Genomic DNA, 57,127 nt, shown 5'->3' with positions numbered 1-57,127 from the left:
CGCGACGGGGGTCAAGGGCGCCAAGTCGTACTACTCCAGCTACGGCTACGGCGTCATCGACGTCGCGGCGCCGGGCGGGGACAAGTACCAGATCCCGGACACGCCGTCGAAGAACGGCCGCATCCTGTCCACGCTGCCCAACAACCAGTACGGCTACCTCCAGGGCACGTCGATGGCGACTCCGCACGTGGCGGCCGTGGCCGCGCTGCTGAAGTCGACGCACCCGTGGGCCACACCGGCCCAGTTGCAGGCACTGTTGAAGGCCGAGGCGGTGAACCCGGGCTGCCCGACCGACCCGTACGACGGGAACGGCGACGGCGTGGTGGACGCGACCTGTGTGGGCGGCAAGCGCGTCAACGGCTTCTACGGCTTCGGCATCGTGAGCGCCCTGCGCGCGGTGAAGTAGACCGGCCGGGATCCTTGCGGTACGGATCCCTTCGGTCCACATATTGATTGAGTCAATACTGCATAGTGCAGTCATGACTGTAATCAAGACAGTGGTGCGGGAGGGCGCTCTCCAGGGGCGCCTTCCCGCACGCGAGCTGGCGCGCGCCTGCGTCGAGTCGTGCGCCTCGGCCGCAGCCGGACTGGCGGCGCTGCGGGCGGGGCTCGACCGGGTGCCCGAGGTCCGGGTGGACGACGGGGCCGTGGCCACCGCGTTCCACAGCGAGCGGCATGTGCTCGTCGACGGACGGGCGCCGGTCACCTTCGCGCCGTTGTCGCGGTTCTGGCGGACGTCGGACGGCTGGGTGCGGACGCATGCGAACTATCCGCACCACCGGGCGCGGCTGCTCGGTGTGCTGGGGGTGCCCGAGGACGTGGGCGCCGCCGAGGCGGCGCTCGCGGAGCGCACCTCGTCGCAGGTCGAGGAGTCCGTACACGCGGCCGGGGGCCTGGCAGTGGCCCTGCGCACCCCCGAGGAGTGGGCCGCCCATGAGCAGGGTGCCGAGGTGGCGCGGCGGCCCCTCGTCGAGCACGAGCGGCTCGACGAGGCTCGCGCGCGGGTGCTCGCGCCGATCGACGGCACTCCCCTCCTGCCCGCCGCCGGGGTGCGCGTGCTGGACCTGACGCGGGTGCTGGCCGGCCCGGTCGCGACCCGTACCCTCGCCCTGCTCGGCGCCGACGTGCTGCGCCTGGACCCCCCGGATCTGCCCGAACTGCCCGACCAGCACGCCGACACGGGGTTCGGGAAACGCTCGGCGCTCCTGGACCTGGCGGCGGACCGGGCCGCCTTCGAGGAACTGCTCGCCGGTGCGGACGTCGTGGTCACCGGGTACCGGCCCGGCGCCCTGGACCGGTTCGGGCTCTCGCCCCGGGCACTGGCCGAGCGGCGGCCGGGGATCGTGGTCGCCCAGGTGTCGGCCTGGGGTGCGTACGGGCCCTGGGCCGGGCGTCGGGGCTTCGACAGCCTGGTGCAGGTCGCGACCGGCATCGCGGCGATCGAGGGGGCGAAGGAGGCGCCGGGTGCGCTGCCCGCACAGGCCCTCGACCACGGGACGGGCTATCTGCTGGCCGGCGCCGTACTGCGGGCGCTGACCGAGCAGTCGTCCGAGGGCGGCAGCAGGTTCGTGCGGCTGGCGCTGGCACGAACGGCCCAATGGCTCCTGAACGGATTGACGGCCGGTCCGGCGGGGGAACTCACGTACGACGGGCCGGGGCCCTGGCTCGCCGAGACGAACAGCGCGCTGGGACGGCTGCGGTACGCCCTGCCTCCCGTGTCCTTCACGGGCGGGCCGGTCGACTGGGTGCGGCCGCCGACGCCCTGGGGGTCGGATTCGGCGCGCTGGGACTGAGCCACGGGGCGTCCGGAAACGTATGCATGTGCGGAATGCCGTACCCCCGGTTGTTTTCCTCGACTTGCCCGGTTCTGCGGCACCTGGTGAAGATCTTCGGGTGACTTTGACCAGACCCACGCCTGAGGCGGCCGACGCCGGCGGACCCATACGGCGCCCCGGCGCCGGCCGGGCCACCGCCGTCCTCGTCCTGGTGGGCCTCGCGGCCCTGATACCCCTGCTCGGTCCGACCGCCGCGCTGCACGGCACCGGCGAGGCCGCCGCCCCCGCCGTCGCCGGTGTCGCGCTGCTGCGGTCGGTCCTGTTCGCCGCGCTGTGCGTGCCGGTGGGCGAGTGGTTCATCAACCGTCTGGCCCGCTCGCTGCCCGGCGCCCCGTTCGACGCGCCCCGCAGCTGGAGCCTCTGGGCGGCCCTCGCCGGTTTCGTCGCGGCCCTGGGGCTGGCCTCGATCGTCTCGACGGGCAATCTGGTGCCGCGCGGCCTCGCCCAGATCGACGTCGGCGGTCTGTACGCCACGCGCGACGGCCGGCTCGCGCTGCTCGAGGTCAACGCCTTCCTCGTGGCCGCGCTGTGCGCCCGCTCGCGCCGCCCCGCCACCCAACTCTGGCCGGTGGCCGCGGTGATCCTGGCCGAGGCCCTGCGGGCGCATCCCGGCACCGAGCACACCCCGCTCCTCGGCTCAGGGCTGACGCTGGTTCATCTGACCTGCGCGGCCCTGTGGGTGGGCGGTCTGCTGCACGCCCTGCGCACCCTGCGGCTGTGGGGTCCCGTCGAGGCGAGCCCGGCGCTGCTCGGTCTCTACGCGCGCGTGGCGGCCGTCCTGCTCGCCGCCATCACCGCGAGCGGCGTCTGGAGTTCGCTGCGCCGCATGCCCCCGCACTCGATCCTGGACCAGCTGACGACGACGGCCTACGGGCGCACCCTGCTGGCCAAGGTGCTCCTGGTGGCCGCCGTCGCCCTGCTGGCCCTGTGCGCGCGGATCCGGCTGCGCCGCGCCACCGACCCGCTCTCGGCCTGCTCCCCCGCGCGCGCGGAGGTCGTCGCCCTGGGTTTCGTGGTCGTGGTCTCGGCGCTGCTGACGGCGCTGCCGCTGCCGATCCGCTGGTCCTGACCTTGACTGACCGGGCGCGATCTTGACACGTTGACGACTGTCCCGGCATGTGTTGATCCGTTGATCAACCAGATCAGTTGATCAATCGTTGGTGACCAGGACCTTGAGCGCCGTGCGCTCGTCCATCGCCTTGTAGCCGTCCGGGACGCCCTCGATGCCGACGGTCATGTCGAAGACCGGCGACGGGTCGATCGTGCCGTCCAGGACGTCGGGCAGCAGGTCCGGGATGTAGGTGCGGACGGGAGCGACGCCGCCGCGCAGCGCGATGTTCCGGTCGAACATGACGCCCAGGTCGACGCCGGTGCCGCTGCCGTGCGGGACACCGACGAATCCGATCGCGCCGCCGTCGCGCGTGATCTCGATCGCCGTACGCATCGACTGCTCGGTGCCCACTGCCTCCACCACGGCGTGCGCGCCCTGGCCACGGGTGAGTTCACGCACCGCCTCGACGGCCGCGTCCCCCCGCTCGGCGACGACGTCGGTGGCGCCGAAACGGCGGGCGATGTCCGTGCGGACCTGGTGGCGGCCGAGCGCGATGATCCGCTCCGCGCCGAGCCGTTTGGCGGCCAGCACCGCGCACAGACCGACCGCGCCGTCGCCGACGACGGCGACCGTGGCGCCCGGGCGGGTGCCCGCGCCGAGGGCCGCGTGGTGGCCGGTGCCCAGGACGTCGGAGAGGGTCAGCAGCGCGGACAGCAGGTGCTCGTCGGACGCGGCTTCCCTCGGCAGCGGCACGAGCGTGCCGTCGGCGAACGGCACGCGCACGGCCTCTCCCTGGCCGCCGTCGTATCCGACGGAACCCCAGAAGCCGCCGTGCTCGCAGGAGGTGGTCAGGCCCTCACGGCAGTAGTCGCAGACGCCGTCGGACCACATGAAGGGAGCCACGACCAGGTCACCTCGCCGCACGCCCGTGACCTCGCTGCCGGTCTCCTCGACGAACCCGAGGAACTCGTGCCCGATGCGCTGGCCCGGCCGACGGGCCGCCTCGCCGCGGTAGGCCCACAGGTCGCTGCCGCAGATGCAGGCCCGCAGCACCCGTACCACCGCGTCGGTGGGCAGCTGCACCACGGGCTCGGGCACGTCCTCCACGCGCATGTCATAGGGGGCGTGGATGGTGGTGGCGCGCATGGCGAGGGTCCCTCTCGTGCGGTGTCGTGGGCGCGCTCAGGGGGTGGTCGAGCGCACTTCACGGTACGCCGTCGCGAGCGCGGGCCGCTCTTCGAGGGCGCCTCGGACCAGCAGGAACTGAGCGGCCGCATACGTCAGCATGATCCACAGGTCGGGTCTCGGCGGCTGCGGCCAGTCGGCGACGCCGGTCGCGATGAGGGTGTCGGACAGCATGAACAGCGCACCGCCGAGCCCGGCGACCGGGCCGAGCCGGGCGGCGGCGGTGTACGCCATGGCCGTGAGCAGGGTGCTGTAACCGGCGACGGGGACGCGCAGGCCCTCGGGCAGGTCCGGCCACATCAGGGCGACCGTGGTGACCAGGGCGGCGGCGTAGACGGGTGCGAGCAGACGGCCACGCGCGCGGGACGTGCCGTGCGGCGGTCGCCGTCGGCGGAAGAGGACGAGGTAGCAGACGTGCCCCGCCGCGAAGGACGCCATCCCCGCGAGGAACGCCCAGTCCGCGTCGGACAGCAGCAGGACGTCACCGCCCCAGCCGCACAGGAGCGCGGCGATCAGCAGCCGGGGCGCGCCGCGCACGCCCGCCTGGGCGGCGAGAAGCGGCATCAGCAGGGGCTTGGCGACGACATGGCCGGGGTGGAAACCGGCGGCCAGGGAGGCGAGATCGACGACGGTGGCGGTGACGAAGGCGCCGAGGAGGACAGGCGCCAGGGCACGGGTGCGTGGCCCGCCCTCGGGGCCCGGCGTCACGCGGCCGCGGTCCCCTCGGCCGAGGCCGGCTCGGCGACCGGGGCGGCCTCCACCGGGGGCGCCGGCGCCCAGCCCGGGCCGCGGAAGACCCGCCCGGCCCGCTCGCCCCAACTCCTCGCCGCCCGGACGTCCTTGAGGATCGCGACGTACTCATGGGTGGCGACCTTGATCGGGTTGAACGTGTTGATGTTCTTGGTCAACCCGTAGACGGGGCGTTCGGTCTCGGGCACGAAGGAGCCGAAGAGCCGGTCCCAGACGATGAGGATGCCGCCGAAGTTGCGGTCCAGATAGCCGCCCTGGGAGGCGTGGTGGACGCGGTGGTGGGACGGGGTGTTGAAGACGAACTCGAACCAGCGGGGCATCCTGTCGATGCGTTCGGTGTGGATCCAGAACTGGTAGACGAGGTTGGCCGAGGAGCAGAAGGCGACGGCGGCCGGATGCACTCCGACGGCGATCAGGGGGACGTAGAACGGCCAGACCGTCCATGTCGTCCAGGGCTGGCGCAGCGCGGTGGTGAGGTTGAACTTCCGGCTGGAGTGGTGGACGACGTGGCAGGCCCACAGGATGCGGATGACGTGGTGGCCGCGGTGGGACCAGTAGTAGAAGAAGTCCTGCGCGAGGAGCATCAGGGGAACGGTCCACCACAGCACGGGCACGCGCAGGGGCGTGAGTTCGTAGACCGCCGAGTAGATCGCGACGATCGGGATCTTCCAGAAGAAGTCGAAGACGAGGCTGCCGAGTCCCATGCCGACGCTGGTCGCGGCGTCCTTGGTCTCGTATCCGGCCGCCTCCTCGTCGGGATGGATGCGCACGCTGATCATCTCGAACACGGTGAGCAGCACGAAGGCGGGTATCGACCACAGCACGACATCGGGCAGGTTCGGCATGGGGGCACCGTAGAACCGCTGGTCGGCCGCGGCTAGACGTTGTTACCCACAAGTATTTCCCGGGGTACGCGCTTGCTTCTTGGCGATCTCCGCCAATGGGTGTGCGATGCGGCGCCCTAGACCCCGGCGGCGCCGAGCAGTGCCCCCGCCGCGTATGTGACGCCCATCGCCAGCGCGCCGCCCACCACGTTCCGCAGGACGGCGCGGCCCGGTTCCGCGGCGCCCAGGCGGGCGCTGCTCCAGCCGGTGAGGACGAGGGCGGCCAGGACCGAGACCACGGTGATCCACACCCGCCAGCCCGCGGGCGGCAGCACGATCGCGAGCAGGGGCAGCAACGCGCCCACGGTGAACGCGAAGAAGCTCGCCCACGCCGCGTGCCAGGGGTTCGTCAGCTCGTCGGGGTCGATGCCGAGCTCCACACGCGCGTGCGCCCTGAGCGCGTCCCGTTCCGTCAGCTGCTCTGCGGCCTCCCGGGCGACCTCGCGGGACAGGCCGCGCTCCTCGAGCAGCTGCGTCAGTTCCTCCAGCTCGGCCTCGGGCTGCTCCCGCAGCTCCCGCTTCTCCATCGCCAGGGCGGCCATCTCGGAGTCGCGCTGGGTGGACACGGAGACGTACTCGCCCGCGGCCATCGACATCGACCCGGCGAGCAGCCCCGCGAGCCCGGCGGTGAGGAGCGCGGAACGGTTGTCGGTCGCGCCGGCCACACCGACGACCAGTCCGGCGGTGGAGACGATGCCGTCGTTGGCGCCGAGCACCGCCGCCCGCAGCCAGTTCAGCCGCTGCCCCAGTGCGCTCCCATGGGCCTCACCGCCGTGCGTCACTTCGCTCACACCGGGAGGATGCCACCCTGCCGACACCCCCACGCGGACCGACGCTCACGGACCTGCGCCCATCCCGCGCACCGCCCCTCACCACACCCGTACCGAAGCCCCCTTCGCGAACAGCGGGCTGGTCGCGTCCTCCGGAGGTTCCGGCAGGGGCTCAGCGATCTCCTCCACCGTCGGGCCCACCTTCGCCGCGATGGGGTCCAGCAGGTCCAGGTCGAAGCCGTAGACGCGGGCCGCGTTGCCGCCCAGCATCGCGGTCAGGTCCTCCCGGGGGACGCCCGGGAAGGCGAAGCGCAGGCCCTCGCGCGTGTACGGGTAGGTGCCCTCGTCGTGCGGGTAGTCGCTGCCCCACATGATCTTGTCGACGCCGATGCGGTCCCGCAGCGGCACCTCGTGGGGCCGCATGAAGCTGGCACCGACGTAGCAGTTGTCGTGCCAGACCTCGGAGGGCGGTTTGCCCATGCGGGCGGCGAGGCCGGCGCCGAACTTGGACTCCGCCGTGGACGCCTTGGTCGCGGCGGCGATCAGACGGCCGTGGTAGTAGTCCAGCATGTCGAGCACGCCCGGGATCCAGCCCGAGCCCTGCTCGGTGAGGACGAGTCTCAGGTCCGGATGGCGACGGAAGGCGCCGCCGAAGACCAGGTGCCACAGGGCGCGGTGGGAGAACCAGGTCGTCTCGACCATGAAGACCGCGCGGGCGGCCGGTTCGTCGCCGAGCGGCGGGGACGCCGAGCCCGCGTGGTGGTTGACGGGCACGCCCAGCTCCTCGCAGACGGCCCAGATGGGGTCGTACGCCTGCGAGTAGAGTTCCGGCAGCCCGGAGCCCGGCGGGGTGCCAGGGAGCATCAGGCCGCCCTTGAGGCCCGCCTCGGCGGCCCGCCTGATCTCCTTGACGGCCGCCTCGACGTCGCCCAGGAGGATCTGGAAGACGCCCGCGCGCCGGCCCGGCGCCGCCGCGCAGAAGTCCGCGAGCCAGCGGTTGTGGGCGCGCAGTCCGGCCCAGCGCCGCTCGAACTCCTCGGCGGTCGGGGCGGGCGCCATCAGGGAACCGGACGGGAAGAACGGCGGGATGGTGTTGGGGAAGATCACCTCGGCGACGATGCCGTCCTGCTCCAGCTCCGCCAGCCGCCGCTCGGAGTTCCAGTTCTGGTCCGCCGCGTCGGCGAGCAGGTCCTCGTAGGGGTTGACGTAGGTCGCCGCCCACACGTCGAACTCGTCGTGGTAGCGCTTCTCCAGGTAGGGCTTGTAGTCGAGGAGGTCGGCTCCCGCGTGGCAGTCGGCCGAGATGACCGTGTACCGGTCGTTCACCGCGTCACCCCCAGGGTCGGGAAGTCATGGTCGGTCAGCCAGTGCCGGCCCACCGCGCGCGAGCGCGCCCAGGACGCCTCCACGGCCTCCTGGTCGTCCGGCTGGCCGAGGTCGCCCGGGGTGGGGCCGATGCGCCGGGCCAGCGGGGTCAGCCTCGCCACGTCGAAGCCGAAGACCTCGGCGGCCGCGAGGCCGAGCATGCGGCGCGTCTCGGCGACCGGGATGTCGTGGAAGGTCCGGCGCAGCCACGCGCGCGTGTCGGGCCAGGTGCCCTCGGGGTGCGGGAAGTCGCTGCCCCAGAGGATGTTGTCGACGCCGATCTCGTAGCGCTGGGCGAGTTCGCGGCGCTTGGTGTTGGTCGCGCAGATGAAGACCTGGCGGTCGAGGTACTCGCTCGGCGGCCGCTTCAGCTCCTCGAAGGGGGAGAGCTTCTTCCCGCCGTGCGCGCCCAGGTAGAGGCGGTCCATGAACCACAGCAGGTTCGGCAGCCACCAGCAGCCCGACTCCGCGACCCCGAACCTGAGGCCGGGATGGCGTTCGAAGACCCCGGACCAGAGCAGGAACCACAGGGGGCGGGCCGGCCACCAGGTCACCTCGCTGACGAAGATGCCGAGGTGGTCGCCGTACTCGTGACGCGGTGCCGATCCGGAGTGGGTCAGCACCGGCATGCCGCACTCGGCCGCGGCCGCCCACACCGGGTCGTAACGTCGGTCGTGGTAGGGCTCCTTGTCGCCCCACAGCGCGGGGATCATCAGCGCGCCGAGCCCCGACTCCCTGGCCCGGTGGATCTCGGCGACCACCGTCGTCACCTCGGCCGTGACGGGCAACAGGGCGACTCCGCAGTGCCGTTCGGGGTTCTCCGACACGAAGTCCGCGAGCCAGCGGTTGTGCGCCCGCGCGCCCGCCATGCCGAGCTCCGGGTCGTGGTCGCCGGACAGGCCGAGGCCCACTCCGAAGGGTGCGGCGGTCTGGCTGTCGACGGCGTCCGCGTCGGGGAAGACCACCTCCGCGGCCACCCCGTCGCCGTCGAGCTCCTTGAGCCGCTGGGCGGTGTCCCGGCCCCCGCGCAGGCCCTCCTCGTTGTCCTGGAACCACTTGGCCGCGAACGCGTCGTTGCGGATGCCGAGCCGGGTCATCTCCTCGCGACGGCGTTCGCGCCCGGCGAGGAACTCGTCGAAGTCCCGGTGGAACCGGCTGTCCAGATAGGGCCGGTACTCCTCGGTGGGCAGCCCGGCATGGCAGTCGGAGGAGATGATCAGATACGGCTCCTGGTCGGTCACATCGGCCTCCTCAGTCCAGGATGAAGCTCTCCAGGTACGACGGGTTCGTGCGGTCCAGCATCGACCCGGCCCGCGCACGGATCTGGGCGTCGCTGTGCTCGCTGGGCGGCAGCAGCCAGAAGCGGTCGGCACGGACGCCCTCGACGACGAACTCCGCGACCTCCTCCACGGGCGTGAAGCGGACCTCCTTGCCCGCCGCCCGCATCGCGGTCTCCCACTGGTCAAGGCTGCGGTACGGGGTTTTCCGCGGCCGCTCCTTCGCGTATCGCTCGGGACGGTTGCGGTGCGACTCCCACAGGCCGGTGCGCAGCATGTGCGGGCCGGGGAAGAGCACCGAGGCGCCCACGCGCGCGTGCTCCGCCCTCAGGTGGGCGTACAGGGACTCGGTCATGGTGACGACGGCCGCCTTGGTGACGGCGTACACCGAGGCGGTGGGCAGAGGGGCGATACCGCCGTCACCGGAGGAGGTGTTGACGACATGACCGGGTTGACCGGAGTCGATCATCCGTGGAACGAACGCCTGGATTCCGTGGAAGACGCCCCACACGTTGACGGAGAACGCCCACTTCCAGTCGTTCGGCTCGTGCTCCCACATCCGGCCCTCGGCGCCCGAGCCGACCCCGGCGTTGTTGCACAGCAGATGGACCGCGCCGTACGTGTCGTACGCCGACTCGGCGAGGTCGAGCACCTGTTGGCGATCGCCGACGTCCACCACGCGCGCGTGCACCTCCGCGCCGGCGGCCCGCAGATCCGCGGCGGCCTTCTCCAGCGCGCCCTCCTCGACGTCCGCGAGGACCACCTTGAGCCCCTCCGCCGCGAACCGCCGGGCCATCGCGAGCCCGATCCCGCCGGCCGCGCCGGTGACGACGGCGACCTGGCCTGCCTTCAGTTCCACGGCACCCCACCTCTCCGGATCGCTCGGGCCGACCTGGTCTCCTGCCGGGGGTCCGGGGGCTGTCCCCCGGGCGGACACAGCATCAGGCGGCCCCTTCCGAGTTTTCCGGCGGCGCGTCGTGGACCTGGCGCGGATCGTCGTAGCGCTGGTGGACGTACGGCAGCAGCGCCTCGCCGCCGACCCGTTCGACGACCTTGCCGCGCTGGTCGCTGGTCTTCTCGCCGATGGTGATGTCGAGGAGCCTGCGGACCGGGAGGTCGGCCACCGGGTCGTACATCGAATCGCGCAGGACGACGTCCCCGGTGACGCGTTCCAGCCGACGCACCTTCTCGTGGCGTACGCAGTGCACGAGCACCGGGTCGGCGTCGAACCCCGAACCGTCCACCGCGGGAAGGAACTTGAAGTAGAAGTCGGTCTTGCGGCTCGGCTCCGGCAGGGGCAGCGCCTCGCCGGCCCGGCCGCGCACCTCCACGAAGGCGATGTCGTGCCGGGCCATCCACGCCCGTACCGCGGACCCGTCCCGCTCGACCCTCACCTCGCCCAGTTTCTTCGGCTCCCCGAAGACCTCACGGCCGCCGGTCAGGGCCCGCTCATGGGTCATCGGCATCACCAGCGGGTACCAGCCGTCGACGCCGCCGTGGCTCGCGGCGACCGCGAACGAGCCCGCGCCGAGCGGGTATCCGGGCAGATCGACCTTGCTGATGTTCACCCGGACCAGTGGCCGGCCGGTGGGTTTCAGCGGCGGTGGCAGCACCGCGGCCAGGGCGTCGGGGTCGGTCTCCCACAGGGCCACCACACCGGTGGACCAGATGTCGGGAAGTCTCGTGCTCGCCGTCCGCGCCGCGGCGATCTCCGCCTCGGTCCGTGCGCCGTACCGTACGCGTGCCATAGGCCGTACCGCCCTTCCGTCGAGGGGTCACACGTCGGGCGGGAGGCACGCTTGCACCGGGCGGTGAAAAGGTCCATAGCCGCGCGCGCGGCATTTCGGACATTCGAACGGGCTTGTGGGGCAGGGCACCTGACGGAGGGGAGTGTCAGTGGCGGCCCGTATCCTCAGTGACCATGCTCGAAGACCGTACGACGACCGCAGCGTCCTCCCCCACGGCGTGGCCGGCCGCGTATCCGCAGGGATACGCGGTCGTTGACGTGGAGACCACCGGCCTGGCCCGGGACGACCGGATCATCTCCGCGGCCGTCTACCGGCTGGACGCGCGCGGCGAGGTCGAGGACCACTGGTACACGACGGTCAACCCGGAGCGGGACCCGGGCCCGGTGTGGATCCACGGTCTGACGAGCGAGACGCTCGAAGGGGCTCCCCTGTTCACGGACATCGCCGGGGAGTTCGCGGACCGGCTGGAGGGCCGGGTGCTCGTCGCGCACAACGCGGTCTTCGACTGGCAGATGATCGCGCGGGAGTACGCCCGCGCGCGGCGTGAGGCGCCGGTTCGTCAGCGGCTGTGCACCATCGCCCTGTCCAAGGAGCTGGGCCTGCCGCTGCCCAACCACAAGCTGGAGACGCTGGCCGCCCATTTCGGCGTGGTGCAGCGCCGGGCGCACCACGCGCTGGACGACGCGCGGGTGCTGGCGGAGGTGTTCCGGCCGAGCCTGGCGGCAGCGGCGGCGGACGGCGTACGGCTGCCGTTGCTGGAGTGCCGCCCGCTGACGGAGTGGAGCGACAGTCCGGTGCCGCGCCAGCCGGGCGGCTACGGCGGTTACCGGCCGACGAGTTGGCGCCCCTCGCGCAAACGGCCCGCCTGCCCCTACCCCAACCCGGGTCGCTACGAGGACGGCACACCACTCAAACAGGGCATGCGGGTGGCGTTCTCCGGGGACACCTCCGTCGAGCGGGACCTCCTGGAGGACCGCGCGGTCGAGGCCGGGCTGCACGTCGCCACCAGCATCTCCCGGCTGACCAGTCTGCTCGTCACGAACGACCCGGACTCGGGCACCTCGAAGGTGGTCAAGGCACGGCAGTACGGCACCCCGGTGGTGGACGAGGCGGCCTTCGGGCAGCTGCTGCGCGATGTGGCGCCGGCCGACGAGTGACCCGTACGGACGGGTGATTGCGCGGCGACTCGCCCACCGCCGACTCGCCCCCACGGCGGTGGCGGCTCACCCTGTGGCGCATGGCGAAATGCGAAGTTTGCGGCAATGACTACGGAATGACCTTCGAGGTGCACGCACAGGGCGCTGTCCATGTGTTCGATTGCTTCTCCTGTGCGATCCACCGCATGGCCCCCGTCTGCGAGCACTGCCGGGTGCAGATCATCGGGCAGGGCGTCGAGGTCGGGAACCAGTGGTACTGCGGTGCCCACTGCGCCCGCGAGGCCGGGAAGACGGGGATCGTCGACAAGGTGTGACCCGCCACCCGCGTGCGTGCGCCCCACGACCGAGTTGTACGGTCGTGGGGTGTACCGCTTCCTGTTGACCCGGCAGTGGGTGATCCTCACGCTGGTCGCCCTGCTGCTCATCCCCACGATGATCAGGCTGGGCATCTGGCAGATGCACCGCTACGAGGAGCGCAGCGCCCGCAACCAGCTGGTCTCCGACGCGCTGCACGCGAGGCCGGTGCCCGCCGAGGAGCTGACCTCGCCGGGACACACCGTGACCCGCCACGACCGCTACCGCACGGTCACGGCCAAAGGTCACTTCGACACCAAGGACGAGGTCGTCGTCCGCCGCCGCACCAACTCCGACGACGAGGTCGGCTACCACGTCCTGACCCCCTTCGTGCTCGCCGACGGCAAGGTGCTGCTGGTCAACCGGGGCTGGATCCCCTCCGACGGGCCGAGCCAGACCACGTTTCCCAAGGTGCCCGCGCCGCCCGCCGGCACGGTGACGATCTCCGGGCGTCTGATGCCCGACGAGACGACCGCGGCCAGCGGCATCAAGGACCTCAAGGGGCTGCCGCCCCGGCAGATCATGCTGATCAACAGCGAGGAGCAGGCCCGCCGTCTCGGCGCCGAGGTGCTCGGCGGCTACATCCAGCAGACGGCGCCCGATCCGAAGGGCGACACCCCGGAGCAGATCTCCGACCCGGGCAAGGAAGACGCCCCGCTGAATTACGCGTACATGATCCAGTGGTGGCTGTTCGCGGCCGGTGTCCCCTACGGCTGGTGGGTACTGGTCAAGCGTGAGCGCCGGGACCGGGCCGAGGCGGCGGCGAAGGAGTCCGAGACGGAGGCCGAGCCGGCGTCCGTGTGAGGCTCCGGCCCCGCTCACCCGCCCGGGTCAGCCCCTGATTGTCGGCCGACCCCGCCGGGAACCCGCACAGCGTGCACCCGCGTATCGAGGACTACGCCCTGATCGGCGACGAACAGACGGCCGCGCTGGTCGGCCTCGACGGCTCCGTCGACTGGCTGTGCCTGCCCCGCTTCGACTCCGCGGCCTGCTTCGCCAGGCTGCTCGACGACGAGGACAACGGTCACTGGCGCATCGCCCCCAAGGACGCCGAGGGCCCCTGCACCCGGCGCGCCTACCGGCACGACACCCTCGTCCTGGACACGGAGTGGGAGACCGGCGAGGGCGCGGTACGCGTCACCGACTTCATGCCCGAGCGGGACCGCACCCCCCACCTCGTCCGCATCGTGGAGGGCCTCGGCGGCCGGGTGACCGTCCGCAGCATCCTGCGCCTGCGCTTCGACTACGGCTCGATCGTGCCCTGGGTGCACCGGTCCGGCGAGGAGCGGGTGGCCGTCGCCGGCCCGGACGCGGTGTGGCTGCGCAGCGAACCGGACGTGCACACCTGGGGCGAGGACTTCGGCACCCACGCCGAGTTCACCGTCGAGGAGGGCGAGCAGGTCGCGTTCGTACTCGGCTGGCACCCCTCGTACGAGTCGCCCCCGCCGCGCATCAACCCGCACAAGGCCCTGCGCACCAGCGTGCGCGACTGGCGGGAGTGGGCGGGGCGCTGCCGTTACGACGGCCCGCACCGCGACACCGTCGTCCGCTCCCTGATCACCCTCAAGGCCCTCACCTACCGTCCCACCGGCGGCATCGTGGCCGCCGCCACCACCTCGCTCCCGGAGGAGATGGGTGGCGTCCGCAACTGGGACTACCGCTACTGCTGGCTGCGCGACTCGACCCTCACCCTGAACGTGGGGCTGTCCGCGGGCTACCGCGAGGAGGCCGAGGCCTGGCGCGACTGGCTGCTGCGCGCGGTCGCGGGCGATCCGGCCGACCTGCAGATCATGTACGGCCTCGCGGGCGAGCGGCGGCTGCCCGAGGTCGAGCTGCCGTGGCTGTCCGGCTTCGCCGGTTCCACGCCCGTACGGATCGGCAACGACGCCTACACCCAACTGCAGCTGGACGTGTACGGCGAGGTCATGGACTCGCTGTACCTGGCCCGGAGCTCGGGGCTGTCGACCAGGCCGCACATGTGGGCGATCCAGGTGGCGCTGATGGACTGGCTGCGCGACGAGTGGCGGCAGCCGGACGAGGGGCTGTGGGAGGTGCGCGGCGGCCGGCGGCACTTCGTGCACTCGAAGGTCATGGTGTGGGTGGCCGCCGACCGGGCCGTGCGCACCCTGGAGGAGAACCCCGAGCTGGACGGCGACCTCGACGGCTGGCGCGCGCTGCGCGAAGCGGTGCACCGGGAGGTCTGCGCGAAGGGCTTCGACAGCGAGCGGAACACCTTCACGCAGTCCTACGGCTCGCGCGAACTCGACGCGGCGCTGCTGCTCATCCCGCGCGTGGGCTTTCTGCCGCCGGATGACCCGCGGGTGCGCGGCACGATCGACGCGATCCGCGAGGACCTGACGCACCGCGGCTTCCTGCGCCGCTACAGCCTGGACGAGACGACGGTCGACGGGCTGCCCGGGGATGAGGGTGCGTTCCTGGTCTGCTCGTTCTGGCTGGCGGACGCGCTGCAGATGACGGGCCGCACCGAGGAGGCACGCGAGCTGTTCGAACGGCTGGTGGGGCTCTGCAACGACGTGGGGCTGCTGTCCGAGGAGTACGACCCCGTGGCCCGCCGTCAGCTCGGCAACTTCCCGCAGGCCTTCAGTCACGTCGGTCTGGTGAACACCGCCCTCGCCCTGTTCGGCACGGGCGAGGCAGGATAGGGGCCATGGATCTTGGACTGAAGGACCGGGTGTACGTCGTCACGGGAGCCACGCGGGGCCTCGGCAACGCGGCGGCGCGGGAGCTTGTCGCCGACGGGGCGAAGGTGGTGCTGACCGGCAGGGACGAGAAGCGGGCCGCCGACGCGGCGGCCGAACTGGGGCCCGACGCCGTGGGGGTGGCCGTCGACAACGCCGATCCGGAGGCGGCGGCGCGGCTGATCGCGGTGGCGCGGGAGCGGTTCGGGCGCTTCGACGGTGTACTGGTGAGCGTGGGCGGGCCCGCTCCGGGTTTCGTCGCCGACAACACCGACGAGCAGTGGCGGTCGGCGTTCGAGTCGGTCTTCCTCGGGGCGGTGCGGCTGGCCCGGGCGGCGGCCGGGGAGCTGGAGGCCGGGGGTGTCATCGGGTTCGTGCTGTCGGCATCGGTGCACGAGCCGATTCCGGGGCTGACGATCTCCAACGGGCTGCGGCCCGGTCTCGCCGGTTTCGCCAAGTCCCTGGCGGACGAGCTCGGGCCGCGGGGCATCCGGGTCGTGGGCCTGCTCCCCTCCCGCATCGACACGGACCGGGTGCGCGAGCTGGACGGGATGTCCGCGGACCCGGAGGCCACGCGGGCCGCGCACGAGTCCCGTATCCCGCTCAGGCGTTACGGCACGCCGGAGGAGTTCGGACGGGCGGCGGCGTTCCTGCTGTCGCCCGCCGCCTCCTATCTGACGGGCGTCATGCTTCCCGTGGACGGCGGAATGCGGCGCGGCTTCTGAGGGCCTGCGCCACTCAACTGACCCTTTCCGCACGGTGTTTGACGGCCTTCAGCCGGACCTCCGCCGGGAGGGCGGCCAGGGCCGCCGAGTCCCGGGCGTGGGTCAGGGCCCGGGTCGTCAGGTGGTGCAAGGCCCACGAGGGGTCCACGTGCGGCTCCAGGAGGAGCTGGACGCGGGCCTGCGGGGCCGTGCGGCGGCCGGTGAGCTGGGCGTGGGCGTGGGCGACGCCGTCCGGCTCCGCGGCCTCGTTCGCCAGGACGCCCTCCAGGGCGCGGCCCCGCAGCAGCGCCCCCTCGCTGTCGCCGGTGTCCACCAGGACCTCCCCCAGCCTGCGTCGGCGCAGCACCGCGGCCAGCCACCACACGGCGAGCAGGACGAGAACGGCGAGGGCGCCGAGCACCGTCGGCCACCACCAGCCGTGGCCCTCCCAGCGGGTGCGCTCGGCGTCGCTCAGCAGGACGTCGTGGCGGCCGTCGTGGATCCACCAGGACGGCGGGTTCGCGCCCAGCCCGACGGCCAGGACGGAGCCGCCCAGGGCCAACAGCGCGAGGCCCACGACGCCGATCAGTACACGGTTGACGATCCTCAGCACCGCCCTCACCCCTTCCGCCCGAGGCGGCGTACATGGACATGCAGCGCGGGCGGACGCGAGAGCCCCATGCCGTTGATCGCGGCACCCAGCGCGACTTCCAAGTCCTCCTGTACCTCGTCCAGTTCGCGGAAGTGCGAGACGGCGAGGACGTCGGCGCGCGAGCGGCCCACCCTGACCCGCGCCGACTGGACGCCGGCGATCTCCATGGCACGGTCGCGCAGCACCAGGGCCGCGGCCTGCCGGTGCAGTCCGGCGTGGACGTCGGGATGGACGCGCCGCATCGGCAGGACGCCGCGCAGTCCGGGCGTGGCCGCCAGCACGATCAGCCAGACACCGAGAGCGGCGGCGACCCCGGCGCCGACGAGCACCCCGGTGTCGTCGAGGGGGCGGTGCGCGAGCTGGTGAGCCAGTTCCCGGCGCCAGGCCATAGCAGGCCGGTGCGCCCGTACGGCTGCGACGTCGTACAGGAACAGGCCCGCGACGGCGAGGACCAGCAGTGCCACGACGGCCGCGGGGACGCGGCGCGCGGACCAGAAGCGGCCCTCGGGGCCATGGTCGCCGACGGCCGGGGGCGGTGGTGCCTCCGGTGCCCGCTCGATGACCGGCAGTCGTTGTGTGGTGCCCTCCGAGCCCTGGGGCTCGCTCATCACGTCCTCCCCTGTGCCGCGCCGTGCGCCGGGGTCAGATGCAGCCGCTCCACGTGGACGGCGACCTCCGGCACCTCCTTGCCCACCAAAGCGCGTACCCGGGAAGCGACATGTCGACGCACATCCGCGCACCGGGCGCCGATGTCACAGGGATAGTCGAGTTCGAGATGGAGACGGATGTGGGCGGTGCGATGGTGGACGACGACCGTCGCGTACGGGTGTGACGCCTCGTCCGACTGGTCGGCGAGCGCCTCGCGGGCCGCCTCGGCGGCGATCTTCGAGACGACCCGGTCGGCGATCCTCGTAGCGCCGCGCTCCCCCGGCGCGACGGCGGCCGGGGGTCTGCCCAGTTCACCGACGCCGTCGCTCACCCCCGTCACCGCCGGCGGTCGTCACGGGTGCGGAAGAAGTCGCCGAGTTCCAGGTCCCCCTCCAGGAACCGGCCCGCGACGAAGCCGATGGCGCCCAGGGCCGCCACCAGCAGGAAGGCCCCGAAGCCGCCGAAGTAGCCGGCGAAGCCCAGCGCCATCCCGGCGATCATGCCGACCACGGCCATGCTCATCGTGTGCTCCCCTCACGGTCGTCCACAGGCCGGTCGGTCACTGGATCCGGGGCTCCGGCTCCTCGTCCTCTTCCTCCGGCAGCTTCACGTCGCTCACCGCGATGTTGACCTCGACCACCTCGAGGCCGGTCATCCGCTCCACGGCCGCGATGACGTTCTCGCGGACGGCGCGAGCCACGTCGGCGATCGAGACGCCGTAGTCGACGACGATCTCCAGGTCGAGCGCCGTCTGTACCTCGCCGACCTCGGCCTTCACGCCGCGGGTCACCGACTTCGAGCCGCCGGGCACGCGGTCGCGCACGGCGCCGAAGGTGCGGCTGAGTCCACTGCCGAGGGCGTGGACGCCGAGCACGTCCCGGGCGGCCAGCCCGGCGATCTTCTCCACGACCCCGTCGGCGATCGTCGTACGGCCGCGGGTGCCGGGGTCTCCTCCGCCGCGCCGTGTCGCCTGCGCCCTGCGTGTCCCCGGGGTCTCGGGCAGGTCCTTCTCACCCGTGGGGGTCCTCGTCCGGTTCTGCTCCGTCATATCGGTCATCGCCGTACGTCCCTTTCGGTTCGTCGTCCTGTGACCACGGTAAGTGGGGTTGCCGCGGGGCGCGCCGGAGATGCGGCAGGCTGGAGGAATGACCGCGGACGGATGGGCTCGGACGGTACGGCACCGGCTGGGGGTGGGCAGGCTCCTGCCGCTCGGGGAGCCGGGGGACGGCTCGTGGATCGCGGAGGAGGCGGCCGCGGCGGTACTGCGGCACGTGGCCGCCGACCTGCCCGGGGTACGGCTGGACGCCCTCCGCATCGCCCTGACGGACCCGGAGGACGCGCACGACCCCGTCGTACCACCCCCACCGAGCGCCCTGCCGCCGGGACCACTGCGGATCACGGCGGACTTCGCGGCGACGGCGACCGAACCACTGCCGGCGACGGCGACCCTCCTCCGCACGACGCTCGCGACGGCGGCGACGCACCTGCTGGGGCTGACGGTGGCGGAGGTGGACCTACGGGTGACGGAACTGCTGGACGTGGAGGAGGGGTTGGAGGAGACCGGCGCACCCATGGAGGTACGCCCCACCTCTCCCCCGCCCGTGTCGCAGCCGTCGACCGATCCAGGGACTCCCGACGAGAAGCGCGTGGCCGCTGCCCTGGCCGTCCCGGGCGTGACCCGTCTGACGAGCGCCCTCGGACGCCGGGCCGTGCGCCTGGAGGAGGACCACCGGACGGAGGGCGCACTTCCCCGCCGCCACGCGCGCGTGGAGTTCGCGGTAGACGCGGACCACCGGGCCCTGGACGTGGCCCGCGAGGTCCGCACCGCCGTGTCCGAAGCCCTACCGGACCACCCGACGGTGACGGTGCTGGTCACGGCGGTGGATCACCAGCCCTGACCGTCGCTTCGGGCCGTGGGTCACTCGCCGAGGCCGGCCAGGTCTCGCAGGCGGCGGGCCTGGGCGGCTCGTTCCGCTGCGCGCTGGTCGTCGTAGGTACGGTCGTGGGCGCCGCGGAGCAGGGTCTTGGTCTCGATCACCGCGTCCCGGGGGGCCGCGAGGATCGCCGATGCCAGGTCGGAGACGGCCGCGTCGAGCTGGTCGGCGGGGACGGCGAGGTTGGCGAGGCCGGTACTGACCGCCTCCTCGGCCTGGACGAAGCGGCCGGTGAGGCAGATCTCCAGCGCGCGGCCGTAGCCGACGAGGGCGACGAGCGGGTGCGTGCCGGTCAGGTCGGGGACCAGGCCCAGGCTGGTCTCGCGCATGGCGAACTGCACGTCGTCCGCGACGACGCGCAGGTCACAGGCGAGGGCGAGCTGGAAACCCGCTCCGATGGCATGTCCCTGTACGGCGGCGATGGACACGAGGTCGCCGCGCCGCCACCAGGTGAAGCCGTCCTGGAACCCGGCGATGCTCGCGTCGAGTTCACCGTCGCTGCTGCGCGCGAGGTCGATGAACGTCGGCTCGCCCTCGATGCCCTCGGGCGTGAACATCTGCCGGTCGAGGCCGGCGGAGAAGGACTGCCCCTCGGCACGCAGCACCACGACCCGGACCGACCCCGGCAGCACCCGCCCGGCCTCGGCGAGCGCTCGCCACAGGGCGGGGCTCTGCGCATTGCGCTTGGCCGGGTTGGTGAGCGTCACCGTGGCGATCGCGTCGTCGACGGTGAGCCGTACGCCGTCCTTGTCGAGTACGGGACCGAGGTCCTGGGCGGACGTGGCCATGGGGTGCCTCCGATGAGTGCGGTCAGCAGAGCAGTAGGGACTACAAGCTAAGTGACTGCACAGTAACCACCCGGCCAGTCATCCGACCGACCGGGTGGCCACCATCGAAGCCGATGGGCCGCCCGGGTCAGGACGAGGCGGCCTTCTTGCCCCGTGTCGCACCGCCACGCCCACGGAGCGTGACGCCCGACTCGCTGAGCATCCGGTGCACGAAGCCATACGAGCGGCCGGTTTCCTCGGCCAGTGCCCGAATGCTCGCACCGGAGTCGTACTTCTTCTTCAGGTCTGCCGCGAGCTTGTCGCGCGCGGCGCCGGTCACCCGGCTGCCCTTCTTCAGAGTCTCGGCCACCCGTGCCTCCTCATGGGAAGTGCGCTCTGGTCTCCTCATGATCACCCCTCCGGGCCGTCATGGCCACCCATTCGGCAAGGTCCGTGAGACAGGCTTTTGACGACAGGAGCGCGTCCCCACATGCGGAATGCGACATTCCGCGTTGTCGTGTTCGTTCGGCCGAACGGGTTGATCCACGAAGTGCCAGGTCAGGACGTGACGCGGCCGAGCCCTTCGGGACAGGGGGCTCGGCCGGGAAAATTGATGTAGGACACACCTCGGTACGAGGAGATCTCACACAGATGGTGGATCACCGATGGGCCGAATGATCCATACGGCGTTGATCACCCGGTGATCACGTATTCGATCAAGCGAGCGCGACGAGGTCCGCGTAGTCGGATCCCCACAGATCCTCGACCCCGTCGGGCAGCAGGATGATGCGCTCCGGCTGGAGCGCCTCCACGGCGCCCTCGTCGTGGGTGACCAGGACGACCGCGCCCTTGTAGGTGCGCAGGGCGCCCAGGATCTCCTCGCGGCTGGCGGGGTCGAGGTTGTTGGTGGGCTCGTCCAGGAGCAGCACGTTGGCTGAGGAGACCACCAGCGTCGCCAGGGCCAGGCGGGTCTTCTCGCCGCCGGAGAGGACACCGGCCGGCTTGTCGACGTCGTCGCCGGAGAACAGGAACGAGCCCAGCACCTTGCGGACCTCGACGAGGTCCATGTCGGGGGCGGCCGAGCGCATGTTCTCCAGGACCGTGCGGTCGGCGTCGAGGGTCTCGTGCTCCTGGGCGTAGTAGCCGAGCTTGAGGCCGTGCCCGGGGACGACACCGCCCGTGTCGGGGTGCTCGACGCCCGCGAGGAGCCGGAGCAGGGTGGTCTTGCCGGCGCCGTTGAGGCCGAGGATGACGACCCTGGAGCCCTTGTCGATGGCCAGGTCGACGTCGGTGAAGATCTCCAGCGAGCCGTAGGACTTCGACAGACCCTCGGCCATCAGCGGGGTCTTGCCACAGGGCGCGGGCTCGGGGAAGCGCAGCTTGGCGACCTTGTCCGACTGCCGCACCGCCTCCAGGCCGGCGAGGAGCTTGTCCGCGCGGCGGGCCATGTTCTGCGCGGCGACGGTCTTGGTCGCCTTGGCCCGCATCTTGTCGGCCTGGGAGTGCAGCGCGGCGGCCTTCTTCTCGGCGTTGGCGCGCTCGCGCTTGCGCCGCTTCTCGTCGGCCTCGCGCTGCTGCTGGTAGAGCTTCCAGCCCATGTTGTAGACGTCGATCTGGGCGCGGTTGGCGTCCAGGTAGAACACCTTGTTGACGACCGTCTCGACCAGGTCGACGTCGTGGGAGATGACGATGAAGCCGCCGCGGTAGGTCTTCAGGTAGTCCCGCAGCCAGATGATCGAGTCGGCGTCGAGGTGGTTGGTCGGCTCGTCGAGCAGCAGGGTGTCCGCGTCGGAGAACAGGATGCGCGCCAGCTCGATACGGCGGCGCTGACCGCCGGAGAGCGTGTGCAGCGGCTGGCCGAGGACCCGGTCGGGCAGGTTGAGCGCGGCGGCGATGGTGGCGGCCTCGGCCTCGGCGGCGTATCCGCCCTTCGTCAGGAACTCCGTCTCCTGGCGCTCGTACTGCCTGAGGGCCTTCTCGCGCGTGGCGCCCTGGCCGTTGGCGATGCGCTGCTCGTTCTCGCGCATCTTGCGCAGCAGGACGTCCAGGCCGCGGGCGGAGAGGATGCGGTCGCGGGCGAGGACGTCGAGGTCGCCGGTGCGGGGGTCCTGCGGGAGGTAGCCGACCTCGCCGGAGCGGGTGATCTGGCCGGCGGCGGGGATGCCCTCACCGGCGAGGCACTTGGTGAGGGTGGTCTTGCCGGCGCCGTTGCGTCCGACCAGGCCGATGCGGTCGCCCTTGGCGACTCGGAAGGTGGCGGACTCGATGAGGACTCGGGCGCCGGCGCGCAGCTCGATACCGGTGGCGGAGATCACGGACATGCTCCAGGGCGGACAGGGGGTTGACGGATGGGCGGCTGAGGACGTTCCCGCCGTCTAATGCGCGAGGAGAATGGCCATGGGCCAAGTCTAACGGGGCCGTGCAAGCGCATTTTCTACGTCCGGGTGTTCGTTACGGCACTTGTCAGTTCCCTCCGGTGTGCACCTGGAAGGCGGCGCGGCGCACGGCCTTGGCGAGGGCCGGGTCGGGGTGGGCGGCGGCGAGGGCGACCAGGACCTGGACGGTGCGCGGGTGGCCGACGGCGCGGACCTCGTCGAGCAGCATCGGCACCGTGGGCTGCACGGCGGACTCCAGGTGCCGTACCAGCATGGGGGCCTCGCCGTGGTCGGCGACGGCGGCCGCGGTGTCGACCCACAACCAGGTGGCCTCCTCGCGGGTGAGCACCTCGTGCGCGTCCTCGGGATCGACGCCGTCGTGCTCGGCCAGCCACAGCAGGGCGTACGGGCGCAGGGTGGGCTCGTCGGCGACGGCGCGGACGTCGGGCTCGGCGGGGGCGCCGACCACGCGCAGCGCCTCGAAGGCGAGACCGCGCAGCAGGGCGTCGTCGCCGCGCGCGGCGGCGATGAGCTCGGTGACCGCGCTGCCGACGGGGCGGGCGGCGAGCCAGGCGCGGTACTCGGCGCGGGCGGCGTTCGGGCGCAGCTGGGCGCAGCCGCGCAGCATCTCCTCGGCGACGGCCTCGATGTTCCCGGCCGGGCTCTGCGCGGCGACGCAGATCTGCTCCAGCTTCACCCACACCGCCCAGTTGCCGAGCGGGGTGAGCGTCGCGTGTCCGTCGCCGCAGGTGAGGGCGCCGACGGAGGCGAGGGCGTGCAGGGCCCAGTCAAGGAGGGGGGCGAGCGGGGCGTCGGGCGTCTGGGGCTGCTCGACGGGCTCGGACTGCGGACCGTAGGGAATCTCGCAGCGCTCCGTGCGCAGTTCGACGACCCGCTGCTCCAGCAGGTCCAGCAGCTGCTCCACCGGGACGGGCCCGGCGGACAGCTGGAGGAAGGAGAGCACCTGCGGCATCGCCGAGACGACCTCGGCGACGGCGGCGGGCTCGTGCTCCGAGGGTTCCGCGTGGGCCAGCGACCAGGCGTCGAACAGGGCGACCCAGCCGCGCAGTACGGCGCTGTCGTCCCGGTCCCAGGCGCGCAGCCGCCAGCCGGGGCGGGCGCTGTCGCCGTGCACCTCGACGAGGCCCGCGAGCCGCGCGGTGTCCCAGTCGGCGTGGATCTGAGCGACGGTCAGGCCGAGGTCCCGGGCCGCCCGTTCGGCGGTCGCGTCGGAGAGGGTGGCCTTGCCGTCGGCCCGCGCGCCCTCGCTGCCGGGGCCGAGGGCGGCGTCGGCCCAGTGGGCGACACGGGCCGCGTCGGCAAGACCTGAGCGCGCCATTCTGGCCAGCTCCGCGGGCGCCGGTGTGCCCTCCGGCGGGCGCGGCGCCGGGCGCCGTGGGCGCCGCTGGTTCACGGCTGTGGGGGCGGCGGCCAGGGGTCGCGGGCGGACGAGTCGAAGCCTGGAGTCGCGCGGGATACGGGACGTCACGGGTGCAGTCTTCCGGTTGACGGTCCGAAAACCCAAACGGAACGTCACCGGGGGCGACGGGCGTGGCCAAGGGACGGGGCCCATGGGGCGGTGAAGGGCCTGGAACAGGCCAGTGGTACGGGCTTAAACGGAATCGGGTCGACCGTTCAGCGCCGATTCCTCACGACGGGTCACATCAGCGGGGTGAGGAAGCGACGCAGCGCCTCTTCGTAGCCTTCCGGGTCGGCGTTCCACATCGCCGCGTGCGGGGCCCGGCGGACGGTGTGCAGGGCGACCAGGTTCGGTCGGCCCTCGGCGAGGCTGCGGGAGAACTGCCAGGGGGCCAGGGTGTCGTCCGGGCCGTGGATGACGAGGGTCGGCACGCTCGGTTCGGCGGCGGCCGCGGCGGAGCGGTCGCCCTCCATGCCGGTGCGGCCCTGCGCGGCGCGCACCGCGAGCGGCAGCAGCGCGCCCGGGGTGCGGCGGGCGGCGGCGAGGGCGCGCAGGGTGGTCGCCCAGCTGAGCACCGGCGAGTCCAGGATCAGCCCGGAGACGCGGTCGCGCAGTCCCGAGTGGGCGGTGGCGCGCATCGCCATGGTGGCGCCGGTGGACCAGCCGAGCAGTACGACCCGTTGGGCGCCGTTGCCGACGGCGTGCCGGATGGCCGCGTCCAGGTCGCGCCACTCGGTCTCACCGAGGTGGTTCAGGCCGTCCGGGGAGCGAGGGGCGCCGGGGTCGCCGCGGTAGGCGAGGGCGAGCACCGGGAAACGCTGGCGGTGCAGGAACTCCATGACGTTCATGGTGAGTTCGCGGGTGGTGCCGAGGCCATGCACGGCGATGACCCAGGTCCTGCGCGCGCCGGGCACGAACCAGGCGGGCAGGGTGCCGAGTTCGCCGGGGATGTGGACGTCGGTGTGGTCGAGGCCGAGGGAGTCGCGGGGGTTGCCGACGTACAGGTTGGAGGTGAGCCACACCTTGTCGCCGGGTTCGAGGGTGCCGTGCGTGACGCGTTCGAGGCGGCGTACGACGGTGTCGGCGGAGTGCGTCGCGTGGGTGAGGACGGGACCGACGACCGCGTGGCTGCCGTCGCCGGCCAGGCCGTAGGTGCCGGGGCGCAGCGCGGCGAGGTCGCGGGTGAGGGCGATCTGGCCGGCCGCCGTGGCGTGCACGGTGAGCCGGGGTTCGGTGGGCAGGGGGCGGCCGGGCGGCGCCTTGAGCGCGGCGTCGCTGGCGAACCGGCCTGCGGCCACGGAGGCCGCGCCGGCGGCCAGGGCTACGGTGACGGCGGCGGCCGTCGCTTTGACAGTGCGCACCTGTCCAGTGTCCTGGCGGTCCCGGTGACCGGCCAGCGGAAGGAGGAAGCGGGGTGATGCCGCCCGTCGGCGGCGGTGTGGTGCGCTCACCCCACCCCGGTACCCCGTGACGTCACCTCTGCTGCCCGTACCCGCGCAGCTTTTCGCCGACCTCCTCCACCTGGGCGAGGGAGAGCAGGTTCGGGGACATGCCCGGCACCGAGGAGGCGGTGAGCCACAGGCGGCACATCCACTCCAGCTGGGCCGTGCGGTCGTAGGCCTGGGACAGACTCGTGCCGTGGGCCATCGTGCCGTGGTTCTGCAGGAGGCAGGCGGTGCGGTCGGCGAGGGCGCGGAGCATGTTCTGCGCCAACTCGTCGGTGCCGTAGGTCGCGTACCGGGCGACTCGGACCGGGCCGCCCAGGGCCGCGGTCATGTAGTGGATCGTCGGGAGCTCGGGGACGAGGGTGGAGACCGCCGTCGCGTGGACGGCGTGGGTGTGGACGACCGCCCGCGCGCCGGTCGAACGGTATACGGCGAGATGCATCGGCAGCTCGCTGGTCGGGACCAGGGTGCCGAGGACCTGTCGGCCGTCGAGGTCGACGCCGGTGATGTCGTCCGGTGCGAGGCGGTCGTAGGGGACGCCCGAGGGCGTGACCAGCACGGTGTCGCCGACGCGCGCCGAGACGTTGCCCGAGGTGCCGACGACCAGGCCGTCGGTGACGGTGCGGCGGGCCGTCGCCACGAGCTCTTCCCAGGCCCGCGCCTCCTCGGGGAGCGCGCCCCGCTCTCCGCGTACCTTTTGCCCGTCCCGCTGCTGTTCGCCCATGCCGCGATCATCCCAGGCGCAGGTCGGCCGGGAACCGAGTTCGCCCGGTACCACCCACCGCGACATCCTGACGCCCTCCTCAGTTCATCTTCCGTTCACCCAGGTTTCCTACGGTCAACCGACCGATGACTTCGAACGATTGCCTGGGTAAATGGAAAACTTCTCGCTGATCCTCGCGATTGTGGTGATCACCGCACTCGCGTTCGATTTCACGAACGGTTTCCACGACACCGCCAACGCGATGGCCACCACCATCTCGACCGGCGCACTCAAGCCCAAGGTCGCGGTGGCCATGTCCGCCGCGCTCAACCTTGTTGGCGCCTTCCTCTCCGTGGAGGTCGCGAACACGATCTCCAAGGGTCTCGTCGATGAGAACGGCATCCGCCCCGAGGTCATCTTCGCCGCCCTGGTCGGCGCGATCCTCTGGAACCTGGTGACCTGGCTGGTGGGCCTGCCGTCCAGTTCCTCGCACGCCCTGATGGGCGGTCTGATCGGCGCCACCGTCGCCTCGGCCGGCTTCGGCGCGGTCCACGGCGACGTGCTCGTCACCAAGGTGCTGCTGCCGGCGCTCGCCGCCCCGGTCGTCGCCGGGCTCGCCGCGATGCTCGCGACCCGCTTCTCCTACGCCCTCGACCGCAAGGCCGACGGCAAGGCAACCGAGAAGGGCTACCGCGCCGGGCAGATCGCCTCGGCCGGCCTGGTCTCGCTGGCCCACGGCACCAACGACGCGCAGAAGACGATGGGCATCATCACCCTCGCCCTGGTCGCCGGCGGCGCCGTCGCCCCCGACTCCGACCCGCCCACCTGGGTCATCCTCTCCGCGGGTCTGGCCATCGCCCTCGGCACGTACATCGGCGGCTGGCGCATCATCCGCACGATGGGCAAGGGCCTGACCGAGCTTCAGCCGCGGCAGGGTTTCGCCGCCCAGACCAGCGCGGCCACGGCCATCCTGGCCTCCTCGCACCTCGGTTTCTCCCTCTCCACCACGCACGTCGTCTCCGGTTCGGTGATGGGCGCGGGCCTCGGCCGCAAGGGCGGGGTGGTGCGCTGGTCCACCGCGACCCGGATGCTGGTCGCCTGGGTCCTGACGCTGCCGGCCGCCGCCCTGGTCGGCGCGGGCGCGGAGTCCGTGACGGACCTCGGGGACTGGGGCACCGCCGTCGTCGCCGTCTTCCTCGTCGCCGCGAGCGCCGCGATCTGGAAGGTTTCGCGCCGCGAGGTCGTCGACGCGTCGAACGTCAACGAGACCGAGGAGCCGGCCGGTGTCGTCACCACGGCGATCGCCGCCGTCACCCCTCCTCCCCCGGGCGCGGTGACGGAGGGTCTGACGGCCACGATCGCCGCGCCGGTCACCACCACGGAACCGGCGGCCCCGCCGGCCGCCGTCTGAGCCCCGGCCACCCGGTAACGAAGGAATCAGCAGCATGAAGATCGACTGGTCGGCCCTGGGCTCCGTCTTCGGTGTCAGCCTCGCGGTCACCGTGGGCCTCGTGGCCCTGTTCACCCTCGGCGTCATGGGCCTGTCGCACCGCGAGCGGGCCACCGCGCAGGGCGGCTCGGCGGCCCTCGCGACGGCCGGAGCGTACGTGGCCTTCGCGGGCTGCGCGGCGGCGGTGGCGTACGGAATCAACCTGATCATGGCCAAGGGCTGAGCCCTTTCCCGCAGTTGGTGCCGGGACGGTGATCCGTCCCGGCACCTCGCGTTTTCCGTGACCACGGCGACCCCTCGCGTGTGGGCCTCAGCACACTCTCCCGTCGCAGGTCAACGGCAAGTTGACTGCCGTTCGGGTGCGTGGTGGACTGCCGGAGCCATGTACGGCGGCAAGGGAGGAAGCCGGTGCGAGTCCGGCGCGGTCCCGCCACTGTCACCGGGGTAGGTAGCCCCGGGAGCCAGGAACTCCCACCGCCGGTCTCGTCGAACCAGGGCGCGGACACCCTGAGTGAGGACATACAGCCATGCTCGCCTGCCGTTTGAGGTACTGGACCGGGATCCTTCCGAAGGGCCCCGGGTCGCTGCCCGGCCCCACGGCCGGCTGAGCCGATGCGTGCCGGTCGCGTCTTCGCGTACGGCGCCGCCGCCGGCCTCCTCGGCGACCAGCTGCTCGGCGATCCGCGCCGGGGGCACCCGGTCGCCGCTTTCGGACGGGCCGCGGGTGCCGTGGAGCGGGTGCTGTGGCGGGACCACCGCGGGTGGGGGACCCTGCACACCGCCGTGTGCGTCGGGGGTGCCGTGGCGCTGGGCGCCGTGGCGGAGACGGTCGTACGTCCGTCCCGTACCGCTTCCGTGGCCCTGACCGCCGCCGCCACCTGGGCGGTTGTCGGCGGCCGCTCGCTCGCGCGTGAGGCGCGGGTCGTCGGGCGGGCCCTGCGGGCGGGTGACGTCCAGGGTGCCCGGGAGCGGCTGCCGCATCTGTGCGGGCGGGATCCGCAGGCGCTGGACGCGGACGGGATCGCCCGGGCCGTGGTGGAGTCGGTCGCCGAGAACACCTCGGACGCCGTGGTCGGGGCGTTGGTGTGGGGGGCCGTCGGCGGGGTGCCGGGGCTGCTCGGGTTCCGGGCCGTCAACACGCTGGACGCCATGGTCGGTCACAGGTCGGCGCGGTACCGGCGCTACGGGTGGGCCTCCGCGCGGCTGGACGACGTGGCCGGCTGGCCGGGGGCCCGGCTGACCGCGGCACTGGCGACGGTCGCGGGGAGCGACCCGCGCGGAGCGGCACGGGTCTGGCGTGCGGACGCGGGGAAGCATCCGAGCCCCAACGCCGGTCCTGTGGAGGCCTCGTTCGCGGGAGCGCTCGGCGTGCGCCTGGGCGGGACCCTCTCCTACGGCGGGCGGGTCGAGCACCGGCCCGTGCTCAACGCACCGGGCCGCGCCGTCGCCGTACCGGACATCGAGCGGGCCGTACGGCTCTCCCGGCGCGTCGGTCTGCTCGCGCTCGGCGTCAGTGCCGCCGCGCGCCTGTTGGTGAAGGGACGTACGTCATGAGCGGGGGTCTCCTCGTCGCCGGCACCACGTCCGACGCCGGCAAGAGTGTCGTCACCGCCGGGATCTGCCGGTGGCTGGTGCGCCAAGGGGTCAAGGTGGCTCCCTTCAAGGCGCAGAACATGTCGCTCAACTCCTTCGTGACCCGCGAGGGCGCCGAGATCGGGCGGGCGCAGGCCATGCAGGCGCAGGCGTGCCGGATCGAGCCGACGGCGCGGATGAACCCCGTGCTGCTGAAGCCGGGGGGCGAGCAGAGCAGCCAGGTCGTGCTCATGGGCAAACCGGTGGGCGAGCTGAGCGCGCGGGGGTACCACGGTGGGCGGCAGCAGAAGCTCCTCGGGACCGTGCTGGAGTGTCTCGCCGAGTTGCGGGGCACGTATGACGCGGTGATCTGTGAGGGGGCCGGCAGTCCCGCGGAGATCAATCTGCGCCGGACCGACATCGTGAACATGGGGATCGCCCGCAACGCCGGGCTTCCCGTCCTCGTGGTCGGTGACATCGACCGCGGGGGCGTGTTCGCCTCGTTCTTCGGGACGGTGGCGCTGCTGTCGGAGGAGGACCAGCGGCTCGTCGCCGGGTTCCTGGTGAACAAGTTCCGGGGTGACGTCTCGCTGCTCGAACCGGGCCTCGACATGCTGCACGGGCTCACCGGGCGGCGCACCTACGGTGTTCTGCCCTTCCGGCACGGGCTGGGCATCGACGAGGAGGACGGGCTGCGGGTCTCCCTGCGCGGAACCGTACGGGAGTCGAACGTCGCCCCTCCCGTGGGTGAGGACGTGCTGCGGGTCGCCGTCTGCGCGATCCCGCTCATGTCGAACTTCACCGACGTGGACGCCCTGGCCGCCGAACCCGGGGTCGTGGTGCGGTTCGTGGACCGGCCGGAGGAGCTGGCCGACGCCGATCTCGTCGTGATCCCGGGGACGCGGGGCACGGTCCGGGCCCTGGAGTGGCTGCGGGAGCGCGGCCTCGCGGACGAGCTGCGGCGCAGGGTCGCCGAGCAGCGGCCCGTCCTGGGCGTCTGCGGCGGCTTCCAGATCCTGGGTGAGCGCATCGAGGACGAGATCGAGTCGCGGGCCGGCAGGGTGGACGGGCTCGGCGTGCTGCCCGTACGCGTCCGGTTCGCGCGGGAGAAGACGCTCACCCGGCCCGTGGGAGAGGCCCTCGGCGAGCGGGTCGAGGGGTACGAGATCCACCACGGCGTGGCCGAAGTGACCGGCGGGAATGGGTTCATCTCCGATGACAAAGGACACAGCCTGGACGGCTGCCGGGTCGGCCAGACCTGGGGCACCCACTGGCACGGTTCGCTGGAGTCGGACGGTTTCCGGCGGGCCTTTCTGCGCGAGGTGGCGGCCGCCGCGGGCCGCCGTTTCGTGCCGGCCGAGGACACGTCGTTCGCCGCGCTGCGCGAGGAGCAGCTCGACCGGCTCGGCGACCTGATCGAACAGCACGCGGACACGGACGCGCTGTGGCGGCTCATCGAGTCGGGCGCGCCGCAAGGACTGCCTTTCATTCCACCGGGAGCGCCCGTATGAGCACAGTGTTGTTGTTGTCGACGGCCGACACGGATCTGCTGGCGGCCCGGGCCGCCTCCGGTGCCGACTACCGGATCGGCAACCCGACGCGCGTCGACGTCACCGAGGAGCTGCCCGCTCTCCTCGACGGCGCCGACATCGCCGTCGTACGGCTGCTCGGCGGGAAACGGGCGTGGGAGGACGGGCTGGCCGCCCTGAAGGCGTCCGGCGTTCCGACCGTGCTGCTCGGCGGGGAGGCCGTGCCGGACGCGGAGTTGATGGCGGAGTCGTCCGTGCCGGCGGGTGTGGTGGCCGAGGCGCTGAAGTACCTCGTCGAGGGCGGGCCCGACAACCTCACCGAACTCGCCCGGTTCCTCTCGGACACCGTGCTGCTGACCGGCGAGGGGTTCGTCGAGCCGCGCAAGATGCCGGAGTACGGCGTCCACGGCTCGTACGACAGGGTCGACGGCCGGCCCACCGTGGGCGTGCTCTTCTACCGGGCCCATGAACTGAGCGGCAACACCGCCTTCGTGGACACCCTGTGCCAGGCGATCGAGGCGCGGGGCGCCAACGCCCTTCCCGTGTACTGCGGTTCACTGCGCGGCGCGGACGCGGGGCTGTACGAGATCCTCGCCGGGGCCGACTCACTGGTCGCCACCGTGCTGGCGGCCGGCGGCACGCACGCCTCGCAGGCCTCGGCGGGCGGCGACGAGGAGGCGTGGGACATCGGGGCCCTCGCGGACCTCAACGTGCCCGTGCTGCAGGGGCTCTGCCTCACCTCGTCGCGGGAGGCGTGGGACGCCTCGGACGCCGCGCTCTCCCCCATGGACGCGGCCATGCAGGTCGCGATCCCGGAGTTCGACGGCCGTCTGATCACCGTGCCGTTCTCCTTCAAGGAGCAGGGCCCCGACGACGTCCCGGTGTACGTCGCCGACCCCGAGCGGGCCGCGCGGGTGGCCGGGATCGCGGTGCGGCACGCGCGGCTCAAGCACAAGCCGAACGCCGAGAAGAAGCTGGCGCTCGTGTTCACCGCCTACCCGACGAAGCACTCGCGTGTCGGCAACGCGGTGGGGCTCGACACGCCCGCGTCGGCCGTGCGGGTGCTGGACGCGCTGCGGGACGCCGGGTACGCGCTCACCGAATACCCCGACAACGGCGACGAGTTGATCCACCGGCTCATCGAGGCCGGCGGTCACGACGTGGAGTGGCTGACCGAGGAGCAGCTGGCCGCCGCGCCCGCGCGCGTGCCGCTCGCCGACTACCGGGCCTGGTTCGACAAGCTCGATCCGGAGCTGCGCGACGGGATGCTCGAGGCGTGGGGCGAGCCGCCGGGCTCGCTGTACGTCGACGGGGACGACATCGTGCTCGCGTCCCTGCGGTTCGGGAACGTCGTCGTGATGATCCAGCCCCCGCGCGGCTTCGGGGAGAACCCGATCGCGATCTACCACGACCCCGACATGCCACCGTCGCACCACTACATGGCCGCCTATAGGTGGCTGGAAAACAGCTTCGGCGCCGACGCGATCGTGCACATGGGCAAGCACGGCACGATGGAGTGGCTGCCGGGCAAGGGACTCGGGCTCAGCGGCGGTTGCGCCCCGGACGCCGTACTCGGTGAACTCCCGCTGGTCTACCCGTTCATCGTCAACGACCCCGGCGAGGGCACCCAGGCCAAGCGGCGCGGCCACGCCACGGTCGTCGACCACCTGGTGCCGCCGATGGCCCGCGCCGACACCTACGGCGACCTGGCCAAGCTGGAGCAGCTGCTCGACGAGTACGCGCTCGTCTCCGACCTGGACCCGACCAAGGCACCGGCGGTGCGCGCGCAGATCTGGACGCTGGTGAAGGCGGCCGAGCTGCACCACGACCTGCACGTCGACGAGCAGCCCGACGACGAGGCGTTCGACGAGTTCGTCATGCACATCGACGGCTATCTGTGCGAGATCAAGGATGTGCAGATCAGGGACGGTCTGCACATCCTGGGCGGCGGTCCGGTCGGTGAGCCGCGCGTGAACCTCGTGCTCGCCGTGCTGCGCGCCTCCCAGGTGTGGGGCGGACAGGCCGACGCGCTGCCGGGACTGCGGGCCGCGCTGGCGGCTCATTTCGGGCTGGTGGAGAAGGAGTTGCTGGCCGAGCCCGGGGCGCCGGTGAAGGTGCCGGTGGAGCTGACGGATCTGGTCGAGGGACCCTCCCGCACGGCCGCCGACGCCGTGGACCTGCTGGAGCAGCTGTGCCGGCGGGTCGCGGAGGGCATGGAGGCGCGGGGCTGGGACGCGGGCGCCGTCCCCGCACTCGTCCGTGACGTCCTCGGCACCGAACTCCCGGACGCGGTGGCGGTGTTGGAGTTCGCCTGCACCGAGGTGGTGCCGCGGCTCGCGAGGACCACCGACGAGATCGGGCACATCCTCAAGGCTCTGGACGGCGGTTACGTCCCCGCCGGCCCGTCCGGCTCCCCCACCCGCGGTCTGGTCAACGTCCTGCCGACCGGCCGCAACTTCTACTCGGTCGACCCCAAGGCGATTCCGTCCAGGCTGAGTTGGGAGGTCGGCCAGTCGCTCGCGGACTCCCTCGTGCAGCGCTATCTGCAGGACACCGGGGAGTACCCGAAGTCGGTGGGCCTGACGGTGTGGGGCACCTCGGCCATGCGGACCCAGGGTGACGACATCGCGGAGATCCTGGCGTTGCTGGGCTGCCGGCCGGTGTGGGACGACGCCTCGCGCCGGGTGACGGGGTTCGAGGTGATCCCCCTGGCGGAGCTGGGCCGGCCCCGCATCGACGTCACCGTCCGCATCTCCGGCTTTTTCCGGGACGCGTTCCCGCATGTGGTCGGGCTGATCGACGACGCGGTCCGGCAGGTGGCCGAGCTGGACGAGCCCGCCGACGGGAACTTCGTGAAGGCCCACGCCGACGCCGACACCGCCGAGCACGGTGACCGGCGCCGGGCCACCGCCCGCATCTTCGGTTCCAAGCCGGGCGCGTACGGTGCCGGGCTGCTGCCCCTGATCGACGCCCGCAACTGGCGCTCGGACGCCGACCTCGCCGAGGTGTACGCGGTGTGGGGCGGTTACGCCTACGGGCGCGGACTCGACGGGCGGGCCGCGCGCGGGGACATGGAGACGGCGTTCAGGCGGATCGCCGTGGCCGCCAAGAACGTCGACACCCGCGAGCACGACCTCGTCGACGCCGACGACTACTTCCAGTACCACGGCGGCATGGTCGCGATGGTCCGCCACCTCACCGGCGCCTCCCCGGAGGCGTACGTCGGCGACTCCGCCACCCCGGACCAGGTCAAGACCCGCACGCTCGGCGAGGAGACCCACCGCGTCTTCCGCGCCCGTGTGGTCAACCCCCGCTGGATGGCGGCCATGCGGCGCCACGGCTACAAGGGCGCCTTCGAGATGGCGGCGACCGTGGACTACCTCTTCGGCTACGACGCCACGGCCGGCGTCGTCGACGACTGGATGTACGAGAAGCTCAGCGCCGAGTACGTCTTCGCCCCGGAGAACCGGGAGTTCATGAAGAAGTCCAACCCGTGGGCGCTGCGCGGCATCACCGAGCGGCTCCTCGAAGCCGCCGAACGCGGGCTGTGGGCCGAGCCGGACGCGGAGACGCTGGAGCGGCTGCGCGCCACGTACCTGGAACTCGAAGGCGACCTGGAGGGCGACCAGTGACCACCCCCTTCCCCTTTACGGCGGTCGTCGGCCAGGACGACCTGCGCCTCGCACTGCTGCTGAACGCCGTCTCCCCGGCGGTCGGCGGGGTGCTGGTGCGCGGCGAGAAGGGCACCGCCAAGTCCACGGCGGTCCGGGCCCTTTCGGCGCTCATGCCGCAGCTGAACGTGGTCGCGGGCTGCCGTTTCTCCTGCGACCCCGACTCCCCCGACCCGGCCTGTCCGGACGGCCCGCACGAGCCGGGGGCGTTCGAGACCCGCCCGGCGCGGATGGTCGAGCTGCCGGTGGGTGCCTCGGAGGACCGGCTGGTGGGCGCCCTGGACATCGAGCGGGCGCTGGCGGAGGGCGTGAAGGCCTTCGAGCCGGGCCTGCTCGCCGACGCCCACCGCGGGATCCTGTACGTCGACGAGGTCAATCTCCTCCACGACCACCTGGTCGACCTGCTGCTGGACGCGGCAGCGATGGGCGCCTCCTACGTCGAACGCGAGGGCGTGTCCGTGCGCCACGCGGCGCGTTTCCTGCTCGTCGGCACCATGAACCCCGAAGAGGGCGAGCTGCGGCCGCAGTTGCTCGACCGGTTCGGCCTGACGGTGGAGGTGGCCGCCTCGCGCGAGCCCGACCAGCGGGTGGAGGTCGTGCGGCGCAGGCTCGCCTACGACGACGATCCGGCCGGTTTCGCGGCCCGTTGGGCGGACGAGGAGTCGGCCGTACGGCAACGAATCGTCGCCGCCCGGGAGTTGTTGCCGTCGGTGCGGCTGGGCGACGGGGCGCTGCGGCAGATCGCGGCGACCTGTGCCGCCTTCGAGGTGGACGGCATGCGGGCCGACATCGTGATGGCCCGCACCGCGACGGCGCTGGCCGCCTGGGCCGGCCGGACCGACGTGCTCGCCGAGGACGTACGGCAGGCTGCCCTGCTCGCGCTGCCGCACCGGCGCCGCCGCAACCCCTTCGACGCGCCCGGACTCGACGAGGACAAGCTCGACGAGACGCTGGAGCAGTACGCCGAGGACGACGACCCGGAACCCGACGGCGACGGACCCGGCGGGGGCGGCGGGCAGCCGACGCCGGACGAGGGTCCGCGGGACGGCGGGGACACCGGCGCGCGGCCCGAGGCCGGGGAGGACGGCGAACCGCAGGCCTCCGGCGCCGGCGAGCAGTCCGCCGCACGGGCCGCCGAGCCCTTCCGGACCAAGGCGCTGAGCGTGCCCGGGATCGGTGAGGGGGCGGCGGGCCGGCGTTCGCGGGCGCGGACCGAGCACGGGCGGACGACGGGTGCCAGGCGGCCCCGGGGGACGCTCACCAAGCTGCATCTGGCGGCGACGGTGCAGGCGGCGGCGCCGCATCAGCGGGCGCGGGGACGGTCCGGGCCGGGGCTGGTCGTGCGGCGGGACGATCTGCGGCAGGCCACGCGGGAGGGGCGCGAGGGCAACCTCGTGCTGTTCGTGGTCGACGCCTCCGGGTCGATGGCGGCGCGGCAGCGGATGAGCGCCGTGAAGGGCGCCGTCCTGTCGCTGCTGCTGGACGCCTATCAACGCCGGGACAAGGTGGGGCTGGTGACCTTCCGGGGCGCGGCGGCCGAGGTGGCGCTGCCGCCGACGTCGTCCGTCGACGCGGCCGCGGCCCGGCTGGAGTCGCTGCCGACAGGTGGGCGGACGCCGCTCGCCGCGGGGCTGCTCAAGGCACATGACGTGCTGCGGGTGGAGCGGCTGCGGGATCCCGCGCGGCGGCCGCTGGTGGTCGTGGTGACGGACGGACGGGCCACCGGCGGTCCCGAGCCCGTGGCCCTCGCCGGGCGTGCGGCCCGGTTGTTCGCGGCCGAGTCGGTCGCCTCGGTGGTCGTCGACTGCGAGTCGGGGCCCGTGCGGCTGGGGCTGGCGGGGCAGCTCGCCGGTGAGCTGGGCGGTACGGCGGTGACGCTCGACGAATTGCGGGCGGACTCCATCGCCGGGCTGGTGAAGGACGTACAGAGGAGGGCCGCGTAATGCCGCAGGGGCAGCCGAGCGTCGTACCGGACGACGGACTGACGACCCGTCAGCGCCGTAACCGTCCCCTGGTGGTCGTGCACACCGGGATCGGGAAGGGCAAGTCCACCGCCGCGTTCGGGCTCGCGCTGCGGGCCTGGAACCAGGGGTGGCCGATCGGGGTGTTCCAGTTCGTCAAGTCCGCCAAGTGGAAGGTCGGCGAGGAGAACGCGCTGCGGGTGCTGGGCGCCTCCGGCGAGGGCGGGAGCGTCGACTGGCACAAGATGGGCGAGGGCTGGTCGTGGGTGCAGCGCGACGAGCAGCTGGACAACGAGGAGAAGGCCCGGGAGGGCTGGGAGCAGGTCAAGCGGGACCTGGCCGCCGAGACCTACAGGCTGTACGTGCTCGACGAGTTCGCCTACCCGATGCACTGGGGCTGGGTGGACACCGACGAGGTCGTGGAGGTGCTGCGGAACCGGCCCGGGACCCAGCATGTCGTGATCACCGGACGCAACGCGCCCGAGAAGCTCGTCGCGTTCGCGGACCTGGTGACCGACATGTCCAAGGTGAAGCATCCGATGGACGTCGGGCAGAAGGGGCAGAGGGGCATCGAGTGGTGACCTCGTCCGTCCCACGGCTGGTCGTCGCCGCGCCGTCCTCCGGCAGCGGCAAGACCACCGTCGCCACGGGGCTGATGGCCGCGTTCACCGCGCGGGGGCTCGCCGTGTCCCCGCACAAGGTCGGACCGGACTACATCGACCCCGGGTACCACGCGCTCGCCACCGGGCGGGTGGGGCGGAACCTCGACGCGTACCTGTGCGGGCCGGAATTGATCGGTCCGCTGTTCGCGCACGGCGCGCGAGGGTGCGAACTCGCCGTCGTCGAGGGTGTGATGGGGATGTACGACGGGGCTGCCGGGGAGGGCGAGCTGGCGTCCACGGCCCAGGTCGCCAAGCTGCTGCGGGCGCCGGTGGTGCTGGTCGTGGACGCGTCCTCGCAGTCGCGGTCGGTGGCGGCCCTGGTGCATGGTTTCGCCTCGTGGGATCCGCAGGTGCGGGTCGGGGGCGTCATCCTGAACAAGGTGGCGTCCGACCGGCACGAGCAGCTGCTGCGGGAGGCGCTGGAGGCGGCCGGGGTGCCGGTGCTGGGCGTCCTGCGGCGGGCTCCGCAGGTGGACACGCCGTCCCGGCATCTGGGTTTGGTGCCTGTTGCCGAGCGGCGCGCCGCGGCTGTGGAAGCCGTTGCCGCGATGGGGGCGCAGGTGGCTGCCGGGTGTGATCTGGAGGGGTTGCTGGGGCTGGCTCGCCGGGCGGGTGAGCTCTCCTGTGCGGCATGGGATGCGGCTGAGGCCTTGGTTTCCTCGCCCCCGCCACCCCTACCCGTCCCGTCTCCAGGGGCTGCCGCCCCTTCGGCCCCGCCCAGGCGGCTCCACCCCCTGGATCCCCGGTCGGCCCGGAACGGGCCTCGTCCTCAAACGCCGGACGGGCTGGATGATGCCGACCCGCGTCGAGACATGCCGGTGGTCGCCGTCGCCGGTGGTGCCGCCTTCACCTTCTCCTACGCCGAGCATGCCGAGCTGCTCGCCGCCGCCGGGGCCGAGGTCGTGGTCTTCGATCCGCTCCGTGACGAGCAACTGCCCGACGGGACCGCCGGGTTGGTGATCGGCGGGGGGTTTCCCGAGGTGTACGCCGCGGAGCTGTCCGCCAACGAGCCCCTGCGCAAGGCCGTCGCGACGCTCGCCGAGAGCGGTGCTCCCGTCGCCGCCGAGTGTGCCGGGCTGCTGTATCTGTGCCGTGAGCTGGACGGGCGGCCGATGTGCGGGGTGATCGACGCCGACGCCCGTATGTCCGAGCGGCTGACGCTCGGGTACCGGGACGCCGTCGCGGTCGGCGACAGCGTGCTCGCGCCCGCCGGGACGCGGATGCGGGGGCACGAGTTCCATCGGACCGTCGTCGAGCCGGGGGCGGGGGCGGCTCCGGCGTGGGGCGTGCGCGGCTCCGACCGGCGGGTCGAAGGCTTCGTACAGCAAGGTGTGCACGCGAGTTATCTGCACACGCACTGGGCGTCCGAGCCCGGTGTCGCCCGTCGGTTCGTGGAGAGGTGCCGGACGTCATGAGCAACAGCAGGCTGATCGGGGTCGGAGTGGGACCCGGCGATCCGGAACTCGTCACCGTCAAGGGCGTCAACGCGCTGCGCGCCGCCGATGTCGTCGTCGTGCCCGTGATGGCGGCACCCGACGGGAAGGACGGCGGCGAGCCGGGCCGTGCCGAGGCGACCGTGTTGCACTACGTGCCCGCGGAGAAGGTCGTCCGGGTCGTGTTCGCGCTGAACGAGCGCAGTGACCGGCAGCGGCGCGAGGACGCCTGGGACGCGGCCGGGGCGCGGGTCGCCGCCCTGCTCACCGCGCACTCCGTGGTCGCCTTCGCCACCATCGGCGACCCGAACGTGTACTCGACGTTCACCTATCTCGCGCAGACCATCGCCGAGCTCGTCCCGGGGACCGTCGTCGAGACCGTGCCCGGCATCACCGCCATGCAGGACCTCGCGGCGCGCTCCGGGGCCGTGCTGACCGAGGGCACCGAGCCGCTCACCCTCGTCCCCGTCACCGCCGGGTCCGCCGTGCTCAAGGACGCGCTGAACGGGCCCGGGACGGTCGTGGCCTACAAGTTCGGGCGGCAGGCGGGCGAGGTCGCCGAGGCCCTGCGGGAGACCGGGCGGCTCGGTGACGCGGTGTGGGGGTCGGCGCTCGGACTGGAGAGCGAGTCCATCCGGCCGGCCGCCGAGCTCGACGGGGCCCCGCTGCCGTACCTCTCCACGCTCATCGCGCCCGCGCGGCGCGGCGGCGGGCGGGGCGGCAAGTTGTGACAGCCCCCGCAGCGCCCGGCTCAGGCGGCCAGGCCCACCACCAGCCAGATGAACAGCACGCCCGCGACCGTGCACAGCAGGGTCGAGCGCGCGGGGTGTTCGTGGTGGGCCTCGGGGAGGATCTCGGCGGCCGCGAGATAGAGCAGTACGCCGCCGAAGAGACCGAGATAGCCGCCGAGCAGGCCCTCGGGGATGGTGACGAACGTCGTCGAGGCTGCGCCGACCACCGGGGCCGCCGCGTCCGCGAACAGCATGGTCATGGCCTTGCGGCGGGCGTTCCCGTACAGGCTGGTGATCGTGTACGTGTTGAAGCCGTCCGCGAAGTCGTGGGCGACCACGGCCAGGGCGACCGCCGCGCCCATGCCGCCGCCGACCTGGAAGGCCGCGCCGATCGCCACGCCGTCCATCGCGCTGTGACCGACCATCGCCGCGGCCGCCGTCAGCCCCACCTCGGGAGCCCGGTGGGAGTGCTCCTCACCGCCGTGCGAGGCCTGGCGGGCGGCGAGGGTGCGCTCCACGAGATGGGCGAGGAGGAAGCCGCCCACGAAGAGCAGCAGGGCCGTGGGCACGCCGAAGACCTCGTCGCCGGCCGCCTCCAGCGCCTCCGGCAGCAGATCGAGGCCGACCACCCCCAGCATCAGTCCGCCGGCGAGGCCGAGGACCAGGTGGCGACGGTCGGTCACCCGCTGTGCCGTCCAGCCGCCGGCCAACGTCATCAGGAACGCGCCGAGCGCGACGAAGACCGCCATGGGGACTTGTTATCCGATCAACGGCCGTTCGCGCACATCGGACGGCCACGGCGACGGCACCCGTGACACTTTTGTACAGAGAGGACCCGATTTCCATGGCCGATGCCCCCACCGGCAAGGTGACCTTCGTCGGTGCCGGCCCCGGCGCCGCCGATCTGCTGACGTTCCGTGCCGCGCGCGCCATCGCCGAGGCCGACGTCGTGATCTGGGCGGCGAGCCTGGTCCAGGCGGAGGTCCTCGAACACGCGCGCGAAGACGCGGAGGTCCTCGACTCGGCGACCATGTCCCTGGAGGACGTCGTGGCCGTCTACGAGCGCGCGCACGCCGAGGGGCTGCGCGTCGCCCGTATCCACTCCGGCGACCCGGCCCTGTGGGGCGGCACGCAGGAGCAGCTCGACCGGTGCGCGGGCATCGGCATCGCGACCGAGGTCGTCCCCGGCGTCTCCGCGTTCTCCGCCGTCGCCGCGCTCGCCGGGCGCGAGCTGACCATCCCCGAGGTCGCGCAGTCCGTGATCCTCACCCGGCTCGGCGGCGGCAAGACGCCGATGCCGCCCGGTGAGGAGGTGCGGGAGTTCGCGCGGCACGGCACGACCATGGCGGTCTTCCTGTCGGCGGCCCGCAGCGGGCAGCTGGTGCGGGAGCTGCTGGAGGGCGGCTATCCGACCTCCACGCCGGTCGTGGTCGCCTACCAGGCGACGTGGCCGGAGGAGCTGCTGGTGCGGTGCACGATCGGCACGCTGGAGGAGACGGTCAAGGAGCACAAGCTCTGGAAGCACACCCTCTTCCTGGTCGGCCCGGCGCTGGACGCCGAGGGCACGCGCTCGCACCTGTACCACCCCGGCCACTTCCACGGCTACCGCAAGGCCGACCCGGAGGCCCGCAGGGCGCTGCGCGAGCGGGGAGCGAGTACGTGAGCGGCCCGATCACGGTCGTCGGTACGGGGACGGGGGCGCCGCTTCCCGCCGACGTGCTGGACGGGGCCCGGCTGGTCGTGGGCGGCAGGCGGCACCTCGAAGCGGCCCCGGTGCCGCACGACGCCGAGCAGGTCGTCCTGGGCCCGCTGGCGCCGGCCCTGGACGTCATCGAGCGGCACCTGGAGAAGGAGGGCCACGTCGTCGTGCTGGCCTCCGGGGATCCCGGGTTCTTCGGGATCGTGCGGGTGCTGGCGGAACGGTTCGGAGCGGACCGGCTGGACGTACGGCCGGGGGTGTCCTCCGTCGCCGCCGCCTTCGCGCGGGCCGGGCTGCCCTGGGACGACGCGGTGGTGGTCAGCGCCCACGGCCGGGACCTGCGCACCGCGGTCAACGCGTGCCGGGCCCATCCGAAGGTGGCGGTGCTGACGGGCCCGGGCAGTGGGCCCGCCGAACTCGGAGCCGCTCTGGGGTTGGACGCCCGCGTCCTGGTCGTCGCCTCCGCGCTCGGTGCCGCCGGGGAGCGGGTCGAGCGGGTCACGCCCGCCGCGGCCGCCGGCCGGGACTGGGGGGCGGACGTCAGTGTCGTGCTGTGTCTCGACGAGACCCGGGTGCTCGGTGGTGTGCGGAGTCTCGCGGGGGCCGACGTCGGTCCCGCGCGCTGGGCGCTGGGCGAGGACGAGTTCGCGCACCGGGACTCGATGATCACCAAGTTCGAGGTGCGGGCCCTCGCGCTGGCCCGGCTGGGGCCCCGGCTCGGCGAGCTGGTCTGGGACGTCGGCGCGGGCTCCGGCTCCGTGGCCGTCGAGTGCGCCCGGTTCGGCGCCGCCGTCACCGCGATCGAGAAGTCCGAGGACGGCGTCGAACGGATCCGCGCCAACGCCGCCGCGCACGGCGTGGACGTACGGGTCGTGCACGGCTCGGCGCCCGCCGCGCTGGACGGACTCGACGACCCCGACGCCGTGTTCGTCGGCGGCGGTGGGCGCGAGCTGCCCGCCATCGTCACCGTCTGCGCGCGCCGCGCCCGGCGAACGGTCGTGATCGCCATGGCGGCCCTGGACCGCGTACCGGCCGCCCGTGAGGCCCTCACCGGCGCCGGCTTCGACTGCGACGGCGTGCTGCTGCAGTCCTCCCGGCTCGCGCCGCTGCCCGGTGACGTGACCCGGCTGGCGGCGACCAATCCCGTTTTCCTGCTGTGGGGAGTCAGAACTCCCGTCTGTCGAGAAGGAGTCGCTCAGTGATCGGCCTCATTTCCGCCACCGCGGCGGGGACGGCTGCGCGGGACCGGCTGGCCGCCGCGTGGCCGGACCGTACGCGCGTGTACGAGGGTCCCGTCGGGGACGCCGTGCGGGCCGCGTTCGCGGAGTGCGAGCAGCTCGTGTGCTTCCTCGCCACGGGGGCGGTGGTACGGCTCCTGGCGCCGCTGCTGGGTGACAAGACGACCGACCCGGGTGTGGTGTGCGTCGACGAGGGCGGGCGGTTCGCCGTGTCGCTGGTCGGCGGGCACGGGGGCGGGGCCAACGAACTCGCCGTCGAGGTGGGCGAGTCGCTGGACGCCCAGCCCGTGGTGACGACGGCCACCGACGCCACCGGCGTGGCGGGCCTGGACACCCTGGGGCTGCCGGTGGAGGGCGCCGTCGCGGCCGTCTCCCGGGCGCTCCTCGACGGCGAACCGGTCGTCCTGGACACCGAGGTGAGCTGGCCGCTGCCGCCCCTGCCGGTGGCCGCCGAGGGGTCCCACGTCATCCGTGTCACCGACCGCGCGGTCCAACCCGCCGAGCACGAGGTGCTGTTGCGCCCGCCGTCCCTCGTCGTCGGCGTCGGCGCCTCGAAGGGAGCGCCCGTCGAGGAGGTGCTGGGACTGATCGAGGACGCGCTGCGGGACGCGGGACTGTCCGTGCGGTCCCTCGCCGAACTCGCCACCGTCGACGCCAAGTCCGACGAACCGGGCATCGTGGAGGCGGCGCGACGGCTGGGGGTGCCCCTGGTGACCCACAGCGCCGAGGAGCTGGCGGCGGTCGAGGTCCCCAACCCCTCCGACGCGCCCCTCGCGGCCGTCGGCACCCCGTCCGTCGCCGAGGCCGCCGCACTCGCGGGGGGCGGTGAACTCCTGGTGCCCAAGCGGAAGTCGGCACGTGCGGACGGACACGCCTCCATGGCGACCTGCGCCGTCGTACGACGTCCCGCGCGCGGCCGGCTCGCGGTGGTCGGACTCGGTCCCGGCGCCCGCGACCTGCTCACCCCGCGCGCCAAGGCGGAGCTGCGGCGGGCCTCCGTGCTCGTCGGGCTCGACCAGTACGTCGACCAGATCCGCGACCTGCTGCGCCCCGGCACCCGGATCCTGGAGTCGGGGCTCGGGGCCGAGGAGGAGCGGGCCCGGACGGCGGTGGCCGAGGCGCGCAGGGGACAGGCCGTCGCCCTGGTCGGCAGTGGTGACGCGGGTGTCTACGCCATGGCCTCGCCCGCCCTCGCCGAGGCGTCCGACGACATCGACGTGATCGGCGTGCCGGGTGTGACGGCGGCGCTGGCGGCCGGGGCGATCCTCGGGGCGCCGCTCGGGCACGACCACGTGTCGATCAGCCTCTCCGACCTGCACACCCCGTGGGAGGTCATCGAGCGCCGGGTGCGGGCCGCCGCCGAGGCGGATCTCGTGGTCACCTTCTACAACCCCCGCTCCCGGGGCCGGGACTGGCAGCTGCCCAAGGCGCTCGCCATCCTCGCCGGGCACCGCGAGCCGACGACGCCGGTCGGTGTCGTACGCAACGCCTCGCGGCCCGACGAGTCCAGTCGGCTGACGACGCTGGCCGCGCTGGATCCGGCGACGGTCGACATGATGACGGTCGTGACCGTGGGCAACACCGCGACCCGCGACATCGCGGGGCGCATGGTCACGCCGCGCGGCTACCGCTGGCAGGAGGCCGCGTCATGAGCGACTCCGTCGTGGGGCGAGTGAACCGCGTCGTTCACCCCATCGAGGTGGAGTCCTACCGTCGGATGCGCGCCCGGCTGGACACCTCGCGCTTCCCGCCGCTGACCCGGGCCGTGGTGGAGCGGGTCGTCCACTCCGCCGCCGACCTCGACTACGCGACCGATCTCGTCATGGACGAGGGCGAGTTGGCGAGGGCGCACACGGCGCTGCACGCCGGGGCGCCGGTCGTGGTCGACGTGGAGATGGTGGCCGCCGGGATCACCCGGCGCGAGACCGTCTGCCGGCTCCGGGACGCCAAGGCCGCTCCCGGGCTGACCCGTTCGGCGCACGCGATCCGGCTCGCGTACGAGCAGGTCGGCCCCGGCGCCCTCTGGGTGATCGGCAACGCGCCCACCGCGCTGGAGGAGTTGCTGACCCTGGACGCGGACCCGGTGCTCGTCATCGGCCTGCCCGTCGGCTTCGTCGGCGCGGTCGAGTCCAAGGCCGCGTTGCGTGAGAGCGGGCTGCCCGCCGTGAGCAACGTGTCCGAGAAGGGCGGTTCGGCGGTGGCTTCCGCCGCCCTCAACGCCCTGCTGTACCACCCCACTTCACCGTCCGAGGAGACATCGTGACCACCCCGCCGCCCGCCCTGCTCATCGCCGGTCACGGCACCCGGGACGAGGCCGGAGCCGAGGCGTTCCGCGACTTCGTGCGGGAGCTCGGACGCCGTCACCCCGAGCTGCCCGTCGCGGGCGGCTTCATCGAGCTGTCCCCGCCGCCGCTGGGCGAGGCGGTGGCCGAGCTGGTGGAGCGGGGCGTGCGGCGGTTCGCGGCCGTCCCGCTGATGCTGGTGTCCGCCGGACACGCCAAGGGCGACATCCCGGCGGCGCTGTCCCGCGAGAAGGAACGGCACCCGGGGATCTCGTACACCTACGGCCGCCCGCTGGGCCCGCACCCCTCGCTGCTGGCGGTGCTGGAGCGCCGGCTCGACGAGGCGCTCGGCGCCGGCGGCCCCGAGGACCGGGCCGAGGTGACCGTGCTGCTGGTCGGGCGCGGCTCCACGGATCCGGACGCCAACGCCGAGGTGCACAAGGCGGCGCGGCTGCTGTGGGAGGGGCGCGGGTACGCCGGGGTGGAGACGGCGTTCGTGTCGCTCGCGGCGCCTGACGTGCCGAGCGGACTCGAGCGGTGCCGGAAGCTCGGGGCGCGCCGGATCGTCGTCCTGCCGTACTTCCTGTTCACCGGCATCCTGCCGGACCGGGTGAGGCGGCAGACCGAGGAGTGGGCGGGCGCGCACCCGGAGATCGAGGTGCGGTCCGCCGAGGTCATCGGGCCGGAGCCGGAGCTGCTCGACCTGGTGATGGAGCGGTACCAGGAGGCGGTGAAGGGCGATCTGCGGATGAACTGCGACTCGTGCGTGTACCGCATCGCGCTGCCGGGCTTCGAGGACAAGGTGGGGCTGGCGCAGCAGCCGCACTTCCACCCCGACGACGACGGCCACCACCACGGGCATCACCACCACGACGGACACGCGCATGCGCACTGAACACGACCTGCGGCACCACGGTGACGCCGAGGTGCGTGACGACGGGGCCGCGCTCGTCGACCTGGCCGTGAACGTCCGCGCGGACACGCCCCCGGTATGGCTCCGGGAGCTGATCGCGGGCTCGCTGGGGTCGCTGGCCGCCTACCCGGACGGGCGGGCGGCCCGGGCGGCGGTGGCGGCGCGGCACGGGGTGCCGGTGGAGCGGGTGCTGCTGACGGCGGGGGCCGCGGAGGCCTTCGTCCTGCTCGCCCGTGCACTCAAGGTCCGTCAACCGGTCGTGGTGCACCCGCAGTTCACCGAGCCCGAGGCGGCACTGCGGGACGCCGGGCACACCGTGGACCGGGTGCTGCTGCGGGAGGAGGACGGCTTCCGGCTCGGTCCGGGAGCGGTTCCCGAGGACGCGGACCTGGTGGTGATCGGCAACCCGACCAATCCGACGTCGGTGCTGCATCCGGCCGACACGATCGCCCGACTCGCCCGCCCCGGGCGGACGTTGGTGGTCGACGAGGCCTTCATGGACGCGGTGCCGGGTGAGCGCGAGGCGCTGGCCGGACGGACCGACGTACCCGGACTCGTCGTCCTGCGCAGCCTGACCAAGACCTGGGGTCTGGCCGGGCTGCGCGTCGGATACGTCCTCGCCGCCCCGGAGACCGTGGCCGAACTGGAGCGCGCCCAGCCGCTGTGGCCGGTGTCCACGCCGGCGCTGACCGCCGCCGAGGCCTGTGTGGCGCCGCGGGCGCTGGCGGAGGCTGCGCACGCAGCGCACCGCGGCGCCGCCGACCGGGCCCATCTGGTCGCCGGGCTCGGCGAGTTCGCCCCGGACGGGCTGCGGGTCGTCGAGCCCGCGGAGGGCCCCTTCGTCCTCGTCCGGTTGCCCCGCGCCGCCGCCGTGCGCCGGCACCTGCGTGACCTGGGGTTCGCGGTGCGGCGCGGTGACACCTTCCCGGGGCTGGGCGAGGAGTGGCTGCGGCTGGCGGTACGGGACCGAGTGACGGTGAACAGGTTCCTGCAGGCCCTGGACCAGGCGATGACGCTGGCCAGGGCCTGAACCGCGGGTCGGGTCAGCTGCGGTTGCGCCGGGCCACCGCCACCGCTCCCCCGCCCGCCAGCACCAGGGCGATCGCGCCGCCCGCGAGGTAGGGGGTCAGGGAGTTGCCGCCGGTCTCGGCCAGGTCCGCCGTCTTGGCGGGGGTGCCGTGGGGCCCGACCGCCTCCTTGACGGGGGCGCCCTGCGGCTCGACGTCTCCGGCGGGCTCCGTGCTCGGATCCGCCGCCGCGGGGGCCGCCGGGGTCTCGCAGGTGGCCTTGGCGAGGGTGAGGGTGCCCTTGACGTCGGCGACGTTGAGCTTCAACGGGTTGACGGAGACGTTGAGGACGAGGGCGGTGGCGGCGGCCGTGCGGGACGCCGTCTCCCGCTTCGACAGGTCGAGGCGGACCTCGCCGACGCCGGGGACCTTGACGTCGGTCGTGCCGCCGGCCGTCACGGTGACCTTCCTGCCGAGCACGGTGACCGCGCCGGGCAGGTTCGTCTCGGCGACCGGCGCCCGGCCCGCGGCGCAGGTCGCCCTGGAGGTGACCTGCTCGATCTCCACGAGGGACAGCAGCGGCAGGCCCGGGACATGCACCTTGGCGTCGGCGAGATGGGTGTAGGCCTCGGCCCCGGTGCCGGTGACCGTGGCCCTCGCGGTCGCCGTCCGCGCGTCCAGCACACTGAACGGCCTTCCGCCGTCCACCCCGTCCAACTTCGCGCTCAGCGCGGTCCGTTCGGCACTGCGCGGCGCCTCGACCTGGTTGAGGGCGACCGCGAGCGGGATGTTCACGGTCTTGTCGGCCAGGGCCACGTCGAGCCCGGTGCGCAGCACGACGGCGCTCGCCCGGCCCTGGTCACCGGTCGCGTGCGCGGTGCCCGCGCCGGCCAGGGCCGCGGGACCGGCGGCCAGGGCGGTGGCCGTCGCGACGGTGGCCAGACGGCGTGCGGGCATGCGGAAGTTCTTGCCGTTCAAGGTGGGGACCCCTCGGAGGAGACGTGCTCGGGACCCCCCAAGAATTACGCAGGACGAGTGAACTGGCGGCGTTCCGGCGCCAGTTCACCCCATCGTGGGTTCTGCGTGAACGTTTTCGAATTCTCCGGCACTGATGTTCCACTTTTTCACCGCCGTACCGCCTTGTGCCCGGGCCCGGAGGGTGGCGCAGGGGCGCGCGAGACGGCGCGCGTCGCGTCAACTAGCCGACGACCGCCCCGTTCAGCACGATCCGTCGTGGGGCCGCCAGGACGCGTACGTCGGCGCGTGGGTCCTCGTCGTAGACGACCAGGTCGGCCGGTGCCCCCTCCTCCAGGCCCGGTCGGCCGAGCCACCGCCGCGCGCCCCACGTCGTCGCCGACAGTGCCTCGACGGCCGGGATGCCGGCGGTGACCAGCTCGGCGACCTCGCCCGCGACCAGGCCGTGCGCGAGGTGTCCCCCGGCGTCGGTGCCGACGAAGACCGGGACACCGGCGTCGTGGGCGCCGCGCACCGTGTCGTAGCGGCGCTCGTACAGGCTCCGCATATGGGCCGCCCACCGCGGGAACCTGGCCTCGCCGCCGGCCGCGAGCTGCGGGAAGGTCGCGATGTTGACGAGGGTCGGGACGATGGCGACTCCGCGCTCGGCGAAGAGCGGGATCAGGTCGTCGGTCAGGCCGGTGGCGTGCTCGACGCAGTCGATGCCGGCCTCGACCAGGTCCTTCAGGGAGTTCTCGGCGAAGCAGTGCGCGGTGACCCGGGCGCCGAGCCGGTGGGCCTCGGCGATGGCCGCCTCCACCGCGTCGCGCGGCCAGCTGGGGGCGAGGTCTCCGAGGTCGCGGTCGATCCAGTCGCCGACCAGCTTGACCCAGCCGTCGCCTCGCCGCGCCTCACGGGCGACGTACTCGACGAGGTCCTCGGGCTCGATCTCGTGGGCGTAGCCGCGCATGTAGCGGCGGGTGCGGGCGATGTGCCGGCCGGCCCTGATGATCTCCGGCAGGTCCTCGCGGTCGTCGACCCAGCGGGTGTCCGAGGGCGAGCCGGCGTCGCGGATCAGCAGGGTGCCCGCGTCCCGGTCGGTCAGCGCCTGCTTCTCGGCGACGTCCTGCTCGACCGGGCCGTGCGGGCCGAGGCCGACGTGGCAGTGGGCGTCGACGAGGCCGGGCAGTGCCCAGCCGTCGACGGTCCGCACGTCGCGGACGCCGGCCGGACGGTCGTAGGAGACACGACCGCCGACCACCCACAGTTCGTCGCGGACGTCCTCAGGCCCCACAAGGACCCGCCCCTTCACGTGCAGTACCGCCTGATCGCTCATGGGGCTCAGCCTAGGACGACCGCCAGGCCCCGGTGCGGAGGGCCCGGGAGGATCGTCAACCGGTCCCGCCGACCTGGTCCGAGGTCTCCTCCTCCACCTGGGCCATGGCGGGGTCGAGCAGCCGGGAGAGGAAGTGACGGGTGCGGTCGTGGGTGGGGGCGCCGATGACCTGGTCGGGGGTGCCGTCCTCGACGATCACCCCGCCGTCCATGAAGACGACCCGGTCGGCGACCTCTCTCGCGAAGGTCATCTCATGGGTGACGACCATCATGGTCATGCCCTCCTGCGCGAGCATCCGCATGACCGCGAGGACGTCCCCCACCAGCTCCGGGTCCAGGGCCGAGGTGGGCTCGTCGAAGAGCATCACCTCGGGGCCCATCGACAGCGAGCGGGCGATGGCGACGCGCTGCTGCTGGCCGCCGGAGAGGGAGGCGGGGTAGGCGTCCGCCTTCTCCGACAGGCCCACCCGCTCCAGGTTCTCGGCGGCCACCTTCGCCGCTGTCGCCCTGTCCCGGCGCAGTACCCGCCGCTGCGGCAGCGTGAGGTTCTCGGTGACCGTGAGGTGCGGGAAGAGGTTGAACTGCTGGAAGACCATGCCGATACGGCGGCGCATGGCGTCGATGTCGACGTCGGGATCGGTGAGTTCGGTACCGCCCACGAAGACCCGGCCCTTGGTCGGCTCCTCCAGGAGGTTCACGCACCGCAGCAGAGTCGACTTGCCGGAGCCGGAGGGGCCGATGACGCACACGACCTCGCCCTGGCGGATCTCCAGGTCGATGCCGCGCAGGACCTCGTTGTCGCCGAACGACTTGTGCAGGCCCCGGACCTCGATCTCCGGGGCCGCCGCCGACTGCTGCTCGCTCATTTGACGGCCTCCTGGGCCTTGGCCTCCATCCGGCGCACGACGAAGCCGAGCGGGATGGTCACCAGCAGGTAGCACAGGCCGGCGACCAGGATCGGCGTGGAGTTGGCGGTCGTACTGGCCAGGTCCCGGCCGTACTTGGACAGTTCGCGCTCCTCCAGGGTGACGCCGAGGAAGAGGACCAGCGAGGAGTCCTTGAAGAGCAGGACGAGTTCGTTGGTCAGCGGCGGCAGGATGATGCGGAACGCCTGCGGGATGATGATGGAGATCATCGCGCGGGCCGGCGAGAAGCCCAGTGAACGGGCCGCCTCCATCTGCCCCCTGGGCACCGCCTGGATGCCGGCGCGGATCGTCTCGGCCATGTACGCGGCGGCGACCAGGCCGAGGGCGAGGGCGACCTTCCCGTAGGTGCCGCCGACGATCTCCGTGCCCGGGAAGGCGAGCGGGACCGCGACGCCGATGAAGATGAAGATCAGCAGGGCGGGCAGTCCGCGGAAGATCTCGATGTAGATGCCGGCGACCCAGCGGTAGGGGCCGACGGACGACAGCCGCATCAGCGCGATGACCATGCCGAGGGCGAGCCCGACGACGAAGCCGGACAGCGTGTAGAGCACGGTGTTCTTCAGCGCCAGCGTGATGACGTCGGGGAACATCTGCTTGGCGATGCTGCCCTGGGCGAACTGGTTCTTCAGCCGGCCCCAGTCCGCCGAGACCGCGAAGGCGATGACGGCGGCGACGAACACGACGTACTGCGCGCCGCGCGACAGACTGCGCCTCTGACGCCGCGTCAGGCCCTTCTTCTTCGGCGGGAGTCGTACGTCCGTGGCGGTCATGAGGCCGACGGGGACGCCGCGGACTGGTCGTAGGGGCCGATCCACTTCTCGTACAGCTTCTTGTACGTGCCGTCGGCCTTCGCGTCCTTGATCGCCTTGTTGATGACGGCCAGGAGCTTGGCGTTGCCCTTCTTGACCGTGAAGCCGTACTGCTCACCGGTGTTGATGTTGTCGACGAGCTTGAAGGCGTCCGCGTTGGCCTTGGTCTTCAACCAGCCCTGGACGACCGGATAGTCGATGATGACGGCCTTGACCTGGCCGGTGCGCAGCCCGTTGAGGACGGCGTCGGAGGACTCGAAGGAAACGGGGTCGAAGCCCTGCTTCTTGGCGAAGTCCTCACCCGTGGTCTGCGCCTGCGCGCCGAGCTTGGCCTTCTTGGCCTTGGCGTCGGCGAGGGAGGTGATGCCGCTGCTCTTGGCGACGAGGAGGGCCTGGGTGGCGTCGAAGTACGGGTCGGAGAAGTCGACGTTCTTCTTGCGCTCGGCGGTGATGGTCATGCCGGCGGCGGCCAGGTCGCACTCGCCGGAGTTGAGGAAGGCGCCGGTCTTGAAGTTCTCGAAGGGCGTGTCGAGGATCTTCTGCTTCACGCCGAGGTCCTTGGCGACCAGGTCGATCATCGACACGTCGAAGCCCTGCACGGTGCCGTTGATCTCGGACTGGAAGGGCGGGTACGGCAGATGGGTGCAGGTGGTGAGCTGTCCGGCCTTCACCAGCTCGACGCCGCCGGCGGCGGTCTTGCTTCCGCTGCCGCCACCGCCGGTGGAGGTGCAGGCGGCCACGAGCACCAGCGAGGCGGTGACGGTGGTGGCGGCCAGGGCGCGGGACGGGGCGTGGCTTCTGCGGCCGGGGACGGTGTACACGGGAACCTCCGGTGGGGCGGGAGTGCGGAGTGACCGGCAGGGATGGAAGTGGGGTGCCGGTTACTCTCGACACCTGTACCCCATGACCGAGGAGAAGGCACCGCCGTGACCCACCCGTTCCTTGACCTGGCCCCGCTGAGCGCCGCGCGCTTCGCCGCGATCGAGGACCGGGTGGCGCGGCTGCTCGGCACCGGGCAGGACGTCGTGATCATGCAGGGCGAGGCGCTGCTGCCGCTGGAGGGGGCGATCCGGGGTGTGGCGGGTCCCGGGACGACCGCACTGAACGTGATCACCGGGCCGTACGGGCAGACCTTCGGGAACTGGCTGCGGGACTGCGGTGCGACGGTGGTCGATCTGGCGGTGCCCTTCCACACGGCGGTGACCGCCGACCAGGTCCGGGACGCCTTCGCCGAACACCCGAAGATCGACTTCGTGTCCCTGGTGCACGCGGAGGCGGCGACCGGCAACACCAATCCGGTCGCGGAGATCGGCGAGGTGGTACGGGAGCGGGGGGCGCTGTTCTACCTGGACGCGGTGGCATCGGTCGGAGCCGAGCCGGTCCTCCCCGACCCGTGGGGCGTGGACCTGTGCGTCATCGGGGCGCAGAAGGCGATGGGCGGGCCGGCCGGGGTGTCGGCGGTGTCGGTGAGCGAGCGGGCGTGGGCGCGGATGGCGGCGAACCCGGGGGCGCCGCGACGGTCGTACCTCTCCCTCCTGGACTGGAAGGAGCGCTGGACCGACGGCGGCCGCACCGCGCTGCCGCACGCTCCGGCGCAGCTGGAGATGCTGGCGCTGGAAGCGTGTGTCGAGCGGATCGAGACGGTCGGGCTGGAGACGGTGATGGCCCGGCACGCGTCGGCTGCCGCCTCCACCCGGGCGGGGGCGCTCGCGCTGGGCGGCGGTCTGGAGCCGTATGTGTACGAGGCCCGCGAGGCGGCCCCGGTCGCGACGACGCTGCGGGTGCCGGCCGGGGTGGTCGCGTCGGAGTTGGTGACCCGGGCCCTGACCACGGACCCCACCCTCCCGCTGGCCGCGGGCGGCGGCGCCCTGGCCAAGGAGATGATCCGGGTCAACCACTACGGCCCGGACGCCACGGCGGAGGCGGTAAGCGCCGCCCTGACGGCACTGGGCACCGCACTGGAGGAGAAGGGCCTGAGGGTGGACACGGAGGCAGCACGACGTGCGGTGGAGGCCAACTGGGGCTGAGGTCCACGTTCTTCGCCCCCGCCGCCCCTACCCGTCCCATCTCCAGGGGGCGCCGCCCCCTTCGACCCCCGTCTCCGGGGGCCGGCCCCCGGACCCCCGCTCCTCAAACGCCGGAGGGCTGAATTAGCTCCCGAAGCCTATCCGCGCGCTCGTTATGCCGTGTATCGACGGGGTGACCGGGGCGTGAATTCGGCGTGATTAGCGGCACTCTTTCTTGGTACTTTTCCGGGCAGCTTCCCGTATTCTTCTGCCCGCTTTTCATCTCCCTAAACGCAAAGATTTCGCGAACGCCAGCGGGGTTAATTCGGGCAGATCTCGTGAGGGTTACCGGGTTGTGACGCGTTACACATGCTGGTTGTTTTGCACTATATATGCCGTGCAAATGGGGTGATTCGCCGTCGGGTCCACCCATGAACTCGCGCCCGCGCGATAACACACCGAGCGCCCGTGCGTAACCCCGTCCGGCCATGCATTTTTCATTTTCGCTCGGTAAGTTCATTTCGCATGACTGCCGCACAAGCAGACCGAGCAGAATCCCGAGCAGAACTGCAAATCGACCGTCCGACGGTGGCGGACGGTGCCGCGCTGTGGCGAATCGCGCGGGACTCGAAGACGCTCGACCTGAACTCGTCGTACAGCTATCTGCTGTGGTGCCGCGACTTCGCCGCCACCTCCGCCGTGGCTCGCGACGGCCGCGGTGAACCGGTCGGCTTCGTCACCGGCTACGTACGGCCGGACCGTCCCCGCACCCTGCTGGTGTGGCAGGTGGCGGTCGACGGGTCGTACCGGGGCCGCGGACTCGCCGCCCAGTTGCTGGACGGGCTCGTCGCACGGAGTTCGGCCACCCACCGGATCACCGACGTCGAGACCACCATCACCCCGGGCAACACCGCCTCGGAGCGGCTGTTCACCTCGTTCGCCGAGCGGCACGGCGCCGGGGTCGAGCGCGAGGTGCTCTTCGCCACCGAGGTGTTCCCGGACGGGCCGCACGACCCCGAGGTCCTGTACCGCATCGGTCCCCTCTCCCTCTGACCGCCCCCTCACCAGCCCGCCCACGGACGACCCCACACACTCCCCCCACGCAACGAGGAGCGATTCGTCGTGACCATCACCCAGCCCGACCTCAGTGTCTTCGAGACCCTCGAGTCCGAGGTGCGCAGCTACTGCCGCGGCTGGCCCACCGTCTTCGACCGTGCGCAGGGCAGCCGCATGTACGACGAGGACGGCCACGAGTACCTGGACTTCTTCGCCGGCGCCGGCTCACTCAACTACGGCCACAACAACCCGGTGCTGAAACGGGCGTTGATCGACTACCTGGAGCGGGACGGCGTCACGCACGGACTCGACATGTCGACCACCGCCAAGCGGACCTTCCTGCAGACCTTCCAGGACCTGGTACTGCGGCCTCGCGATCTGCCGTACAAGGTCATGTTCCCGGGGCCGACCGGCACCAACGCCGTGGAGTCCGCGCTGAAGCTGGCGCGGAAGGTGAAGGGGCGCGAGGCGATCGTGTCCTTCACCAACGCCTTCCACGGGATGTCGCTGGGGTCGCTGGCCGTCACCGGCAACGCCTTCAAGCGGGCCGGGGCGGGCATCCCGCTGGTGCACGGCACGCCCATGCCCTTCGACAACTACTTCGAGGGCACGGTCCCGGACTTCCTGTGGTTCGAGAGGCTGCTGGAGGACCAGGGCTCCGGGCTCAACAAGCCCGCCGCCGTGATCGTGGAGACCGTGCAGGGCGAGGGCGGCATCAACGTGGCGCGGCCGGAGTGGCTGCGCGCGCTGGCCGACCTGTGCGAGCGGCAGGACATGCTGCTGATCGTCGACGACATCCAGATGGGCTGCGGTCGTACGGGCGCCTTCTTCTCCTTCGAGGAGGCGGGCATCACCCCGGACATCGTCACCGTCTCCAAGTCCATCAGCGGCTACGGACTGCCCATGTCGCTCTGCCTGTTCAAGCCCGAGCTGGACATCTGGGAGCCCGGCGAGCACAACGGCACCTTCCGCGGCAACAACCCCGCCTTCGTCACGGCCACGGCCGCCCTGGAGTCGTACTGGGCGGACGGGTCCGCGATGGAGAAGCAGACCCGGACGCGCGGCGAACAGGTCGAGCGGGCGCTCGCCGCGATCAGCGACGAGAACCGCGCCGACGTCAAGGAGTACCGGGGCCGCGGGCTGGTATGGGGCATGGAGTTCCACGACAAGGAGCGCGCCGGCCGGATCGCCCGGCGCGCCTTCGAACTCGGCCTGCTCATCGAGACGTCGGGCCCGGAGAGCGAGGTCGTCAAACTCCTCCCGGCGCTCACCGTCACCGCCGACGAGCTCGACGAGGGCCTCAGCGTCCTCGCCCGCGCCGTACGCGAAACCCGTTGAGCACCCGCCGTTAACCCACTGAGAATCACTCGGACAAAGGAGAAGTGCAGCACTGTGATCGTCCGTTCGTTCAAGGAGATCGAGGGCACCGACCGGCATGTGAAATCCGCGTCCGGCACCTGGGAGAGCAAGCGCATCGTCCTGGCCAAGGAGAGGGTCGGGTTCTCGGTGCACGAGACGATCCTGTACGCGGGTACGGAGACACACATGTGGTACGCCAACCACATCGAGGCCGTCGTCTGCACCCAGGGCGACGCCGAGCTGACCGACCGCGAGACCGGGCGGACGTACCACATCACGCCCGGCACCATGTACCTCCTCAACGGCCATGAGCGGCACACGCTCAGGGTCAAGGAGGACTTCCACTGCATCTGCGTGTTCAACCCGCCCGTGACCGGCCGGGAGGACCACGACGAGAACGGCGTCTACCCCCTGCTCACCGAGCCCGAGGAGGTGTGAGAACCCCATGACCACCGTCACCGATCTCTACCCCAGCCGCGGCCCCGCCGAAGTGTCGATTCCGCGTCAGGACCCCGTCGTCTGGGGGTCCCCCGACACCCCGGGCCCGATCCCCGAGATCGACCTGAAGTCTTTCGAACGGGATGGCTTCCTGGCCATCGACGAGCTGATCGGCCCGGACGAAGTCGGCGTCTACCAGCGTGAGTTGGAGCGGCTGACCTCCGACCCGGAGATCCGCGCGGACGAGCGCTCGATCATCGAGCCGAAGTCCAAGGAGATCCGCTCGGTCTTCGAAGTGCACCGGATCAGCGAGCTGTTCGCGAACCTGGTGCGCGACGAGCGGGTCGTCGGCCGGGCCCGGCAGATCCTCGGCTCGGACGTGTACGTCCACCAGTCGCGGATCAACGTCAAGCCCGGTTTCGGGGCCAGCGGCTTCTACTGGCACTCGGACTTCGAGACCTGGCACGCCGAGGACGGCCTGCCCACCATGCGCACGGTGTCCGTCTCGATCGCGCTGACCGAGAACTACGACACCAACGGCGGGCTGATGATCATGCCCGGCTCGCACCGGACGTTCCTGGGCTGCGCCGGCGCCACGCCCGAGGACAACTACAAGAAGTCGCTGCAGATGCAGGACGCGGGCACGCCCTCGGACGAGGCGCTGACCAAGATGGCGAGCGAGTACGGCATCAAGCTCTTCACGGGCAAGGCCGGCTCGGCGACCTGGTTCGACTGCAACTGCATGCACGGCTCCGGCGACAACATCACGCCGTTCCCGCGCAGCAACGTGTTCATCGTGTTCAACAGCGTGGAGAACGCGGCGGTGGAGCCGTTCGCGGCGCCGGTGCGCAGGCCCGAGTTCATCGCTGCCCGAGACTTCAAACCCGTCCGTTGAGCGTGGGCGATACGCGGGCAAGCGGTCCACACCGGCCGCCAAAGACTCGGACTACGGCCGCCTGACCTGCTACTTGGCCCGCCCTGGGCCCTGCACGGCACCGCGCCGATGTCACCGCGGGCAAGGGCGGGCCCTACGGCGTCGGCGCCGCTCCCAGCAACTGGCAGAGGCGCCGGACCCGGCGGTCACATGGCGCGCCGAATCGCCGCTGCCCAGGGCCTGTGCGGCGTCGGGCTCTCGGCTACTGGGCTACTGGGCTACTGGGTCGCCACAACACCCTCCGCCCCGAGGTGAGTGCTTCCTGGGGGGCGGAGGAGCCGTCTGCACCCGCCCGCGCCTGTGGGCGACGGGCGGGTCCAGTCGTGTACGGCTGCCACCGGCATCTACGGCTGTCCACGGGCGATACGCGGGCAGGTTCTCACGCGTCGGGCGATCGCGGCGGCGTGCCGGTTCAGTCGAGGGATGTCCAGACGCTCTTGACCTCTGTGTAGAGGTCGATCGCGCTCCGGCCCATCTCTCGGCCCCAGCCGCTGGAGCGGAAGCCACCCCAGGGGGCCGCGGCGTCGAGGGGGTTGGGCATGTTGATGAAGACGGTGCCGGAGCGGATGGCGTGGGCCAGGCGGTGGGCGCGGGCGACGTCGCGGGTCCAGAGGGACGCGGCGAGGCCGTACTCGCTGTCGTTGGCGCGGGCGACGGCGTCTGCCTCGTCGTCGAAGGGGAGGACCGCGAGGACCGGGCCGAAGATCTCCTGACGGGCGATCCGCATGTCGTCGTGGACGTCGGTGAAGACCGTCGGGCGGTAGAAGAAGCCTGGGCGGTCGGGGACCGGGGCGCCGCCGGTGAGGAGCGTCGCTCCTTCTTCGATGCCGGTGCGTACCAGGGTGTCGACGGTGTTCCGGTGTTCCGCGGTCACCAGGGGGCCGAGTTGGGTGGCCGGATCGCTGCCCGCGCCGATGGGGAGGGTCTCGACGGCCTTCGCGAGGCGTTCGGCGAAGGCGTCGGCGATCGAGCGGTGGACGTAGAAGCGGGAGTACGCGGCGCACACCTGGCCACTGTTGAGCAGGCCGCCCAGCAGGGCGCCGGTGACGGCCGCGTCGAGGTCGGCGTCGGGCAGGACCAGGACGGGGGTCTTTCCGCCGAGTTCCAGGGAGACCCGCTTGAAGTTGTCCGCGCCGGCCCGGACGATCTCGCGGCCCACCTCGGTGGAGCCGGTGAAGGAGACCTTGTCCACGCCGGGGTGCTCGATCAGGGCGCGGCCGGCGGAGGGGCCGCCGGTGAGCAGGTTGACGACTCCGGAGGGGACGCCGGCCTCCTGGCAGAGTTCCGCCAGCCGGACCGTGGTCATGGGCGTCTGTTCGGCCGGCTTGAGGACTACGGTGTTGCCGCAGGCCAGGGCGGGGGCGAGCTTCCACGAGGCGATCATGAGGGGGAAGTTCCACGGGGTGATCAGGGCGCAGACGCCGACCGGTTCGCGGCGC

General features: G+C 72.3%; 55 protein-coding genes and 1 riboswitch (2 of these 56 only partly in view). Of the genes, 29 read left to right on the top strand and 26 right to left on the bottom strand.

Annotated elements, in window-relative coordinates; translation table 11 throughout:
* The 3 genes from ABZ453_RS27920 to ABZ453_RS27910 form a co-directional block, all read left to right on the top strand.
* Positions 1-406, top strand: partial view of a S8 family serine peptidase gene (locus tag ABZ453_RS27920; protein ID WP_359018871.1) — the end only. Its footprint begins 1,121 nt before the window's first position; only the last 406 of its 1,527 coding nucleotides appear in the window; its start codon lies beyond the left edge, outside the window; it ends in the stop codon at positions 404-406.
* Positions 407-479: 73 nt separating this feature from the next.
* Positions 480-1,793, top strand: a complete 1,314-nt coding sequence (locus tag ABZ453_RS27915) for a CoA transferase (RefSeq protein ID WP_359018869.1) — start codon at positions 480-482, stop codon at positions 1,791-1,793.
* A 100-nt stretch (positions 1,794-1,893) separates the two neighbouring features.
* A complete protein-coding gene (locus tag ABZ453_RS27910; RefSeq protein WP_359018867.1) occupies positions 1,894-2,904 on the top strand; it encodes a CopD family protein in 1,011 nt (336 codons plus the stop codon).
* 81 nt (positions 2,905-2,985) lie between these two features.
* On the opposite strand, the gene ABZ453_RS27905 is transcribed toward ABZ453_RS27910, so the two are convergent.
* From ABZ453_RS27905 to ABZ453_RS27870, 8 genes are all read right to left on the bottom strand, one after another.
* On the bottom strand, positions 2,986-4,032 hold the full coding sequence (locus ABZ453_RS27905) for a zinc-dependent alcohol dehydrogenase family protein (protein ID WP_359018865.1): 1,047 nt from the start codon (positions 4,030-4,032) through the stop codon (positions 2,986-2,988).
* Between the two features lie 36 nt (positions 4,033-4,068).
* Positions 4,069-4,740, bottom strand: coding sequence for a lysoplasmalogenase (locus ABZ453_RS27900; protein ID WP_359018907.1), 672 nt, complete (start codon positions 4,738-4,740; stop codon positions 4,069-4,071).
* Between the two features lie 35 nt (positions 4,741-4,775).
* On the bottom strand, positions 4,776-5,666 hold the full coding sequence (locus tag ABZ453_RS27895; protein WP_359018863.1) for a sterol desaturase family protein: 891 nt from the start codon (positions 5,664-5,666) through the stop codon (positions 4,776-4,778).
* A 116-nt stretch (positions 5,667-5,782) separates the two neighbouring features.
* Positions 5,783-6,496 (bottom strand): VIT family protein, encoded by a 714-nt coding sequence (locus tag ABZ453_RS27890; RefSeq protein WP_359018861.1) that lies wholly within the window; start codon positions 6,494-6,496, stop codon positions 5,783-5,785.
* A gap of 78 nt (positions 6,497-6,574) precedes the next feature.
* A complete protein-coding gene (locus tag ABZ453_RS27885) occupies positions 6,575-7,801 on the bottom strand; it encodes an amidohydrolase family protein (protein WP_359018859.1) in 1,227 nt (408 codons plus the stop codon).
* Positions 7,798-9,081, bottom strand: coding sequence for an amidohydrolase family protein (locus ABZ453_RS27880; protein WP_359018857.1), 1,284 nt, complete (start codon positions 9,079-9,081; stop codon positions 7,798-7,800). Before ABZ453_RS27880 ends, ABZ453_RS27885 begins: the two co-directional genes overlap by 4 nt.
* A gap of 10 nt (positions 9,082-9,091) precedes the next feature.
* Positions 9,092-9,976: an SDR family NAD(P)-dependent oxidoreductase gene (locus tag ABZ453_RS27875; protein ID WP_359018855.1), complete on the bottom strand. Its 885-nt coding sequence runs from the start codon at positions 9,974-9,976 to the stop codon at positions 9,092-9,094.
* 82 nt (positions 9,977-10,058) lie between these two features.
* Positions 10,059-10,865 (bottom strand): acetoacetate decarboxylase family protein, encoded by an 807-nt coding sequence (locus ABZ453_RS27870; protein WP_359018853.1) that lies wholly within the window; start codon positions 10,863-10,865, stop codon positions 10,059-10,061.
* A 173-nt stretch (positions 10,866-11,038) separates the two neighbouring features.
* Here ABZ453_RS27870 and ABZ453_RS27865 point away from each other — a divergent pair, with 173 nt between their 5' ends.
* From ABZ453_RS27865 to ABZ453_RS27845, 5 genes are all read left to right on the top strand, one after another.
* Positions 11,039-12,022, top strand: a complete 984-nt coding sequence (locus tag ABZ453_RS27865; protein WP_359018851.1) for a DEDDh family exonuclease — start codon at positions 11,039-11,041, stop codon at positions 12,020-12,022.
* Positions 12,023-12,102: 80 nt separating this feature from the next.
* Positions 12,103-12,336, top strand: coding sequence for a hypothetical protein (locus ABZ453_RS27860; RefSeq protein WP_356761172.1), 234 nt, complete (start codon positions 12,103-12,105; stop codon positions 12,334-12,336).
* Positions 12,337-12,385: 49 nt separating this feature from the next.
* Positions 12,386-13,180, top strand: coding sequence for an SURF1 family protein (locus ABZ453_RS27855; protein ID WP_356761174.1), 795 nt, complete (start codon positions 12,386-12,388; stop codon positions 13,178-13,180).
* 71 nt (positions 13,181-13,251) lie between these two features.
* The gene (locus ABZ453_RS27850) at positions 13,252-15,039 is read left to right on the top strand and encodes a glycoside hydrolase family 15 protein (RefSeq protein ID WP_359018848.1); all 1,788 of its coding nucleotides are present in this window, start codon (positions 13,252-13,254) and stop codon (positions 15,037-15,039) included.
* Positions 15,040-15,044: 5 nt separating this feature from the next.
* Positions 15,045-15,800: an SDR family oxidoreductase gene (locus ABZ453_RS27845; protein ID WP_359018847.1), complete on the top strand. Its 756-nt coding sequence runs from the start codon at positions 15,045-15,047 to the stop codon at positions 15,798-15,800.
* A 13-nt stretch (positions 15,801-15,813) separates the two neighbouring features.
* Here the strand turns inward: ABZ453_RS27845 and amaP are convergent, their stop codons facing one another.
* The 5 genes from amaP to ABZ453_RS27820 are packed head-to-tail and all read right to left on the bottom strand — an operon-like array spanning position 15,814 to position 18,136.
* Positions 15,814-16,401, bottom strand: coding sequence for an alkaline shock response membrane anchor protein AmaP (gene amaP, locus ABZ453_RS27840; RefSeq protein ID WP_359018845.1), 588 nt, complete (start codon positions 16,399-16,401; stop codon positions 15,814-15,816).
* Positions 16,398-17,039, bottom strand: a complete 642-nt coding sequence (locus tag ABZ453_RS27835; protein WP_359018843.1) for a DUF6286 domain-containing protein — start codon at positions 17,037-17,039, stop codon at positions 16,398-16,400. The genes amaP and ABZ453_RS27835 overlap by 4 nt, the downstream gene beginning before the upstream one ends.
* Entirely contained in the window at positions 17,039-17,419 is a 381-nt protein-coding gene (locus ABZ453_RS27830; RefSeq protein ID WP_359018841.1) for a hypothetical protein, read from the bottom strand. Before ABZ453_RS27830 ends, ABZ453_RS27835 begins: the two co-directional genes overlap by 1 nt.
* Positions 17,416-17,601, bottom strand: coding sequence for a hypothetical protein (locus ABZ453_RS27825; RefSeq protein WP_133048226.1), 186 nt, complete (start codon positions 17,599-17,601; stop codon positions 17,416-17,418). Before ABZ453_RS27825 ends, ABZ453_RS27830 begins: the two co-directional genes overlap by 4 nt.
* Positions 17,602-17,638: 37 nt before the next feature.
* A complete protein-coding gene (locus tag ABZ453_RS27820; protein ID WP_208779521.1) occupies positions 17,639-18,136 on the bottom strand; it encodes an Asp23/Gls24 family envelope stress response protein in 498 nt (165 codons plus the stop codon).
* 88 nt (positions 18,137-18,224) lie between these two features.
* Here ABZ453_RS27820 and ABZ453_RS27815 point away from each other — a divergent pair, with 88 nt between their 5' ends.
* Positions 18,225-18,977 carry a nucleopolyhedrovirus P10 family protein gene (locus ABZ453_RS27815; protein WP_359018838.1) on the top strand — a complete coding sequence of 251 codons (753 nt, stop codon included), beginning with the start codon at positions 18,225-18,227 and terminating at the stop codon, positions 18,975-18,977.
* 20 nt (positions 18,978-18,997) lie between these two features.
* Here the strand turns inward: ABZ453_RS27815 and ABZ453_RS27810 are convergent, their stop codons facing one another.
* The 6 genes from ABZ453_RS27810 to ABZ453_RS27785 form a co-directional block, all read right to left on the bottom strand.
* On the bottom strand, positions 18,998-19,801 hold the full coding sequence (locus ABZ453_RS27810; protein WP_133048223.1) for an enoyl-CoA hydratase/isomerase family protein: 804 nt from the start codon (positions 19,799-19,801) through the stop codon (positions 18,998-19,000).
* Between the two features lie 127 nt (positions 19,802-19,928).
* Positions 19,929-20,150: a helix-turn-helix domain-containing protein gene (locus ABZ453_RS27805; protein WP_004002281.1), complete on the bottom strand. Its 222-nt coding sequence runs from the start codon at positions 20,148-20,150 to the stop codon at positions 19,929-19,931.
* Positions 20,151-20,496: 346 nt separating this feature from the next.
* On the bottom strand, positions 20,497-22,095 hold the full coding sequence (gene abc-f, locus ABZ453_RS27800; protein ID WP_359018905.1) for a ribosomal protection-like ABC-F family protein: 1,599 nt from the start codon (positions 22,093-22,095) through the stop codon (positions 20,497-20,499).
* A gap of 148 nt (positions 22,096-22,243) precedes the next feature.
* Entirely contained in the window at positions 22,244-23,644 is a 1,401-nt protein-coding gene (locus ABZ453_RS27795) for a hypothetical protein (RefSeq protein WP_359018836.1), read from the bottom strand.
* Positions 23,645-23,814: 170 nt separating this feature from the next.
* Positions 23,815-24,936 (bottom strand): alpha/beta hydrolase, encoded by a 1,122-nt coding sequence (locus tag ABZ453_RS27790; protein ID WP_359018834.1) that lies wholly within the window; start codon positions 24,934-24,936, stop codon positions 23,815-23,817.
* Positions 24,937-25,048: 112 nt separating this feature from the next.
* Positions 25,049-25,744: a class II aldolase/adducin family protein gene (locus ABZ453_RS27785; protein ID WP_359018832.1), complete on the bottom strand. Its 696-nt coding sequence runs from the start codon at positions 25,742-25,744 to the stop codon at positions 25,049-25,051.
* Positions 25,745-25,895: 151 nt separating this feature from the next.
* Here ABZ453_RS27785 and ABZ453_RS27780 point away from each other — a divergent pair, with 151 nt between their 5' ends.
* From ABZ453_RS27780 to cobI, 9 genes are all read left to right on the top strand, one after another.
* The gene (locus tag ABZ453_RS27780) at positions 25,896-27,134 is read left to right on the top strand and encodes an inorganic phosphate transporter (protein WP_359018830.1); all 1,239 of its coding nucleotides are present in this window, start codon (positions 25,896-25,898) and stop codon (positions 27,132-27,134) included.
* 34 nt (positions 27,135-27,168) lie between these two features.
* Entirely contained in the window at positions 27,169-27,396 is a 228-nt protein-coding gene (locus ABZ453_RS27775) for a hypothetical protein (RefSeq protein WP_133048219.1), read from the top strand.
* Between the two features lie 126 nt (positions 27,397-27,522).
* Positions 27,523-27,665, top strand: a riboswitch (cobalamin riboswitch).
* Between the two features lie 120 nt (positions 27,666-27,785).
* Entirely contained in the window at positions 27,786-28,727 is a 942-nt protein-coding gene (locus tag ABZ453_RS27770) for a cobalamin biosynthesis protein (RefSeq protein ID WP_359018827.1), read from the top strand.
* Positions 28,724-30,256, top strand: coding sequence for a cobyric acid synthase (locus ABZ453_RS27765; protein WP_359018825.1), 1,533 nt, complete (start codon positions 28,724-28,726; stop codon positions 30,254-30,256). Before ABZ453_RS27770 ends, ABZ453_RS27765 begins: the two co-directional genes overlap by 4 nt.
* Positions 30,253-33,906: a cobaltochelatase subunit CobN gene (gene cobN / locus ABZ453_RS27760; RefSeq protein WP_359018823.1), complete on the top strand. Its 3,654-nt coding sequence runs from the start codon at positions 30,253-30,255 to the stop codon at positions 33,904-33,906. The genes ABZ453_RS27765 and cobN overlap by 4 nt, the downstream gene beginning before the upstream one ends.
* The gene (locus tag ABZ453_RS27755; protein ID WP_359018821.1) at positions 33,903-35,888 is read left to right on the top strand and encodes a putative cobaltochelatase; all 1,986 of its coding nucleotides are present in this window, start codon (positions 33,903-33,905) and stop codon (positions 35,886-35,888) included. The genes cobN and ABZ453_RS27755 overlap by 4 nt, the downstream gene beginning before the upstream one ends.
* Positions 35,888-36,487 (top strand): cob(I)yrinic acid a,c-diamide adenosyltransferase, encoded by a 600-nt coding sequence (cobO, locus tag ABZ453_RS27750; protein ID WP_359018819.1) that lies wholly within the window; start codon positions 35,888-35,890, stop codon positions 36,485-36,487. The genes ABZ453_RS27755 and cobO overlap by 1 nt, the downstream gene beginning before the upstream one ends.
* A complete protein-coding gene (locus tag ABZ453_RS27745) occupies positions 36,481-37,983 on the top strand; it encodes a cobyrinate a,c-diamide synthase (protein ID WP_359018817.1) in 1,503 nt (500 codons plus the stop codon). The genes cobO and ABZ453_RS27745 overlap by 7 nt, the downstream gene beginning before the upstream one ends.
* Positions 37,980-38,732, top strand: coding sequence for a precorrin-2 C(20)-methyltransferase (gene cobI / locus ABZ453_RS27740; protein WP_359018815.1), 753 nt, complete (start codon positions 37,980-37,982; stop codon positions 38,730-38,732). Before ABZ453_RS27745 ends, cobI begins: the two co-directional genes overlap by 4 nt.
* A gap of 20 nt (positions 38,733-38,752) precedes the next feature.
* Here the strand turns inward: cobI and ABZ453_RS27735 are convergent, their stop codons facing one another.
* Positions 38,753-39,481: a ZIP family metal transporter gene (locus ABZ453_RS27735; protein WP_359018813.1), complete on the bottom strand. Its 729-nt coding sequence runs from the start codon at positions 39,479-39,481 to the stop codon at positions 38,753-38,755.
* Between the two features lie 95 nt (positions 39,482-39,576).
* Between ABZ453_RS27735 and cobM the strand changes: the two genes are divergently transcribed.
* Genes cobM through cobC form a run of 6 tightly spaced genes read left to right on the top strand, consistent with a single transcriptional unit; the run spans position 39,577 to position 45,894 of the window.
* On the top strand, positions 39,577-40,395 hold the full coding sequence (gene cobM, locus ABZ453_RS27730; protein WP_359018811.1) for a precorrin-4 C(11)-methyltransferase: 819 nt from the start codon (positions 39,577-39,579) through the stop codon (positions 40,393-40,395).
* Entirely contained in the window at positions 40,392-41,633 is a 1,242-nt protein-coding gene (gene cbiE / locus ABZ453_RS27725) for a precorrin-6y C5,15-methyltransferase (decarboxylating) subunit CbiE (RefSeq protein ID WP_359018809.1), read from the top strand. The genes cobM and cbiE overlap by 4 nt, the downstream gene beginning before the upstream one ends.
* Complete coding sequence (cobJ, locus tag ABZ453_RS27720; protein ID WP_359018807.1) at positions 41,630-43,321, top strand: precorrin-3B C(17)-methyltransferase; 1,692 nt, start codon at positions 41,630-41,632, stop codon at positions 43,319-43,321. Before cbiE ends, cobJ begins: the two co-directional genes overlap by 4 nt.
* A 20-nt stretch (positions 43,322-43,341) precedes the next feature.
* Positions 43,342-43,932 (top strand): precorrin-8X methylmutase, encoded by a 591-nt coding sequence (locus tag ABZ453_RS27715; RefSeq protein ID WP_359018903.1) that lies wholly within the window; start codon positions 43,342-43,344, stop codon positions 43,930-43,932.
* Positions 43,929-44,846 (top strand): sirohydrochlorin chelatase, encoded by a 918-nt coding sequence (locus ABZ453_RS27710; RefSeq protein WP_359018805.1) that lies wholly within the window; start codon positions 43,929-43,931, stop codon positions 44,844-44,846. The genes ABZ453_RS27715 and ABZ453_RS27710 overlap by 4 nt, the downstream gene beginning before the upstream one ends.
* Entirely contained in the window at positions 44,836-45,894 is a 1,059-nt protein-coding gene (cobC, locus tag ABZ453_RS27705) for an Rv2231c family pyridoxal phosphate-dependent protein CobC (RefSeq protein ID WP_359018803.1), read from the top strand. The genes ABZ453_RS27710 and cobC overlap by 11 nt, the downstream gene beginning before the upstream one ends.
* A gap of 13 nt (positions 45,895-45,907) precedes the next feature.
* On the opposite strand, the gene ABZ453_RS27700 is transcribed toward cobC, so the two are convergent.
* The 5 genes from ABZ453_RS27700 to ABZ453_RS27680 all read right to left on the bottom strand — a co-directional run bounded on the left by ABZ453_RS27700 (position 45,908) and on the right by ABZ453_RS27680 (position 50,716).
* A complete protein-coding gene (locus ABZ453_RS27700; RefSeq protein WP_359018801.1) occupies positions 45,908-46,849 on the bottom strand; it encodes an SCO1860 family LAETG-anchored protein in 942 nt (313 codons plus the stop codon).
* 220 nt (positions 46,850-47,069) lie between these two features.
* Positions 47,070-48,161, bottom strand: coding sequence for an amidohydrolase family protein (locus ABZ453_RS27695; protein WP_359018799.1), 1,092 nt, complete (start codon positions 48,159-48,161; stop codon positions 47,070-47,072).
* A 55-nt stretch (positions 48,162-48,216) separates the two neighbouring features.
* Positions 48,217-49,026: an amino acid ABC transporter ATP-binding protein gene (locus ABZ453_RS27690; RefSeq protein ID WP_359018797.1), complete on the bottom strand. Its 810-nt coding sequence runs from the start codon at positions 49,024-49,026 to the stop codon at positions 48,217-48,219.
* Entirely contained in the window at positions 49,023-49,856 is an 834-nt protein-coding gene (locus ABZ453_RS27685) for an amino acid ABC transporter permease (RefSeq protein ID WP_359018795.1), read from the bottom strand. The genes ABZ453_RS27690 and ABZ453_RS27685 overlap by 4 nt, the downstream gene beginning before the upstream one ends.
* Entirely contained in the window at positions 49,853-50,716 is an 864-nt protein-coding gene (locus tag ABZ453_RS27680; protein ID WP_359018793.1) for a transporter substrate-binding domain-containing protein, read from the bottom strand. Before ABZ453_RS27680 ends, ABZ453_RS27685 begins: the two co-directional genes overlap by 4 nt.
* Positions 50,717-50,821: 105 nt before the next feature.
* Here ABZ453_RS27680 and ABZ453_RS27675 point away from each other — a divergent pair, with 105 nt between their 5' ends.
* The 5 genes from ABZ453_RS27675 to thpD all read left to right on the top strand — a co-directional run bounded on the left by ABZ453_RS27675 (position 50,822) and on the right by thpD (position 55,649).
* On the top strand, positions 50,822-51,922 hold the full coding sequence (locus tag ABZ453_RS27675; protein WP_359018791.1) for an aminotransferase class V-fold PLP-dependent enzyme: 1,101 nt from the start codon (positions 50,822-50,824) through the stop codon (positions 51,920-51,922).
* A gap of 504 nt (positions 51,923-52,426) precedes the next feature.
* Positions 52,427-52,954 carry a diaminobutyrate acetyltransferase gene (gene ectA / locus ABZ453_RS27670; RefSeq protein ID WP_359018789.1) on the top strand — a complete coding sequence of 176 codons (528 nt, stop codon included), beginning with the start codon at positions 52,427-52,429 and terminating at the stop codon, positions 52,952-52,954.
* Between the two features lie 69 nt (positions 52,955-53,023).
* Complete coding sequence (gene ectB, locus ABZ453_RS27665) at positions 53,024-54,295, top strand: diaminobutyrate--2-oxoglutarate transaminase (protein ID WP_359018787.1); 1,272 nt, start codon at positions 53,024-53,026, stop codon at positions 54,293-54,295.
* A 54-nt stretch (positions 54,296-54,349) separates the two neighbouring features.
* Positions 54,350-54,754 (top strand): ectoine synthase, encoded by a 405-nt coding sequence (locus tag ABZ453_RS27660; protein WP_359018785.1) that lies wholly within the window; start codon positions 54,350-54,352, stop codon positions 54,752-54,754.
* A 7-nt stretch (positions 54,755-54,761) separates the two neighbouring features.
* Positions 54,762-55,649, top strand: coding sequence for an ectoine hydroxylase (gene thpD / locus ABZ453_RS27655; protein ID WP_359018783.1), 888 nt, complete (start codon positions 54,762-54,764; stop codon positions 55,647-55,649).
* 451 nt (positions 55,650-56,100) lie between these two features.
* Here thpD and ABZ453_RS27650 read toward each other — a convergent pair whose 3' ends face one another.
* Positions 56,101-57,127: the 3' portion of an aldehyde dehydrogenase family protein gene (locus tag ABZ453_RS27650; protein ID WP_359018781.1), read on the bottom strand. It continues 431 nt past the right edge of the window; the window shows 1,027 of its 1,458 coding nt (coding positions 432-1,458); its start codon lies beyond the right edge, outside the window — the gene reads right to left on this strand; the stop codon is at positions 56,101-56,103.

Source organism: Streptomyces sp. NPDC005799 (assembly GCF_040630525.1).
GTDB classification, from domain to species: Bacteria; Actinomycetota; Actinomycetes; order Streptomycetales; family Streptomycetaceae; genus Streptomyces; species Streptomyces griseorubiginosus_B.
Note: the sequence above shows the minus strand (reverse complement) of the source record. Positions and strands in the feature narration are given on the sequence as shown.

Coding starts and splice junctions, on each gene's coding strand:
- ABZ453_RS27915 (WP_359018869.1), top strand. CDS start 480: ATGACTGTAATCAAGACAGTGGTGCGGGAGGGCGCTCTCCAGGGGCGC.
- ABZ453_RS27905 (WP_359018865.1), bottom strand. CDS start 4,032: ATGCGCGCCACCACCATCCACGCCCCCTATGACATGCGCGTGGAGGAC.
- ABZ453_RS27895 (WP_359018863.1), bottom strand. CDS start 5,666: ATGCCGAACCTGCCCGATGTCGTGCTGTGGTCGATACCCGCCTTCGTG.
- ABZ453_RS27870 (WP_359018853.1), bottom strand. CDS start 10,865: ATGGCACGCGTACGGTACGGCGCACGGACCGAGGCGGAGATCGCCGCG.
- ABZ453_RS27865 (WP_359018851.1), top strand. CDS start 11,039: ATGCTCGAAGACCGTACGACGACCGCAGCGTCCTCCCCCACGGCGTGG.
- ABZ453_RS27860 (WP_356761172.1), top strand. CDS start 12,103: ATGGCGAAATGCGAAGTTTGCGGCAATGACTACGGAATGACCTTCGAG.
- ABZ453_RS27845 (WP_359018847.1), top strand. CDS start 15,045: ATGGATCTTGGACTGAAGGACCGGGTGTACGTCGTCACGGGAGCCACG.
- ABZ453_RS27835 (WP_359018843.1), bottom strand. CDS start 17,039: ATGAGCGAGCCCCAGGGCTCGGAGGGCACCACACAACGACTGCCGGTC.
- ABZ453_RS27825 (WP_133048226.1), bottom strand. CDS start 17,601: ATGAGCATGGCCGTGGTCGGCATGATCGCCGGGATGGCGCTGGGCTTC.
- ABZ453_RS27820 (WP_208779521.1), bottom strand. CDS start 18,136: ATGACCGATATGACGGAGCAGAACCGGACGAGGACCCCCACGGGTGAG.
- ABZ453_RS27815 (WP_359018838.1), top strand. CDS start 18,225: ATGACCGCGGACGGATGGGCTCGGACGGTACGGCACCGGCTGGGGGTG.
- ABZ453_RS27810 (WP_133048223.1), bottom strand. CDS start 19,801: ATGGCCACGTCCGCCCAGGACCTCGGTCCCGTACTCGACAAGGACGGC.
- ABZ453_RS27785 (WP_359018832.1), bottom strand. CDS start 25,744: ATGGGCGAACAGCAGCGGGACGGGCAAAAGGTACGCGGAGAGCGGGGC.
- ABZ453_RS27780 (WP_359018830.1), top strand. CDS start 25,896: ATGGAAAACTTCTCGCTGATCCTCGCGATTGTGGTGATCACCGCACTC.
- ABZ453_RS27775 (WP_133048219.1), top strand. CDS start 27,169: ATGAAGATCGACTGGTCGGCCCTGGGCTCCGTCTTCGGTGTCAGCCTC.
- ABZ453_RS27770 (WP_359018827.1), top strand. CDS start 27,786: ATGCGTGCCGGTCGCGTCTTCGCGTACGGCGCCGCCGCCGGCCTCCTC.
- ABZ453_RS27765 (WP_359018825.1), top strand. CDS start 28,724: ATGAGCGGGGGTCTCCTCGTCGCCGGCACCACGTCCGACGCCGGCAAG.
- cobN (WP_359018823.1), top strand. CDS start 30,253: ATGAGCACAGTGTTGTTGTTGTCGACGGCCGACACGGATCTGCTGGCG.
- cobO (WP_359018819.1), top strand. CDS start 35,888: ATGCCGCAGGGGCAGCCGAGCGTCGTACCGGACGACGGACTGACGACC.
- cobI (WP_359018815.1), top strand. CDS start 37,980: ATGAGCAACAGCAGGCTGATCGGGGTCGGAGTGGGACCCGGCGATCCG.
- ABZ453_RS27735 (WP_359018813.1), bottom strand. CDS start 39,481: ATGGCGGTCTTCGTCGCGCTCGGCGCGTTCCTGATGACGTTGGCCGGC.
- cobM (WP_359018811.1), top strand. CDS start 39,577: ATGGCCGATGCCCCCACCGGCAAGGTGACCTTCGTCGGTGCCGGCCCC.
- cobC (WP_359018803.1), top strand. CDS start 44,836: ATGCGCACTGAACACGACCTGCGGCACCACGGTGACGCCGAGGTGCGT.
- ABZ453_RS27695 (WP_359018799.1), bottom strand. CDS start 48,161: ATGAGCGATCAGGCGGTACTGCACGTGAAGGGGCGGGTCCTTGTGGGG.
- ABZ453_RS27690 (WP_359018797.1), bottom strand. CDS start 49,026: ATGAGCGAGCAGCAGTCGGCGGCGGCCCCGGAGATCGAGGTCCGGGGC.
- ABZ453_RS27685 (WP_359018795.1), bottom strand. CDS start 49,856: ATGACCGCCACGGACGTACGACTCCCGCCGAAGAAGAAGGGCCTGACG.
- ectA (WP_359018789.1), top strand. CDS start 52,427: ATGACTGCCGCACAAGCAGACCGAGCAGAATCCCGAGCAGAACTGCAA.
- thpD (WP_359018783.1), top strand. CDS start 54,762: ATGACCACCGTCACCGATCTCTACCCCAGCCGCGGCCCCGCCGAAGTG.